The 47,254-nt window shown below is 64.7% G+C and carries 46 protein-coding genes and 1 pseudogene (1 of these 47 only partly in view); 24 read left to right on the forward strand and 23 right to left on the reverse strand.

Annotation, left to right across the window (positions count from 1 at the left end):
• A protein-coding gene (locus LXM55_RS28600) for a nucleotidyltransferase family protein (RefSeq protein WP_233323474.1) crosses the window boundary here: on the forward strand, positions 1 to 184 show its 3' end. Its footprint begins 413 nt before the window's first position; 184 of the gene's 597 nt are visible here — the last part of the coding sequence; its start codon lies beyond the left edge, outside the window; it ends in the stop codon at positions 182 to 184.
• 239 nt (positions 185 to 423) lie between these two features.
• Positions 424 to 2,712 carry a 5-methyltetrahydropteroyltriglutamate--homocysteine S-methyltransferase gene (metE, locus tag LXM55_RS28605; RefSeq protein ID WP_233323475.1) on the forward strand — a complete coding sequence of 763 codons (2,289 nt, stop codon included), beginning with the start codon at positions 424 to 426 and terminating at the stop codon, positions 2,710 to 2,712.
• 418 nt (positions 2,713 to 3,130) lie between these two features.
• Here the strand turns inward: metE and LXM55_RS28610 are convergent, their stop codons facing one another.
• Positions 3,131 to 4,027 (reverse strand): DMT family transporter, encoded by an 897-nt coding sequence (locus LXM55_RS28610; RefSeq protein WP_233323476.1) that lies wholly within the window; start codon positions 4,025 to 4,027, stop codon positions 3,131 to 3,133.
• Between the two features lie 107 nt (positions 4,028 to 4,134).
• Here LXM55_RS28610 and LXM55_RS28615 point away from each other — a divergent pair, with 107 nt between their 5' ends.
• On the forward strand, positions 4,135 to 5,469 hold the full coding sequence (locus LXM55_RS28615; protein ID WP_233323523.1) for an aminotransferase-like domain-containing protein: 1,335 nt from the start codon (positions 4,135 to 4,137) through the stop codon (positions 5,467 to 5,469).
• 67 nt (positions 5,470 to 5,536) lie between these two features.
• Here LXM55_RS28615 and LXM55_RS32835 read toward each other — a convergent pair whose 3' ends face one another.
• The 6 genes and pseudogenes from LXM55_RS32835 to LXM55_RS28640 all read right to left on the reverse strand — a co-directional run bounded on the left by LXM55_RS32835 (position 5,537) and on the right by LXM55_RS28640 (position 10,107).
• Positions 5,537 to 6,400: a methyl-accepting chemotaxis protein gene (locus LXM55_RS32835; protein ID WP_442799795.1), complete on the reverse strand. Its 864-nt coding sequence runs from the start codon at positions 6,398 to 6,400 to the stop codon at positions 5,537 to 5,539.
• Positions 6,395 to 7,297, reverse strand: a pseudogene (locus tag LXM55_RS32840) (MCP four helix bundle domain-containing protein); the annotation flags it as partial. The pseudogene LXM55_RS32840 and the gene LXM55_RS32835, both read right to left, overlap by 6 nt.
• A 114-nt stretch (positions 7,298 to 7,411) precedes the next feature.
• Positions 7,412 to 8,293 carry an alpha/beta fold hydrolase gene (locus tag LXM55_RS28625; protein ID WP_233323478.1) on the reverse strand — a complete coding sequence of 294 codons (882 nt, stop codon included), beginning with the start codon at positions 8,291 to 8,293 and terminating at the stop codon, positions 7,412 to 7,414.
• An 87-nt stretch (positions 8,294 to 8,380) separates the two neighbouring features.
• On the reverse strand, positions 8,381 to 8,902 hold the full coding sequence (locus tag LXM55_RS28630) for an alpha-ketoglutarate-dependent dioxygenase AlkB family protein (protein ID WP_233323479.1): 522 nt from the start codon (positions 8,900 to 8,902) through the stop codon (positions 8,381 to 8,383).
• Between the two features lie 55 nt (positions 8,903 to 8,957).
• A complete protein-coding gene (locus LXM55_RS28635) occupies positions 8,958 to 9,275 on the reverse strand; it encodes a hypothetical protein (protein WP_233323480.1) in 318 nt (105 codons plus the stop codon).
• Between the two features lie 106 nt (positions 9,276 to 9,381).
• Complete coding sequence (locus LXM55_RS28640) at positions 9,382 to 10,107, reverse strand: murein L,D-transpeptidase catalytic domain family protein (RefSeq protein WP_233323481.1); 726 nt, start codon at positions 10,105 to 10,107, stop codon at positions 9,382 to 9,384.
• A 153-nt stretch (positions 10,108 to 10,260) separates the two neighbouring features.
• Between LXM55_RS28640 and LXM55_RS28645 the strand changes: the two genes are divergently transcribed.
• On the forward strand, positions 10,261 to 11,832 hold the full coding sequence (locus tag LXM55_RS28645) for a L,D-transpeptidase family protein (protein WP_233323482.1): 1,572 nt from the start codon (positions 10,261 to 10,263) through the stop codon (positions 11,830 to 11,832).
• A 180-nt stretch (positions 11,833 to 12,012) separates the two neighbouring features.
• On the opposite strand, the gene LXM55_RS28650 is transcribed toward LXM55_RS28645, so the two are convergent.
• Positions 12,013 to 13,896: an amidohydrolase gene (locus tag LXM55_RS28650; protein ID WP_233323483.1), complete on the reverse strand. Its 1,884-nt coding sequence runs from the start codon at positions 13,894 to 13,896 to the stop codon at positions 12,013 to 12,015.
• A 115-nt stretch (positions 13,897 to 14,011) separates the two neighbouring features.
• On the opposite strand from LXM55_RS28650, the gene LXM55_RS28655 reads away from it, so the two are divergent.
• Together LXM55_RS28655 and LXM55_RS28660 are read left to right on the forward strand one after the other, a co-directional pair.
• Entirely contained in the window at positions 14,012 to 14,383 is a 372-nt protein-coding gene (locus LXM55_RS28655) for a hypothetical protein (protein WP_233323484.1), read from the forward strand.
• A gap of 3 nt (positions 14,384 to 14,386) precedes the next feature.
• A complete protein-coding gene (locus LXM55_RS28660; protein ID WP_047303656.1) occupies positions 14,387 to 14,569 on the forward strand; it encodes a DUF1289 domain-containing protein in 183 nt (60 codons plus the stop codon).
• A gap of 10 nt (positions 14,570 to 14,579) precedes the next feature.
• On the opposite strand, the gene LXM55_RS28665 is transcribed toward LXM55_RS28660, so the two are convergent.
• The 4 genes from LXM55_RS28665 to LXM55_RS28680 form a co-directional block, all read right to left on the reverse strand.
• Positions 14,580 to 15,065: a hypothetical protein gene (locus tag LXM55_RS28665; protein ID WP_233323485.1), complete on the reverse strand. Its 486-nt coding sequence runs from the start codon at positions 15,063 to 15,065 to the stop codon at positions 14,580 to 14,582.
• Positions 15,066 to 15,078: 13 nt separating this feature from the next.
• Complete coding sequence (locus LXM55_RS28670) at positions 15,079 to 15,720, reverse strand: LysE family translocator (RefSeq protein WP_233323486.1); 642 nt, start codon at positions 15,718 to 15,720, stop codon at positions 15,079 to 15,081.
• A 140-nt stretch (positions 15,721 to 15,860) separates the two neighbouring features.
• Positions 15,861 to 16,412, reverse strand: a complete 552-nt coding sequence (locus tag LXM55_RS28675) for a hypothetical protein (protein WP_233323487.1) — start codon at positions 16,410 to 16,412, stop codon at positions 15,861 to 15,863.
• A gap of 68 nt (positions 16,413 to 16,480) precedes the next feature.
• The gene (locus LXM55_RS28680; RefSeq protein ID WP_233323488.1) at positions 16,481 to 17,239 is read right to left on the reverse strand and encodes a hypothetical protein; all 759 of its coding nucleotides are present in this window, start codon (positions 17,237 to 17,239) and stop codon (positions 16,481 to 16,483) included.
• 323 nt (positions 17,240 to 17,562) lie between these two features.
• On the opposite strand from LXM55_RS28680, the gene LXM55_RS28685 reads away from it, so the two are divergent.
• On the forward strand, positions 17,563 to 18,237 hold the full coding sequence (locus LXM55_RS28685) for an ATPase (protein WP_233323489.1): 675 nt from the start codon (positions 17,563 to 17,565) through the stop codon (positions 18,235 to 18,237).
• A 113-nt stretch (positions 18,238 to 18,350) separates the two neighbouring features.
• On the opposite strand, the gene LXM55_RS28690 is transcribed toward LXM55_RS28685, so the two are convergent.
• The 3 genes from LXM55_RS28690 to LXM55_RS28700 form a co-directional block, all read right to left on the reverse strand.
• Positions 18,351 to 19,196 carry a CAP domain-containing protein gene (locus LXM55_RS28690; protein WP_442799796.1) on the reverse strand — a complete coding sequence of 282 codons (846 nt, stop codon included), beginning with the start codon at positions 19,194 to 19,196 and terminating at the stop codon, positions 18,351 to 18,353.
• A gap of 100 nt (positions 19,197 to 19,296) precedes the next feature.
• A complete protein-coding gene (locus LXM55_RS28695) occupies positions 19,297 to 19,992 on the reverse strand; it encodes a DUF1963 domain-containing protein (RefSeq protein ID WP_233323491.1) in 696 nt (231 codons plus the stop codon).
• Between the two features lie 78 nt (positions 19,993 to 20,070).
• Positions 20,071 to 21,030 carry a GlxA family transcriptional regulator gene (locus LXM55_RS28700; RefSeq protein ID WP_233323492.1) on the reverse strand — a complete coding sequence of 320 codons (960 nt, stop codon included), beginning with the start codon at positions 21,028 to 21,030 and terminating at the stop codon, positions 20,071 to 20,073.
• Between the two features lie 97 nt (positions 21,031 to 21,127).
• Between LXM55_RS28700 and LXM55_RS28705 the strand changes: the two genes are divergently transcribed.
• Positions 21,128 to 21,583 (forward strand): tautomerase family protein, encoded by a 456-nt coding sequence (locus tag LXM55_RS28705; protein ID WP_233323493.1) that lies wholly within the window; start codon positions 21,128 to 21,130, stop codon positions 21,581 to 21,583.
• 20 nt (positions 21,584 to 21,603) lie between these two features.
• On the opposite strand, the gene LXM55_RS28710 is transcribed toward LXM55_RS28705, so the two are convergent.
• Entirely contained in the window at positions 21,604 to 22,098 is a 495-nt protein-coding gene (locus LXM55_RS28710; RefSeq protein WP_233323494.1) for a PaaI family thioesterase, read from the reverse strand.
• Between the two features lie 731 nt (positions 22,099 to 22,829).
• On the opposite strand from LXM55_RS28710, the gene mqo reads away from it, so the two are divergent.
• From mqo to LXM55_RS28760, 10 genes are all read left to right on the forward strand, one after another.
• Entirely contained in the window at positions 22,830 to 24,467 is a 1,638-nt protein-coding gene (mqo, locus tag LXM55_RS28715) for a malate dehydrogenase (quinone) (protein ID WP_233323495.1), read from the forward strand.
• Positions 24,468 to 24,727: 260 nt separating this feature from the next.
• Positions 24,728 to 25,450, forward strand: a complete 723-nt coding sequence (locus LXM55_RS28720; protein ID WP_233323496.1) for a GNAT family N-acetyltransferase — start codon at positions 24,728 to 24,730, stop codon at positions 25,448 to 25,450.
• A gap of 513 nt (positions 25,451 to 25,963) precedes the next feature.
• Positions 25,964 to 27,040 carry an LLM class flavin-dependent oxidoreductase gene (locus LXM55_RS28725; RefSeq protein ID WP_233323497.1) on the forward strand — a complete coding sequence of 359 codons (1,077 nt, stop codon included), beginning with the start codon at positions 25,964 to 25,966 and terminating at the stop codon, positions 27,038 to 27,040.
• A gap of 27 nt (positions 27,041 to 27,067) precedes the next feature.
• Complete coding sequence (locus LXM55_RS28730; RefSeq protein WP_233323498.1) at positions 27,068 to 27,697, forward strand: cysteine hydrolase family protein; 630 nt, start codon at positions 27,068 to 27,070, stop codon at positions 27,695 to 27,697.
• Positions 27,694 to 28,740 carry an anthranilate phosphoribosyltransferase gene (gene trpD / locus LXM55_RS28735; RefSeq protein ID WP_233323499.1) on the forward strand — a complete coding sequence of 349 codons (1,047 nt, stop codon included), beginning with the start codon at positions 27,694 to 27,696 and terminating at the stop codon, positions 28,738 to 28,740. Before LXM55_RS28730 ends, trpD begins: the two co-directional genes overlap by 4 nt.
• Entirely contained in the window at positions 28,737 to 29,948 is a 1,212-nt protein-coding gene (locus tag LXM55_RS28740) for a phosphoribosyltransferase family protein (RefSeq protein WP_233323500.1), read from the forward strand. Before trpD ends, LXM55_RS28740 begins: the two co-directional genes overlap by 4 nt.
• Before the next feature lie 56 nt (positions 29,949 to 30,004).
• Positions 30,005 to 31,258 (forward strand): MFS transporter, encoded by a 1,254-nt coding sequence (locus tag LXM55_RS28745; RefSeq protein ID WP_233323501.1) that lies wholly within the window; start codon positions 30,005 to 30,007, stop codon positions 31,256 to 31,258.
• An 18-nt stretch (positions 31,259 to 31,276) separates the two neighbouring features.
• The gene (locus LXM55_RS28750; RefSeq protein WP_233323502.1) at positions 31,277 to 32,695 is read left to right on the forward strand and encodes a UbiD family decarboxylase domain-containing protein; all 1,419 of its coding nucleotides are present in this window, start codon (positions 31,277 to 31,279) and stop codon (positions 32,693 to 32,695) included.
• Between the two features lie 77 nt (positions 32,696 to 32,772).
• Positions 32,773 to 33,435 carry an HAD family hydrolase gene (locus tag LXM55_RS28755; protein WP_233323503.1) on the forward strand — a complete coding sequence of 221 codons (663 nt, stop codon included), beginning with the start codon at positions 32,773 to 32,775 and terminating at the stop codon, positions 33,433 to 33,435.
• A gap of 107 nt (positions 33,436 to 33,542) precedes the next feature.
• On the forward strand, positions 33,543 to 34,325 hold the full coding sequence (locus LXM55_RS28760; RefSeq protein WP_233323504.1) for a DeoR/GlpR family DNA-binding transcription regulator: 783 nt from the start codon (positions 33,543 to 33,545) through the stop codon (positions 34,323 to 34,325).
• A 70-nt stretch (positions 34,326 to 34,395) separates the two neighbouring features.
• Here the strand turns inward: LXM55_RS28760 and LXM55_RS28765 are convergent, their stop codons facing one another.
• The 5 genes from LXM55_RS28765 to LXM55_RS28785 form a co-directional block, all read right to left on the reverse strand.
• On the reverse strand, positions 34,396 to 35,193 hold the full coding sequence (locus LXM55_RS28765; RefSeq protein WP_233323505.1) for a nucleotidyltransferase domain-containing protein: 798 nt from the start codon (positions 35,191 to 35,193) through the stop codon (positions 34,396 to 34,398).
• A gap of 86 nt (positions 35,194 to 35,279) precedes the next feature.
• Complete coding sequence (locus LXM55_RS28770; protein ID WP_233323506.1) at positions 35,280 to 36,608, reverse strand: MFS transporter; 1,329 nt, start codon at positions 36,606 to 36,608, stop codon at positions 35,280 to 35,282.
• 153 nt (positions 36,609 to 36,761) lie between these two features.
• Positions 36,762 to 37,955 carry an L-2-hydroxyglutarate oxidase gene (gene lhgO, locus LXM55_RS28775; RefSeq protein ID WP_233323507.1) on the reverse strand — a complete coding sequence of 398 codons (1,194 nt, stop codon included), beginning with the start codon at positions 37,953 to 37,955 and terminating at the stop codon, positions 36,762 to 36,764.
• Between the two features lie 115 nt (positions 37,956 to 38,070).
• Positions 38,071 to 38,781 (reverse strand): FadR/GntR family transcriptional regulator, encoded by a 711-nt coding sequence (locus tag LXM55_RS28780; RefSeq protein WP_233323508.1) that lies wholly within the window; start codon positions 38,779 to 38,781, stop codon positions 38,071 to 38,073.
• A gap of 109 nt (positions 38,782 to 38,890) precedes the next feature.
• The gene (locus LXM55_RS28785) at positions 38,891 to 39,418 is read right to left on the reverse strand and encodes a GNAT family N-acetyltransferase (protein WP_233323509.1); all 528 of its coding nucleotides are present in this window, start codon (positions 39,416 to 39,418) and stop codon (positions 38,891 to 38,893) included.
• A gap of 124 nt (positions 39,419 to 39,542) precedes the next feature.
• Here LXM55_RS28785 and LXM55_RS28790 point away from each other — a divergent pair, with 124 nt between their 5' ends.
• Positions 39,543 to 40,424, forward strand: coding sequence for a LysR family transcriptional regulator (locus LXM55_RS28790; protein ID WP_233323510.1), 882 nt, complete (start codon positions 39,543 to 39,545; stop codon positions 40,422 to 40,424).
• A gap of 15 nt (positions 40,425 to 40,439) precedes the next feature.
• Here the strand turns inward: LXM55_RS28790 and LXM55_RS28795 are convergent, their stop codons facing one another.
• Both LXM55_RS28795 and LXM55_RS28800 read right to left on the reverse strand, forming a co-directional pair.
• A complete protein-coding gene (locus LXM55_RS28795) occupies positions 40,440 to 41,054 on the reverse strand; it encodes a LysE family translocator (RefSeq protein ID WP_233323511.1) in 615 nt (204 codons plus the stop codon).
• A 103-nt stretch (positions 41,055 to 41,157) separates the two neighbouring features.
• Positions 41,158 to 42,027, reverse strand: a complete 870-nt coding sequence (locus LXM55_RS28800; RefSeq protein ID WP_233323512.1) for a LysR family transcriptional regulator — start codon at positions 42,025 to 42,027, stop codon at positions 41,158 to 41,160.
• Positions 42,028 to 42,164: 137 nt separating this feature from the next.
• Here LXM55_RS28800 and LXM55_RS28805 point away from each other — a divergent pair, with 137 nt between their 5' ends.
• The 5 genes from LXM55_RS28805 (at position 42,165) to LXM55_RS28825 (ending at position 47,080) form a co-directional block, all read left to right on the forward strand.
• A complete protein-coding gene (locus tag LXM55_RS28805; protein WP_233323513.1) occupies positions 42,165 to 43,223 on the forward strand; it encodes an agmatine deiminase family protein in 1,059 nt (352 codons plus the stop codon).
• Complete coding sequence (gene aguB / locus LXM55_RS28810) at positions 43,220 to 44,128, forward strand: N-carbamoylputrescine amidase (RefSeq protein ID WP_233323514.1); 909 nt, start codon at positions 43,220 to 43,222, stop codon at positions 44,126 to 44,128. The genes LXM55_RS28805 and aguB overlap by 4 nt, the downstream gene beginning before the upstream one ends.
• A 1-nt stretch (position 44,129) precedes the next feature.
• Positions 44,130 to 45,251, forward strand: a complete 1,122-nt coding sequence (locus LXM55_RS28815) for an extracellular solute-binding protein (protein WP_233323515.1) — start codon at positions 44,130 to 44,132, stop codon at positions 45,249 to 45,251.
• A 122-nt stretch (positions 45,252 to 45,373) separates the two neighbouring features.
• Complete coding sequence (locus LXM55_RS28820) at positions 45,374 to 46,492, forward strand: agmatine deiminase family protein (protein ID WP_233323516.1); 1,119 nt, start codon at positions 45,374 to 45,376, stop codon at positions 46,490 to 46,492.
• A 129-nt stretch (positions 46,493 to 46,621) separates the two neighbouring features.
• A complete protein-coding gene (locus LXM55_RS28825; RefSeq protein WP_233323517.1) occupies positions 46,622 to 47,080 on the forward strand; it encodes a GNAT family N-acetyltransferase in 459 nt (152 codons plus the stop codon).
• The last annotated feature ends 174 nt before the right edge of the window (positions 47,081 to 47,254 follow it).

The raw sequence follows: 47,254 nt of genomic DNA on the forward strand, positions 1-47,254 counted from the left end.
CGTCAGGCGCAGCGCCGACGGGGCGTGTGAAGTGTGCGCGCCACTGGGGCTGGACGACTTGTTCGACGGGGTGATCCGGCCGACGCCAAGGTTTGCCCAAGACCGGCGGCCGATCTTCCTCGAGCGGCTGCAAGCCAAGAACTGGCAGGGCCAATGGCCATTGCTCAGGCTGCAAGAGCGCTGAGCATTCGCCCTGCGCGTTCAACCCTCAGGCCTTGGGCATGAACCGGGTCGCGTCCCAGGGTGCAGGAGCGGGCGGTTTCACCAGGCTGCGGGCGTCGGCTGTGGCTGGGTGCTTGCCAGGGGGGAATATCAATCTGGATCATGAGTGGGACTTGTGATCATCGCGATTAAAATGAGTTTGTCTCATCTGTAGGCGAGTGTCGACAATGGCTCCCATCAAATACATTGGAGTTGTCTGTCATGGCTTTGGCCCATTCCCTAGGATTTCCGCGCATTGGCCGCGACCGTGAATTGAAGAAAGCGCAAGAAGCGTTCTGGAAAGGCGAGATCGATGAATCCGGCCTGCGTGCCGTTGGCCGCGAACTGCGCAAGACCCACTGGGACCTGCAGAAGAACGCCGGTATCGAACTGCTGCCCGTGGGCGACTTCGCCTGGTACGACCAGGTCTTGACCCATTCCCTGATGTTCGGCGTGATTCCCGAGCGTTTCCGTCCACAGAACGGCCCGGCCACCCTGCAGACCCTGTTCGGCATGGCGCGTGGCGTCAGCGACAGCTGCTGCGGTGGGGCCCATGCCCAGGAAATGACCAAGTGGTTCGACACCAACTACCACTACCTGGTGCCTGAATTCAGCGCCGACCAGCAGTTCCAGCTGGGCTGGGAGCAACTCTTCGAAGAGGTCGAGGAAGCCCGGGCCCTGGGCCATGCGGTCAAGCCGGTGGTGATCGGCCCGCTGACCTACCTGTGGCTGGGCAAGGCCAAGGGCGCCGAGTTCGACAAACTCGAACTGCTGGATCGCCTGCTGCCGCTGTATGGCCAGATCTTCCAGCGCCTGGCGGCCCAGGGCGTGGAATGGGTGCAAATCGACGAGCCGATCCTGGTCCTGGACCTGCCCCAGGAATGGAAAAATGCCTTTGAACGCGCTTACAACCAGATCCAGCGCGAGCCGCTGAAGAAGCTGCTGGCCACCTATTTCGGCGGCCTGGAAGAGAACCTCGGCCTGGCGGCGAACTTGCCGGTGGACGGCCTGCACATCGACCTGGTGCGTGCTGCCGAGCAATACCCGACCATCCTCGACCGCCTGCCGGCCTACAAGGTGCTGTCCCTGGGCCTGGTCAACGGCCGCAACGTCTGGCGTTGCGACCTGGAGAAAGCCCTGGCCACCTTGCAGCACACCCATGAACGCCTGGGCGAGCGCCTGTGGGTGGCGCCTTCCTGTTCGTTGCTGCACAGCCCGGTGGACCTGGAACGTGAAGACCAGCTGGATGCCGAACTCAAGAGCTGGCTGGCCTTTGCCGTGCAGAAATGCCAGGAAGTGGCGGTACTGGCCCAGGCGGTGAACCAGCCGCAGGCCCCGGCGGTGCTCAAGGCCCTGGAGCAGAGCCGTGCCGTGCAGGCCAGCCGCGCAGCCTCGCCACGCATCCACAAACCGGCGGTACAGGCGCGGGTCGCGGCGATTACCGCTCGGGACAGCCAACGTCAATCGGCGTTCCCCCAGCGCATTGCCCGGCAGCGCGCCGGCCTCGACCTGCCGCTGTTTCCCACCACCACCATCGGTTCGTTCCCGCAGACCGCTTCGATCCGCCTGGCGCGCCAGTCGTTCAAGCAGGGCAAGCTGACCGCCGCCGAATACACCGAAGCCATGTACAGCGAAATCCGTCATGCGGTGCTGGTGCAGGAGCGCCTTGGGCTGGACGTGCTGGTGCACGGCGAAGCCGAGCGCAACGACATGGTCGAGTACTTCGCCGAGCAACTGGACGGTTATGTGTTCAGCCGTTTCGGCTGGGTCCAGAGCTACGGTTCCCGCTGCGTCAAGCCGGCGGTGATCTTCGGTGACCTGAGCCGCCCGAACGCCATGACCGTGGAGTGGATCCGCTACGCCCAGGGCCTGACCGACAAGGTCATGAAGGGCATGCTCACCGGCCCGGTGACCATGCTGATGTGGTCCTTCCCGCGCGAAGATGTGAGCCGCGAAGTGCAGGCCCGGCAACTGGCCCTGGCGATCCGCGACGAAGTGCTGGACCTGGAGGCCGCCGGCATCAAGATCGTGCAGATTGACGAAGCGGCGTTCCGCGAAGGCCTGCCGCTGCGCCGGGCGCAGTGGCAGCACTATCTGGACTGGGCCACCGAAGTGTTCCGCCTGTGCGCCTCTGGCGTGCGTGACGAAACCCAGATCCACACCCACATGTGCTACAGCGAATTCAACGATGTGATCGAATCCATCGCTGCCATGGATGCGGACGTCATCACCATCGAGACCTCGCGCTCGGACATGGAACTGCTGGAGGCCTTCGAAGCCTTCGCCTACCCGAACGAGATCGGCCCGGGGGTCTACGACATCCACTCGCCGCGTGTGCCGGACGCCGCGGAAATGGCCAACCTGCTGCGCAAGGCCGCCCAGCGCATTCCTGCCGAGCGCCTGTGGGTCAACCCGGACTGCGGCCTGAAGACTCGCGGCTGGCCGGAAACCGAGGCGGCCCTGGTGCACATGGTCACTGCGGCCCGTCAGTTGCGTAAAGAACTGGCCTGACCCCCACCTGGCAACCCCGCCACCGGAGCACGTCAGCGTGCTCCGGTTTTTTGTTTCCTCTGCGGCATCGGGGGCCAGTGCTGCGGTGGCGAGTAACCCGTTGCCTGAGGCCGCAGGGTGTATCTGATCCGTATTTTTCTTGCGTATCTGCGTCTGTTATCAGAACAGCCATGGTTTGAAAATGGCGCGCCCGCCCGGCCTCCCGGCTGGAAACCGGGCCCGCTGCACCGCATACCTACTGTTCAGGAGGCCTGATGACTAAGATGGCGTTTTTCTTGTTTGGATTTTTAGCCTTGACCATCGCGCTCGGTGCGCTTGCGACTATCTCTCCGACCTGACCCCGGAGCCGTTCGCGGCTCTTTCCGCACATCCCCACGCAAACGGTGGCAGCCCGGCAAGTGCCGCCACTGTCTTGTACTCACTTGGCAAATTTTCGCGCCCCGGCCACGCAGAGGATCACCGCCAGCGTGACCCCGAGCATGCCCAGGCTGACCTGCTCATGCAGCAGGCCGGCGGCCAGGGCCAGGCCGAAGAACGGTTGCAGCAGTTGCAACTGGCCGACCGCGGCGATCCCGCCCTGGGCCAGCCCGCGGTACCAGAAGACAAAGCCGATCAGCATGCTGAACAGCGACACATAGCCCAGGCTGACCCAGGCCGGCAGGCTGATGCCGCTGAAGGAGGCGGGCGTACTGAACAGGGTCAGCGCGGCCATCAGTGGCAGAGACAGCACCAGGGCCCAGGAAATCACCTGCCAGCCGCCCAGGGTGCGCGACAGTTTGGCGCCTTCGGCATAACCCAGGCCGCACACCAAAACGGCCAGGAGCATCAGCAGATCGCCCTTGGGCGAGGCCGCAAGCCCCTGGGACAGGGCATAGCCCACCACCAAGAGGCTGCCGAGCACCGAGAACAGCCAGAACACCGGGCGCGGCCGCTCGCCGCCGCGCAGCACGCCGAACACCGCCGTGGCCAGGGGCAGCAGGCCGAGGAACACGATGGAGTGGGCCGAGGTCACGTATTGCAGGGCCAGGGCGGTCAGCAACGGAAAACCCAGCACCACGCCCAGGGCGACGATGGCCAGGGGCAGGAACTGTGCCTGGCTCGGGCGCCGCTCTTTGAACAGCAGCAGGATGCCCAGGGCCAGGAACCCGGCGATGGTGGCGCGGGCCACGGTGAGGAACAGCGGGTCGAACTCCAGCACCGCGACCCGGGTCGCTGGCAGCGAGCCGCTGAAGATCAGCACGCCGATAAAGCCGTTGAGCCAGCCACTGGCGGACTTGTCCAGGGTGGGGGATTGCAGGTTCGATGTCCGTTCCATTCAGGCAGTGCTCAAGAGGGGAGTGACCGCGGTGGCGGGGCTTGTGTCGGGAGCATCCTAGGGCTGAAAATCAGCACAATCAAAAAATTGTCATGGATACAGCCCCTATGGCCCGTGCCCGCTACAAGCAGCTGGTGGACGCTTTTGCCGCCGACATCCGTGCCGGGGTCCTGGCCCCCGGCACTCGCTTGCCCACCCATCGCCAACTGGCAGCGCGCGAGGGGCTGGCCCTGGTCACTGCATCGCGGGTCTATGCCGAGCTGGAGGCCATGGGCCTGGTCAGCGGTGAAACCGGGCGTGGCACCTACGTCCGGGAAACCGCCTTGCCCCCTGGCCAGGGCGTGGACCAGCAGGCCACGGCGGCGGGCACCCTGGACCTGAATTTCAACTACCCGGCCCTGCCCGGACAGGCCGAGCTGCTGCGCACAGCCTTGCGTCAGCTGGCTGCCACGGGAGACCTGGAAGCCTTGCTGCGCTACCAGCCCCATGCCGGACGTGGCCATGAACGGGCCACGGTGGCGCGGCACCTGGCCTGTCGCGGGCTGGTGGTGGAGGGCGAGCAGGTGCTGATGGTCAGCGGCGCCCAGCATGGCCTGGCGACCACGGTCATGGCCCTGCTCAAGCCCGGTGACGTGGTGGCGGTGGATGCCTTGACCTACCCCGGGTTCAAGGTGGTGGCCGACGCGCACGGGCTGGAGCTGCTGGCCATTCCCCTGAGCGAGCAGGGGCCTGACCTCGATGCACTGCAGCGCCTGTGCCAACGGCGGCGGGTGCGGGCGGTGTACGCCATGCCGACCCTGCACAACCCCATGGGCTGGGTACTGGACCTGGCCTGGCGCCAGCGGCTGGTGGCGATTGCCCGGGCGCACTCGTTGTTGATCATCGAAGACGCCGCCTACGCCTTCCTCGCGCAAGACCCGCCCGTCCCCCTGGCGGCGCTGGCGCCGGAGAGCACGGTCTACATTTCGGGTTTTTCAAAGAGTGTGGCCACCGGCCTGCGGGTCGGTTATGTGGTGGCGCCGTTGACCTGGGTCGAGCGCATCGAACGCACGATCCGCGCCACCACCTGGAACACGCCGGGAGTGATGACCGCCATGGCGTGCGCCTGGATCGAGGACGGAACGGTGCAGCGCCTGGAGCAGGAAAAGCGCGAGGACGCCACAGCCCGCCAGGCCCTGGCCCGTGAAGCGCTGACCGGGCTGGCCTGGGTCGGCCACGCGAGTTCCTATTTCCTCTGGTTGCCGCTGCCCGAGGAAGTCCGCGCCGACCAGGTGGCCCTGGCGCTGCTGCAGGAGAACGTCTCGGTGTCCACCGCCGAGCCCTTTGTCGGCGCCGGGCCGGTGCCCCACGCCATTCGCCTGGCGTTGGGCTCGGTGGGCCTGGCTGATCTGAGCGTGGCGCTGGCCAAGGTCCGGCAAGTGATTGGCCGTTACGCGTTCTAAAGCGGCAAGCGGCAAATTCCAGGCGTTGAACTTGAAGCGTGCCGCTTGAAGCTTATCGCTGCTTTTTTTAGAGCTTGAACTGGGTCACCAGGGCGTTGAGGTCCACCGCCAGCCGCGACAGTTCCTGGCTGGCGGCGTTGCTCTGGTTGGCCCCGGCCGAGGTCTGGGTCGACAGGTCGCGGATGTTGATCAGGTTGCGGTCCACTTCCCGGGCGACCTGGGCCTGCTCCTCGCTGGCGCTGGCGATCACCAGGTTGCGCTCGTTGATCATGGTGATGGCCTGGGTGATCTGGTCCAGGGCCAGCCCAGAGGCGCGGGCGGCTTCCAGGGTCAGGTGAGCGCGCTCGTTGCTGGTGCGCATGGCGCTGACCGCACCCTCGGTGCCTTCCTCGATGGTGTTGATCATGCTTTCGATTTCCTGGGTCGACTGTTGGGTGCGATGGGCCAGGGCCCGCACCTCGTCGGCGACCACGGCAAACCCGCGTCCGGCGTCCCCGGCCCGGGCCGCTTCGATGGCGGCATTGAGGGCCAGCAGGTTGGTCTGCTCGGCAATCGAACGGATCACTTCCAGCACCTGACCGATATTGCGCACGTCCACCGCCAGGTGCTCGACCCGTTCGCAGGTCTGGGTCACGTCTGCCGCCAGCTGGCCGATGGAATCCACGGTGTGTTGCACCTGCTCGCGGCCGTGATGGGCGGTGCGGTCGGTTTCCTGGGAGGCTTCGGAGGTGCTCACGGCATTGCGCGCCACTTCTTCCACCGCGGCGGTCATTTCGTTGACCGCGGTGGCCGCCTGTTCCACTTCATTGCTTTGCTGGTGCAGGGTCTGGCTGGAATGTTCGGTGACCGCGTGCAACTCCTCGGCGGCGGAGGCCAGCTGGTTGGAGGAATCGGCGATCCGCTGCAGGGTGCCGCGCAGGCTGGCCTGCATGGTCTGCAGGGCGTGCAGCAGGCGCGCCGGTTCGTCCTTGCCGCTGACCGTGATGCTCTGGCCGAGGTCGCCGCTGGCGATGGTTTCCGCCACGGCCACGGCCTGGCCCAGGGGGCGCACGATGCTGCGGGTCAGCAGCAGGGCCAGGGCGATGGTCAGGGCCACCACGATCAGCATCATCAGCATGACCATGCCGATGGCGCCCTGGAACACTTCACTGCTGAGCTCCGCGGCGGCGACGCCACCCCGGGTATTGGTGTCGATGATCTCCAGCAGGTCCTTGAGCATGGCGTCGGCGTTGGCCAGGAACGGGCCGCCGTCGACGACGTCGATGGCCGCTTCCCTGTGGCCTTGGCGCACCAGTTCCACCACCCGGTGCTGGTCCTTGATATAGGCCGCCTTGGCGCTGAGAAAGCGTTCATAGGCCGAGCGCTCGTCGGCTTCGGTGATCAGTTTTTCGTAGACGTCTTGTTGACGATTGAGTTGCTCGTCGAGCTCGCCGACGCGTTTGAGCAGGGCCTGTACATCGTTGTTGTCGCGCACCACCAGCATGCGCAGGGTGATGGTACGGATCTGGGTGCTGGTCAGGGCCAGAGCGTTGGCGGCAATGATGGATGGCTGCCAGTTCTGGTCGACCTCAAGGGATTGCTGGTTCATGCGCCGCATTTCCAGCAACGAGAAGCCTCCCAGGCCCAGGGCCAACAGGGCGATCAGGGCGAAGCTCAACCCTGCGCGGCGGGAAATGTTCATCGTTCTCAAGAGCATGACTGTGTTCCTTGTGGCAGCAAAAAGTACAACCGGCGAAGCGAGTCGCGGTTTGCATCTGTGCGGTGCGCGGTGGAGCGAGGCTCCACGGCACCGTCGGCTTTTTGCACACAAGGTAGGCGGCAGGCGCATCTGATCGGCGCCTTGTCCGGCGCTTTCCAGGGATGACAGGTGGCATGGCCGGCCTGGAAAACCCGCCGATGATAGCACGGTGACATCTATTTGCGGGCGCCTGGCCCGCGGCTTTCAGTGGGGTTCGCGGTGCAGGAAGCCTGCGATGGAGCGGGCGCTGGTCTCCGGGTCGACCTGCATGAAGCAGTGCTGGCCATCGATCACCTGGGTGCTCAGGTGCCGGTTGATGGCCGCCCAGCGCTTGATCGAACGGGCCACATAGGGGTAGCTGTCACGCCCGTGGATCACCAGGCTCGGGGTCTTTACCTGGCGCAGCGAGCGCCACAGCCGGCGGGGGAAGGAGCTGTAGATGTCCACTTCGCGCTCGGGGGTGCATTTGAGCGCCACTCCCTGCTCGTCGTCCTTCAGCCCGTGTTCGACATAGGCCGCCAGCGCGGCATCGCTCCAGCCCTTGAAGATGCCCCGGTTGGCCAATGCGGCCTTGGCGGCGGCGCGGTCCGGCCAGCGCTGGCGCCGGGCGGCGGCCTTGCGCGCCAGGGTGTGGCGGCGATTCAGGCCCAGGGCCGAAAGCACCCCCAGCGAGCCGATCATGCTCGGGGTGAAGATCACCGGGTCGAGCATCACCGCCTTGCGAAACAGTTGCGGGCGTTCAGCGACGATCAGGCAGGTCAGTACTCCGCCAAAACTGTGGCCGACGGCATAGCGCGGCACCTCGCCATAGGCGCCGAGCCCGGCTTCGAAAGCCTCGGCCGCCAGTTCCGCAGTACGGTTCCAGCCGAGGAACGGGCCGCCGTGGTCGGTGTCGCCGTGGCCCTGGACGTCGCTGAGCCACAGGTCGAAGGACTCGGCCAGCAGCGCCAGCATCGGCTGGTAGGCCATCGAGCAGAAACCGTTGCCGTGCAGGAAGTGCAGCAGTGGCTTGCCCGAGGGCGCGGAGCGCAGGCCGCGCAGGGTGAAGCCTTCGGGGCAGGGGTAGGACCAGGGGAGCAACTGCATGGGGCCTCTATTGGCGCGGTGATCACAGCCGGGCATTGTCGATGGCGCGGCCCTTGAGTCAAGGGCCGATCCTGACCGAGTCCAGCACTACGCGGTCTTGAGCTGGCGAAACGACAGGCTGATGCGCTCGCCAGCGTCCGGCGCCTTGGGAATCGCGTGCAGCCAGTGCTTTTGCAACTCGTCGGACATATGCAGCAGCGAACCGCTGGCCAGGCTGTAGTCGAAGGTGGCGCCGCTTTGCTTGTGCCGGAAGACCATGGCCCGGGCATGGCCCAGGGAGACAATCACCACCCCGGTGCCTGTCACCAACTGTTCATTGGCGTCGGAGTGAAAGCCCATGGAGGATTGGCCGTCGGGGTAGCAGTTGAGCAGGCAATTGTTGGGGCGAAAGCCCAGCAGTTGCTCGATCGGCCCGCACAGCTGTTCCAGCGCCTCGGGCATCGGCACCGCCGGGTAGGTGATCTGCGAATAGTCGTAGGGCGCGCCGAAGCTGGCGGTCTTGCGTGCCCGCATGCGCTCGTCCCACTGCACGCTGTCCTTGAGGTGGTTGAACAGCCGCTGCGGGTCGGCGATGAAGTCGGGGAAAAAGTCGATCTCGGGTGGATTCATTAGAGCGCTGCCAGTATTGAAAGGGGGGCAACTGCCGTGGGGCAGGGCCCGATCCTTATCGGTCCTTGATGTGTGCCTGGAGTGTGCCGCCTGCCACCGACTGGATGAAGTGCGCGGCCCTTTCGCCGAGGTCCGCCTGTGAGGCGCGGATCAGCAAGACCAGGGGCGCCAGGGACAGTGGGTCAATGTCCAGGCGTTGCTGGCTGGAGTCACGCAGTATCAGGGTCAGCTCGGTCCATTGCGCATCGTCGGCGGTCCGGCTGTCGCCATCGGAGTCCACATGGCAGCCGGCGCCCCACAGGTGCTCGGCAATCCGATAGAAAGCCGGGCGTGGTCCGGGATGATGGAGCAGCAGGGCGGAATCTGAGGGCATGAGGTCCGGTTCGGGCGAGGTGGCGTTCCAGGTCGGCAACGGTAGCTCGCCGCCGGCGCTCGGCGCAACCCGGGAAGGGGCTGGCCGGAGCGCTCAGCGTTGTAATTCAGCCGCCATTGGCACTGAGGATGCTCGCCACCTGGCGCGGCTGGCAATTGAGGTAGGGCGAGGATTTCAGCCAGCGCTGGTCCGGGTACCAGGAGAACATGAACTGGCCATCCTTGAGCTTGTCTATCACCTGGCGCGCCACTTGCGGGCGCACCGCCGGGCAGCCCTGGCTGCGGCCGATGCGGCCCTGGCGCTGGCTCCACAACGGGTTCACATAGTCGGCGGCATGGATCACGATGTCGCGGTCCCGGGCCCGGTCGTTGAAGCCGGGTTCCAGGCCGTCCATGCGCAAGGAGTAGCCATGGCTGCCTTCGTAGCTTTCCTGGGTGCGGAACAGGCCCAGGCTGGATTGGTAGCTGCCCAGGCGATTGGAGAACTGGGTGGCGAAGTTTTCCCCGGATTTCTGCCCGTGGGCCACCAGGTCGCGCAGCACCAGTTTCTTGCTGCGCAGGTCGAAGATCCACAGGCGCCGGGCGGTGGACGGTTGCGAGTAGTCGATGACCGCCAGGTGCCGGGCTTGCCGGGCGCCACTGCCGACTGCGCACTGCATCGCACTCAGCGCGCTTTTCAGGGCCTGGGGATTGAGTTCCGGGGCGGCGTGGGCGAGGCTGGCGTACAGCGTCGGGCTGCTGGTGGGATGAGCTTTGCTGGCGGCGAAAGAAGGCATGGAAAAGGCGCCCAGAGCAAGGACCGCCAAGCAGAATCGGCACAAGAAATTCAACATGAATAGAGCGTCCCCATGGTCACTTTGGCTCCTGACGTCCTGTCGTTCCCCCGGCAGTCTGGTCTATATGTTTAATGCCCAGGCTCGATTATTTTCCGCATCTGCCGTTATGGTTGGACGCCCGTCGGGCGCCCACGGATTGGAGTAAAGCAGTTGTTCAAAAAATCCGCATGTTACTTGAGCCTGTGCCTGCTCGCTGCGCCATTGGTCGCGCTGGCCGCCGAGCTGTCACCGGGCTCGGCGAGCCCGATGCAAACCGCCCTGACGCAACTGGCCGTGGCTTGCCCGGCGTTGGCGCCGCGCCTGAATTCCCCTGACCAGCAGCTGTTGCAGGGGTTCTACCGGGAGCAGGGCGAACAGCAGGTCTGGGCGGTCGAAGGGCGCCTGGCCAGCTTGCAGGCGCAGTTGGCGCAGTTGGTGGACGACGGCCTGGACCCGGGGCACTACCGCCTGCCGCTGGCGAGCTCGGCGGGGGACAGCCTGTGCAGTGACATCGATATCACCCATCAATATCTGCAAGCCTTGCAGGACCTGCACTACGGGCGCCTGGCGCAAAGTCGCTTCGAGCCGTTGTGGCGCGCCCAGCCGCTGCCGGACGATCGCCAGGGCGCGCTGTTGGCGATTGCCGTGCCGGGCATCGCGCACATCGCCACGGCCTTCGAGCAGGCGCGCCCCAGCCTTGAGCAATACCGCAATCTGCGCCAGGCCTATGCCCATGAACGCCAGCAACCCTTGCCCCAGTGGCAGGCCGTGGCCGGTGGCCCGTTGCTGCGTCCGGACATGCAGGACAAGCGGGTCCCGGACCTGGCCCAGCGCCTGTATCACGGCGGTTACCTGGCAAGCCCGGCGGTCAATCCGGACAACGCCTACAGCGGCGATCTGGTCAGCGCGGTGAAGAATTTCCAGCTCAGCCATTCGCTGCAGGCCGACGGCGTGGTCGGTGCCGGCACCCTGAAAGAGATGAACGTCAGCCCGGCCCAGCGCCGTGAACAGTTGCGCATCAACCTCGAACGCTTGCGCTGGCTGGCCCAGGATTACGAACCGAACCTGGTGCTGGTGAACGTCGCGGCGGCGCAGTTGACCTTCTATCAGCATGACGCCGTGGTCTGGCAGACCCGCACCCAGGTCGGCCGTGCCGAGCGCCAGACGCCGTTGCTGAAATCCCAGGTCACGCGGCTGACCTTGAACCCCACCTGGACCGTGCCGCCGACCATTCTCAAGGAAGACAAACTGCCGGAAATCCGCCGTGACCAGGGCTTCCTCAACCGCCAGAACCTGCAGGTGCTGGACGCCAACGGCCAGCCTCTGGCCGCCGAGGACATCGACTGGGAACGCCCGGGCAATATCCTCCTGCGCCAGGGCGCCGGCCCGCGCAACCCACTGGGGCGCATCGCCATTCGCTTCCCCAACCCGTTCTCGGTGTACCTGCACGACACCCCGAGCCAGGCCCTGTTCAGCAAGGGGCCGCGGGCCTTCAGCTCGGGCTGCGTACGGGTCGAACAGGCGCTGCAACTGCGTGACTGGCTGTTGAGCCCGGCGGAACGGCTGCGCACCAACGACCTCCTGGCCACCGGCCTGACCCACGAATTCCGCCTGGCCAAGCCGGTGCCGATCCTGCTCAGCTACTGGACGGTGCAGGCCGACCGCCATGGGCAACTGCTGTATGCCCCGGACATCTACGGGCATGACCAGGTGCTGTCGACGGCGCTGGGCAGCAAGATCTGACGCGGCTCTACAGGAAAGCCGACCGTGGCGAGGGAGCTTGCTCCCGCTGGGTGGCGTAGCCACCCCGAGGCCCTTATAGCGCTCTGGTGCGAGCGGGTTCGCTGGCCCCGATAACTTCAGCGCAAGCAAAAAAAAACGCCGCGGCGCCTGAATGGGCACGCGGCGTTTTCATGGTGGGGTTCAAGGCTGCGCGGGCGCCAGCTTGTCGTAGATCACATCCAGCGCCGGCCCCAGGTCGCCATCACCCTGGGTTACCGCCTTGATGCCCCTGGGCAGTGGCAGCGACGGGTCGCCGTGCACGCCCAACGGCGGCGGCAGCGATGCGACCTGCGCCGGCCGCTCATAGATCACCCGGCCTTCCTTGACGGTCTTGAGCACCAGGATCTCGCTCAGGGTCTCGGGCGCCACGGTCAGTGGGTTGGCCGAGAGCACGGCGAAGTCCGCCAGCTTGCCCGGGCTGATCGAGCCTTTGCGGTCCTCCTCGAAATGCTGGTAGGCCGACCACAGGGTCATTGCCTTCAACGCCTGCAGCGGCGTCACCCGTTGGTCCGGTCCGAGCACGTAGCCGCTGCGCGTGGTGCGGTTGACCGTGGCCGCCAGTACTCGCATCGAGTCGGGCAAGGCCACTGGCGCATCGTGGTGGGTGGTGAATGGCATCCCGGCCTTGAGCACCCATTGGGTCGGCGAGATGTTTTCCGCGCGCTCAGGCCCGAGTACCGATTCGCGGTGCCAGTCGCCCCAGTAGTAGGTGTGCATGGGGAACAGCGACGGGAAGATCTTCAGTTGCTTGAGCTCGGCCACCTGGTCCTTGCGCAGCGTCTGACCGTGGATCATCACCGGTCGTACATCGACCCCCGGGTAGGCCTGTTCCGCGGCGCGCATCGAGCTCAGCAACTGGTCAATGGCACGGTCGCCGTTGGTGTGGGAAAGGATCTGCCAGCGGTTGGCCAATGCCTCCTTGTAGAGGGCCACGGCATCGGCGTCCTTGACCACGCCATAGCCGGCATAGCTGGCGTCCTGGCCTTGCGGCGGCTTGAAGTAGGGTTGGGTCAGCCAGGCGGTCTTGCCCTGGGGCGAGCCGTCGAGGGTCAGCTTGACCCCGCCGATGCGAAAGTGCTGGTTGTACACCACCGGCTGGTTGCTCGGGTGATACCAGGGCGCGACCAGCAGTTCCTTGGCGCCGGGGGTGAGGATATCCGGGTAGGAAACAATATCCGCCAGCAGCTTGCCGTCGCCCGCGGCCTTGATCGCGGTCCGCACCTGGTCCGGCGAAGAGCGGCCGTCCTGGACCGTGGTGTAGCCATAGCTGATGTACAGCTTCTGCCCGGCGCTGAGCATGTCCACGGCCTGCTCGGCGGTGAGCTTGGGGAAGATCTTGATCAGGGCGTTGAAGAAGGCATTTTCCTCAAGTACGCCGTTGGGTTCCTGGCTGCCGTCGACGCGGCGGATCACCCCGCCTTCCGGGTTGGGGGTCGACGCGTCGATCCCCGCCAGTTGCAGAGCCTTGCTGTTGAGCACCCCCAGGTGCGAGGACTGGTGGACGATGGCGATGGGCAGCTCGCGGGTCACGGCGTCCAGGTCGGCCTTGGTGGGATGGCGCTGTTCCTGCAACTGGGAGTCGTCGTAGCCAAAGCCGAACAGCACGCCGAACTGCCGGGGAATGGGCGACTGCTGTTCAAAGTTGCGCAGGGTTTCCTGGAGCTTGGGGATGCTGTTGTTGGCCCCGTCCGGTGGCGGCAGCAGGTTGGCACTGGCGGCCTGGAAGCCCACCATCGACACATGGCCGTGGGGGTCGACGAAGCCCGGCAGCAGGGTTGCGCCCTTGAGGTCGAGCATCTGCGTGGTCGGGCCCTTGCTCTTGAGTACGTGCGGCCGGTCGCCCACGGCGAGGATCTTGCCGTCCTTCACCGCCACGGCCTGGACCTTGGGGTGCCGGTCGTCGAGGGTGATGATCGGGCCGTTGAACCAGATGGCGTCGGCCACGGGCGGCGGGCTGGCCGCCAGGGCACTGGCGCTGGCGATCTGGAGCGCCGCCACAAGCAGCGCGAGGGAGGTCTTGGACATGTCGGTTCTTCCTTGAAACGGGCTGGAGGGCACTAGCCTAGACGCAAAGCGCCGCCGCGGGTGGGCTGTTTGAGGTATCTTGTGCGGCCTTTTTTCCCCTTGCTCAAGGTTTCTCATGCCACTCGATAAACGCCGGCAAGCCGCCATGGAGCGCTTGTTGGCCGCCACCCTGACCGAGGCCTGCGAGGCCGCCAAGGCAGAGATCGTCGGCTTTTCCTGGCTGACCCACGAGGTGGATTACGCGGCCTTTCCGGCGAGCCTGGTGGTGGCCTGGATCTTCGACACCCAGGCCCACAAGGAGCAGGCCCTGGCGCTGGGCCAGGGCTCGCGGATGATCGAGCTGACGGCCCGGGCCCTGGGCGAGGCCGATGTGCACCTCGAACCCTTGGCGGCCCATGTGTTCTTCGACAGCGAGGAACAATGCCGGCGCATCAATGGCGGCGATTGGGCGCAACGCCTGAAGCGCCTGCGCCCGGGACGGGGGTGAGCCATGGCCAAGGAAATCGACAATCCCTGTATCGCCCTGTGCCGGCTCAGTGGCGACCTGTGCCTGAGTTGCGGACGCAGCAAGGACGACATTCGCCAATGGAAACGCATGAAGCGCCCGGAAAAGATGGCCGCGGTGCAGCGGGCCAGTGCGCGGCTCAAGGCCTTGCAGAAAAAGAAAGGTTGAGGCGCAAGGCTCAGGTCTGGTGCTGGAAGTGCCCGGCGCCGAGACGCCTGACACTCAGCCAGAACTCGGTCTCAGGTTCATATTCGGCCAGAGGCACAAGCTGCTCCTGTCCCAGTTCGTCGACCACCATCACGCTGGCGTCCCAGTCGAAATCCGGGTTCAGGGAGAGGGTGTAGGACGGAAAAGGGCTGTCGAGCTCGAAATGAATCGAGTAGACCTCCAGCGGCGGGCACGCCAGAGCGCCTTGCTGATACAGCTGCCAGACCTGGCGTATTGCGGGTTCACAGAGTTGTTCGGCAAAGGCCAGGGCCAGGGGGATGTCGTCCCAGGCGGCCTGTACCTGTTGCTGCGCCATCGCGAGCCGGTGGTGGGGCGGCTGGTTGCTGGGGTGCTGGACGTAGATCAGGCGGCTGCCGAACTGCAATTCACATTGCATCACGCCGACAGCGCTCTCCCAGTGACCGAGCATCGCTTCATTCAGCAGGTCGATTTGCATAGCGCCTGGTGGCCTAAGCTGCTTGCCGACGCATGGCCAGGATGGTGCTGCCGAAGAAGATGAAGGTCGAACCCACCACGCGATTGACCCACTTGGACAGGGCCGGCCGGGTCAGCACGCCCTTGGCCCGGGACGCGAGCACGGCATAGACGCTGAGAGAGGTCAGCGACAGGGCCATGAAGATCAGGGTCAGGATGAAGAACTGTGGCAGCAGCGCAGCGTGCTGATCGATGAACTGCGGGAACAGCGCGGTGAAGAAGATCGTCGCCTTGGGGTTGGTGGCGGCGGTCAGGAAGGCCGACTTGAACAGCTTGAGGCGTGGCGGCGGAGCGAGCTTGCCGTCGTCGGCGCTGCTCGCGCTCAGCAGCTGGCTTTTACTGAACAGCTGCTTGGCACCGAGGTAGAACAGATACCCGGCGCCGACGATTTTCACCGCATTGAAGACCCACTCGGAACTGGCGATTAGCGCGCCCAGGCCGAGCATGGCGGCGGCGGACATGCAGAACAGCCCGCTGATATTGCCCAGGGATGACCACAGGGTCGACTTGGCGCCGTAGGCCACGCTGTTGTGCAGCGCCACCAGGGTGGCGGGGCCGGGGCTGGCAATGGCGATCGCCGCCACCAGGGTGTAGGTCAATATCGAGTGAGCATCCATGGTTCGGACTCGTCTTGCGGAACAAAGGGGGCTTGATTCTATCGGGGCGGTGGCGAGCTGTAAGCCAAAATTCGTAGCCGGAGTCGTGGCGGCTTTGGGAGCGGTCAGTGCTGTATTCGCTTGGCAATTGTCATTGGCGTCTAGAGCACATTGCGGTGATACACCACCAGGTCGCACGACGACGCAATGATCAGCGTGCGGCCGCTGTAGGAAAAGCCAAAAGCTCTGTATCCGGATTCAATAGCCAGTTTGTGGAAAACCGCAGGTCGATTGATCTCGGCGCCATACAGCCAAGATCCGGGCTCCACCAGCAGCAGGTGATGTTCGGGCCATGCCAGGCAGACGCTCTCGACCTGCCAGCCGTCGTTGCTACCCAGGGGCAGACTGCCGCCATTGATACCCGACATCGCAATGGTTTTGCCCGCTAAAGGCCCAATACCCTGGGCCTCGAGGTAACGGTTGCTTTCGACGTTCTCCGTATAGTCCCGGGCAACCTTTTCCCCCGTCAGGCAGTCGATGACACTTCGCCCTGCACTGGAGGTCACCAGCAACAGTTCAGACTCGCGATCGAAACCGACTTCCAGCAGGCTGCCGGCGGCTCGCTCAGTGACTAGCTGCCAGGGTTCCGGAGGCCGGCCGATGGGGCATTGGGCGATGGTGCGACGCAAGATGTCCAGGTGCGAGGTATTCATCAGGTGCTCCGTTGACGGGGCCCTGATCTATCGATTGGTCAGGCACCGGCTGGTTGGTCGAGGGTGATTTACTGCATGGCCACGTCGCTGAACTTGAGGGTCAACGGATCGTTGTTGCCATCACGAAATACCAGCTTGATGGCCGGGGTTCTGCTCATTTTGTTATTGCTTTGCTGGAAGATCAGGGTGACACGGGTCGGCACATTGCGAATCAGCTGGAAGTCCAGCCAGGAATGGGACTCCACTTGGCCCACGCGGATGGAATTGAAGGTCAGTGGCCCGCCGGATTCGTCGAACAGGCGAGTGCCGTTATCGAAACTGAAATTGCGATCAAGGTTGAGGTTGGTCAGCTCGAATGAGCAGGTCGGCAAGCGGCCGATGTTTTCGCAGCCTTCCAGTTCAAAACGCACGTTATCCAGCACTTCAATACGTCGGCCCAGCAGGTTGTTGCCTTCGTTTTCGACAATCTTGGCCTGCAGCTTGGCAAATTCGAACGAGGGCTTGGCGTACTCGGTGCCGAGGATGAAAAAGCCGAATGAAAGGACGCAGGCCAGGCCAAAGTGCATCAGGCCGCGAAGCAGAGGATTGAGGTTGCGCATCTGCCAACCCAGGGAGACGGCCCCAAGGAACAGGAAGGTGCTGACCAGCAGTACGACGTTCTTCCAGCTGACGAAGCTGAAACCGAAGACACTGGGATCGGGGACCGCATAGGTAATCAGGGCCCATAGGGCGCTGAGGACGACCCCAAGTCCCGCCATGCCCCGGGTAATCAATGAGGTGAGTTTCTGGGTGCGGGTCGAGGGTGCAATTGAATCTTGAGATGACATCAAAGGTACTGGCTCCTTGTTCCGTAGCCGGATCATGCGTCCTTGCAGGCGATTGTCGGGCCATCGCTCGGGTGAACCTCGTAGGTGAGGGGCACCGCTCGAGTATGGCGGGTTGCCATTATCCAGTAACCAGAGCAAGGGTAAAGCAGCGTCTGTTTTTGGCGTCCTTGGGGTGCAGTAGGACGCTCTGGGAAACCCAAGTGTCCGGGCGTTTTACACCATTGCTGCAATCGATAGTTATCATCAAAAAGTGCAGGTTCCGTTTTTCTGGCAAAGGAGGAAGATAGCGCTTACACCGTGCTTGCTGCAGAAGGAAATACCCGATGAAAATCTCGACTTTAGTGACCCTTGTGGTGCTTTTGATCGCGGGAACCGGGGCTTCTGCGGCCACCCTTGGCACTGACGACACCTCCTGCCACTTCCTGCCCATGGCCGACAGCAGCGCCAACCTGCAGCACGCGCAATCGGCTGGCGTGCTGTACAGCGAAAACACGATCAATACCCTGCAGTACCTGGAGCACTACCACGCGGTGGCGCTCAATGGCGCGAAGAATGCCGGCCTCGATCCGCGTATCAGCCAGGCCTTCGTCAACAGCTCCGACCCGCAGCGGGCGATCAACTGGTTGATGGCGTCGTTGCAGAAACACTTCGCCAGCGTGACGGTGTATGACAACCTCGATGCGGTGGTCCAGGCCCACCCCGATGTGGTGGTGATGCTCGACACCTACAACCAGTTGGTGACCCAGCGCAACAGTAAGGTCGAAGCGCGCTTCATTGCCAAGTTCTATGACGCCAACCTGCAATACATCGGTCAGGCTGAAGGTATCCGGGCCCAGGAGCTGCCGTCGGTCTGGGTGCGTGGCAAGGCCGCGCCGGAGATCGCCGCGCAGATCAACCAGCAGACCGAGCTGCAGGTCGACGCGCTGAAGCAGTTCGATGCATCGCTCAAGGCCCTGGTGACCCAGGGTGAAGCCGGCCAGGTGGCGACCAATCAGTAGCCAGGTGCTTGCCGCCAGCTAAAACGCCCCGATCGATCGGGGCGTTTGCATTGGGGCCGGTGTGAGCGCGGTCGGCGGCCAGTGCCTGCTGGCCGTGCGCCGCGCCCGAGGCCTCAGGGTGCGCCGAACATCGCGGTCCAGTAGATGCCGGCATCGCTTTTCGGGTCCACCGCATAGGCCGCGCCCAGTTCGTGGTAGGCCGGGTTCATCAGGTTGGCGCAATGCCCGGGGCTGGCCAGCCAACCGTCCATCACCTTGCGCACCGTGTCCTGGCCGGCGGCGATGTTCTCGCCCACCTGCTGGCCGGCATAGCCTGCCAGTTCCGCGCGGTCGCCCGGGGTGCGGCCGTCATGGTCCTTGTGGTCGAAGTAGTTCTGGTTGGCCATGGCCCGGCTGTGCTCCATGGCGGTCGTGCCCAGCGTGGCATTCCAGGCCAGCGGCGCGGTGGCGGCGAAGCGCTGGCCGCCGCATTGCCGAGGCTGGCTGCGGGCCGTGTTGATCTGGGCCAGCAATTGCTGGCCTTCGGCTTGCCAGTCCCCGAGGCGCGCGGACAACAGCGGCCGGGCAAGCACGATGCGCCACTGGTTGGCCTGGCGATTGACGCCGATATCGACGAACTGCGGGTCCAGCACCACCTGGCAGAAGCTCTCGCGCACCGCTTGCATCGCCGCCTGGGCATCGCGTGGCCCGGAGAGGCTGATGGCCTGCACATTGACCATGGGATAAGCCGCCCGTGCCAGGGCCTGCTGCAGGTCGCCGACATTCTCCACCGGCAGGATCAGCCGCGGGTCGCCGGTCAGTGGCGGCAGCTCCGAGGAGCCCTGGTTGGCGCAGCGTTGCGGCTGGCTGCGGTAGGCGTTGATCGACTCGATCAGTTGCGACTGGTCGTCGGCGGCGGCGCCAGTGGCCGCCAGCACGCCCAACGACAGGACGGCGGCGGGCAAGAGCAATGAGCGCATGGGCATGCAAGTCTCCCGGAAAATGGACAGCGCCCATGATGCACCCGGCGCCGGGGCATTTCATCCGCCGGCGGATGAAATCGGTGTTAGCCGGGGTGCCTCAATAGAAGTCGTAGTACAGCGCCCATTCGCCGCTGCCGGGGTGCTTCCAGAACATCAGGCTGCCGCTGTCCACCACGTTGAGGTTGATCTTGGCGTCGGAGGAAATCTGCATCACGAACTCGAAACCGTCCCCGGCATCGATCCCCGACTGGCAGAACGATGGGTAGCCCCCGAGCTTGTGCTGATAGCAATGGCTCACCAGGTCGTAGTAGCACTCGATCTGTCCGGAACGCTCCAGTTCGAGGATTTCCCGCTCCAGGTCTTCCGGCACGCCACCGCCGTCCCACAGCGGATAATCCTCGGGCACGGCCTGGGCCTTGACCGGGAAGGGTTTGAGAAAGGCTCCCGGGGCCGGCAGCTCCTTGCGCACCAGGACATCCTCGGCACGGTATTCGCGAATCAGCCAGCGCTCGCCCATGGGTTCCAGGGGCTCGGGGAAGGGGTTGGCGACGAACACCGTGAGCACCCGCACTCCGTCCAGCAGCGGGCTGTGCCAGGGCAGGGCCGGCAGGTAGAACTGGGCATACGGCAGCAGGGTTTCTCCGGCACTGTTGCGCGGCAGCTCTTCATCCTCGCGAAACAGAAACACCCGGCCCAGCCAGCTTTCCTCGTCGCTGTGGGTGGGGCGAAAGCCGCCGGGGATCAGTTGCAGTGCCGGCTTGGCCAACTGGCGCTGAATTTCCTGAATGTCCATGGTCAGGGCTGATTTCCTGTTGGGGGAAGGGGGCGGGCAATGTAACAAAGGCGGCGGGGAGGCAGTAGCTCGGCGTGTTCAACGCAGCTGTCGCGGCGTGGCGTTGAGCAGCTTGCGCATCAGCCGGCGCAGGGCGGTGGCGTCCTGATAGCCGACCTTTTCGGCGACGCTTTCCACCGAGTACTTGCTGTTCTGCAGCAGCGCCCGGGCACGGTTCAATTGCACGCGCTGGATCAAGCGCAAGCTGCTGTGGCCGGTGGCCTTGCGTACCTGACGGCCCAGGGTGCGTTCGGACATGCCGAACTGCGCCGCCAGTTCGCCGACGCTGGGCAACCTGGGCAGGCAGGATTCGATATGGGCGGTGAGACGAGCGATCAGGGCGCTGCCCTGAGCCATCATCGCCGGGACCGTACAAGGCGCTTGCAACTGGCGCCGATCAATCAGCAGCACCTGTCCCACAGCGTCCGCCAGGGCCGGGGAGAAGCGCCTGCGCAATAAGTGCAACATCAGGTCGGACTGGCCGATGGCTGCACCGGCGGTGGTCAGCGGCGGATCGACGATGACCATCTGATCCGGGTCCACGCGGCAGTCGGCGACCCACTCTTGCAGCAGCGGCGCCAGCCACCAGGAGGTGGTCACCCGGCGCCCGTGCAACAGCCCGGCGGCCTGTAGCAGGAACACGGCGGAACAGGAGGCCGCGACTTCTGCGCCGCTCTGCACGTGATGGCGCAGGGCCTGGAGCACGGGGGCCACCTCCGCATGCTGCAGGCGCTGGGTGATGGCCTCGGGGGTGTCGAGGCCCAGCCCCGGCAGAATCCAGCAGGAGCGGTCATCGGCCATGGTGTCCAGGGCCTCGACTTCCAGCAGCAAGCCTTGCCCCAGGCGCACCTGGCCACCGTGCAGTGCACAGACCCGCCAGCGCGGCGCGCCCAGCCCCAGGCGCGGAGCCAGCAGGGCGGCGCAGGACAGCATGTCCAGGGTCAGGGCGACGCTGGAGGCAAAGGCACCGGGAAGCAGCAGGACAGTGAAATCGATCATTGGCCGATTATGCACGAAAGATGTCAAATCGGTCGCTGTTGGCCAAGCTGGGCGAGGGGCTCAATAGCGGCTCATTTTTCTTCGAGTGGTGATAGCGATGCCCAACATCCTGATCAAGATTCCCCAGGGCGCCTTCAATGCCCAGCAGCGTGAGCGGATCCTGCATGAGGTGACGCAAGTGGCGCTGGAAGTGGAGCAGATCGGCGAGGACCCGCGTCAGCGGGCGCTGTGCTGGGTCTTGCTGGAGGAACTGGCCGCGGGCTCCTGGCGCTGTGGCGGCGCCGACCTCGGGGCCCAGGCGTTGCCTTGCCTGGTGCAGGTCAAGGTGCCCGCTGGAGTGCTCGATGCCGCCCGGCGCCAGGCCTATGTCGCCGGGTTGCATCAGGCCCTGGCCGCGTGCCAGTCGGCAGAGGACGGGCGGGTGCTGATGACATCGATCCTGCTGGATGAAGTGCCCGATGGCACCTGGGGCGCCAACGGCACGCTGTGGCATCTGGGGGATTTCACCCGGGCGGCGGGGTATAGGCACTTGTCCCAGGCGAGCGGCCAGTAGCTGAGGTTTCCGGCCCGGGCTCAGGTATCGCGGCCGTGGGCCGCCGCCGCGAGCTGCGAGGTATCGACCCGCACGAAGGTCGAGTCGCCGATGGCGGTGAGCACATCGCCGGCATACACCTCGCAGATCACCTGGCTCTTGCGGCCCACTTCGCCTTCGACCCGGGCCCGCAGGGTCAGCGGCACGCCCATGGGCGTGGGCTTGATGAACTTGATGCCCAGGTTGCCGGTCACGCAGTCGATGCGTGGCAGGCTGCCCGGTTCACGCTGTTCGTTACGGTAGTGGTAGGCCATGGCGGTCCAGTTGGAATGGCAGTCCACCAGCATGGCGATCAGGCCGCCGTAGACCAGGTCCGGCCAGCCGCAGTACTTGGATTCCGGCAGGTGTTCGGCGACCACATGCACGCCGTCTTCGTGCCAGTGGCTCTTGATGTGCAGGCCGTGATGGTTGCTGCTGCCGCAGCCGAAACACACGCCTTCGGGGGCGGTGGTGTCTTGCAGGGAGGTCTCGTGCATGGTTGTTCTTCTTGTCCTTGACGATGGGCGGAAGCCAGGTTCCTGGCCTGGCGGGTAACGCAGGCCGTCATGATGCCCGTGGAGCGATGGCGCGCCAAGGGCGTCATGCCGGCGCCAGGGTCAGCGTCGTTGTGACGCATTGATTGCGGCGGTTGTCGTACTGCGTCGAGGGTTTGCCCCGGGGACGGCTCGTGGTTCCGGCCAAGACAGGCTGATGCCGTAATGATATTCTTGCGCTGAATCGGTTCATCGTTTGTGCAGAAATACCTCCCCCATGCTTTGCTTCAAGTGGCCTGATCGGGTCCTTGCCAGCGTGTGGGGGTGTCTGGGCAAACCCGCCGAATGTAATGTCAGGCAGTGTTCGTTTACCTCTTTGGTTGAACCCGACCCCTCTATCTCCTGTTGGCCCTGCAATCGCAGGCGCCATTCTTTGCTTGTCGGGCGGTTTCCGGCGTGCGTCAGCGAGCAGGGGAAGCTGCCTGTCTGGTTGCGTCCCGTGACGTGCCCTGAGCAACACTGTCACTCAAGTAGCTGAAGCCAACAACGACAAGAAGTCAGCGCCGGAGCGATGTAAAACTGAGGTCGAGCCTGTCTCGTCGGCCTTGTGTGCCCACCCTCCAGTTCTTTTGAATGTGCTTGTCCAGGGCCTGCGAAATGCCTGTTTCGCAATGACCGAGGCGCACAGGATCGAGGATGGGGCGGCGGATGGCGTTCTATCGTAGGTACTCAGAATGTTTAAGAAAGTGAACACGGCCCTGATCGGGCTGGCGATGTCGATAGGCCTCACGACCGCGCACGCGGCTGAGCCGAAGAAAGTGGATGTACTGCTGATCGGTGGCGGCATCATGAGTTCGACCCTCGGGGTCTGGCTCAACGAGCTGCAGCCGGATTGGTCGATGGAGATGGTCGAGCGCCTGGATGGCGTGGCTGAAGAAAGCTCCAACGGCTGGAACAACGCCGGTACAGGTCACTCCGCTTTGGCCGAGCTGAACTACACCCCGGAAGGCAAGGACGGCAAGATCGAGATCGCCAAGGCCATCGAGATCAACGAAGCGTTCCAGATTTCCCGGCAGTTCTGGTCCTGGCAGGTCAAGAACGGCGTGCTGAAGAACCCGCGTTCGTTCATCAACTCCACGCCGCACATGAGCTTCGTCTGGGGTGATGACAACATCAAGTTCTTGAAGGCTCGCTACGAAGCCCTGCAGGCCAGCCCGCTGTTCAGCGGCATGCAGTACTCCGAAGACGCCGAGCAGATCAAGAAGTGGGTGCCACTGATGATGGAAGGTCGTGATCCGGCGCAGAAGATCGCTGCGACCTGGACCCCGATCGGCACCGACGTCAACTTCGGCGAGATCACTCGCCAGTTCGTTGCCCACCTGCAGGCCCAGCCGAACTTTGCCCTCAAGCTGTCCAGCGAAGTGCAGGACATCGAGCGCAACCAGGACGGCTCGTGGCGCGTGACCTACAAGAACCTCAAGGACGGTTCGAAAACCGAAACCGACGCCAAGTTCGTGTTTATCGGCGCCGGCGGCGGTGCCCTGCACCTGCTGCAGAAGTCGGGCATCCCTGAAGCCAACGAATACGCCGGCTTCCCGGTGGGTGGCTCGTTCCTGGTGACCGACAACGCCACGGTGGCCGAGCAGCACCTGGCCAAGGCCTACGGCAAGGCTTCGGTGGGCGCACCACCGATGTCGGTTCCGCACCTGGACACCCGTGTGCTGGACGGCAAGCGGGTGATCCTGTTTGGCCCATTCGCCACCTTCTCCACCAAGTTCCTCAAGGAAGGTTCGTACTTCGACCTGCTGACCAGCACCACCACCCACAACTTCTGGCCGATGACCAAAGTCGGCATCGAACAGTACCCGTTGGTGGAATACCTGGCCGGCCAGCTGATGCTCTCGGATGACGACCGCTTCAACGCCCTGAAGGAATACTTCCCCAACGCCAAGAAAGAAGACTGGCGCCTGTGGCAGGCCGGTCAACGCGTGCAGATCATCAAGCGTGACGAAGAGAAGGGCGGCGTGCTGAAACTCGGCACCGAGATCGTCGCCTCCCAGGACGGCAGCATCGCCGGCCTGCTGGGCGCCTCCCCTGGTGCCTCGACCGCCGCGCCGATCATGCTCAGCGTGCTGCAGAAAGTCTTCAAGGACCAGGTCGCGACGCCCGCCTGGCAAGAGAAGCTGAAGCAGATCGTACCGAGCTACGGCACCGCCCTGAACGACAGCCCCGAGCGTGTGGCCAAAGAGTGGGCCTACACCGCCGAAGTGCTGCAACTGACCCCGCCACCTGCGGTGAAAGGTGCAGCGCCTCAGGCTCCGGCCAGCATGGCCAAGCCCGAGAGCAACCCAGCGGCCGACATGGCGCTGTAAGCCCTGGCCCCGCCCGCGCTCGTCGGGTGGGGCACCATGGATGCCGCAGTGCATCCGTACCCTGTGCCGGTTGCGACGCTGGCCAAGCGTCGCAACCGGCCGGCCCGCCCGGCAGCTTCCCTTTCTCCCATGCCGTTGTACCCGACCACAGGCGCGCTCACTGTGGCGCTGCGCTTGTGCGCCTGCACCGCCCGCGCCGGGTTATCATGTCGCCGCCCGCCGTGCCCGGGCATGCCCCAATCCTCGGAGTCACCGCCTCGATGTCCAGCATCACCCTGTTCCAAGCCCCGCCCCCCGAAGCCATCCAGAGCCAGATCCAGCAGATGGTGGTGGACTACATCACCGATATCAGCGCGATGGCCATCACCCCGAGCAATCCGCTGTACAACCTGTATCAGTACGGCGTCGGCTTTGAGGTGCACCTGTATCTGCAAGCCATGGACGGTTCCCGGGATCTGGCCGTGGAGCTGGTGGTCGCCAGCGACCCGCAGGCGCCTGAGCAGGTGCAGGGTTTTGTCCTCTGCCTGCCGTTCCAGGACGACGCCGAGGCGTGCGCCGTGGCCTATATTGCGGTGCGTCAGGACCTGCGGCGCAAAGGCATCGGCCGGCAGATGCTGGAAGCCCTGCGCGCGCGTTATCCCCATGTCGAACTGGCGTGCAGCGTGGCCAAGGTGGAGTGTTTCCAGGCCCTGGGTTTCCAGTTGCTGGGGGCTCGTGGCCCGCAGGTGCTGATGAACACCCGCGATCACGCCAGCGATGGCCTGCTGGCGGTGCTGGATGTGGCGCCCATCTACCAATCGCTGGAAGTGCGGCAGATTCACAGCTACCTGTTGGCCCAGCACGGGCGCAAGGCGATGCTTGAGGCGGAACGCAAACGTGACCGACAGCTGGACCAGATGACCTTCCACGCCCGGGCTTTCGTCCGCGAGCAATTGGGCGAAGAGGCGCTGCTGGCCCCGGCACGGGCGCCGCGTCTGGTGTGACCTTATGGCTTGGCAAGGGCGCGCCGCGCCGCCCCGGGTAGCGCGACGAGCCACCCGGAATGCCCTGGCCTGTCACTTGTGGTGTTACCGGCGAACCTCTTGCACAAGATGGCCTGGAAAGTTGTTACCAGGTTTCTCAGCGCGCTGCGACAGTCCTGTCCTGCAGCCATTCACCTTTGCTCTCGCCCCATTTTTTTCGACAGCCACTAACCGTTTGTCGCCCAACGAATTTAGTCCTCCCAGGTAGGGGGGCCGCACCTTTCTGAAGACCCTCGCTCGGGGGAGTTGGCCGTTCCTTTGCATATTCTTGTACATACAGGCACGTACAGATCATCCCAAGAGGTGGTCGCGGGCTGCCGGAGTAAGGGCACGGCATCTGGAGCAGGGCGTCACTATCGGCGATCCCCCAGTTGCCCGTCCACTGCAGCGGCCCTGGTATCGGGCGCGATTGGCCCGAGCACCCTGCCTGTGGGGAGATGAGCGCAACACTCGAACCATAAGGAGATGTTCGTAATGAAGCTGGGAGCATTCATGATGCCGGCGCATCCGCGCCATCGTTCGCTTCGTGACGGTCATGTACATGACCTGGATACCCTGGAATATCTCGATCGCATCGGCTTTGAGGAAGCCTGGATCGGTGAGCACTACATGATGCCTTCAGAGCCGTGCCCCTCGCCTGACATTCTGATCGCCCAAGCCCTGCTCAAGACCCGGCGCATCAAGCTGGCGCCCGGAGCTTTCATGCTGCCATTCCACCACCCGGCGGAACTGGCGCACCGCATCTGTCTGCTGGACCACCTGGCAGAAGGGCGCTTGATGGTCGGCATCGGCGCGAGCGGTACCAACCTCGATTTGGAAATGTTCGATATCGACTACAAGTCCGGCGTTCATCGCGAGATGACCGCAGAGTCGATCAAGATCATGACGCTGTTCTGGGAGAGCGAAGGACCGTTCGAATACCGCGGCAAATTCTGGACCGTGAGGCGGCCCGCCGACCAGATGGACAAATGCACGGGGTATCACCTCAAACCTTTTCAGCGGCCTTACCCGCCCATTGGCGTGACAGGGCTTTCGGCGTCGTCCGCGACGTTGAGCATTGCTGGGGCCAATGGCTGGATTCCCATCAGTTTCTGCTTTACCCCGCAATACCTGCACACCCATTGGCACGCCGTGGAGCGCGGCGCCCGCGAGGCCGGACGGGCACCACCCTCACGGGCCCAATGGCGCGTCGGTCGCCCGTTCTTCGTTGCCGATACCGATGAGCAAGCCTGGAAGCTCTCGGTGGAAGGGGAGATGGGGCGCTATTTCCGCGAAGACTATCTGCCGATGCTGGCGGGCAACAACGCCCTCGGGCTGCTCAAGCACGACCCCAACATGCCGGACAGTGACGTCACCCTGGAGTATGTCGCCAAGCATTGCTGGATCGTCGGCTCGCCCTCGACAGTCAAGGCGCGGATCCAGGAAATGCAGGCGCTTTCCGGCGGTTTCGGGGTGCTGCACATCATGTGCTTCGACCACCTCGATGAGCTGGAGGCGACACGCGAAAGTTACGCGGCACTGGCTGAGATCGTTGCCACCCAGATCGTCTGACTCTCCACATGGAAAGGGGGAAACACCGTGACGTCATTTTTTGCGGCTGTTGGAAAACAGCCCACAGTCGCCGTTCTGGTGATTGATATGCAGCACGACTTTGTCGATGCCGACGCCCCTATCAGCTGCAAGGGGGCACAGGACATCATCGCGAATATTCACGCACTGACGGCGTTGGCGAGGACCGCAGGCATTGCGGTGATCTACACCCAGGAATCTCACCGCAAGCAAAGGATCGATTTCGGGCTGGAGCTCGAATATGGCGAAACCGAGCATTGCCTCGAGGGCACGCGGGGACAGCAGATCATCGAAGAACTGCTGCCGCATGACAGCGATTTCGTTCTAGTCAAGCGCCGCTACAGCGGCTTTTTCGCCACGGATCTTGACCTGCTGCTCAAGGGGCTGGGCGTCGATACGCTGATCCTCACCGGGGTGGCCACCGATGTCTGCGTGCGCGCCACGGCCCAGGATGCCTTGCAGCTGGATTATCGGGTGCTGGTCCCGCGCGAGTGCGTGGCGGGCACCAGCGAAGCACGGCATGTCGCGGCTCTGGAGCATATCGGCTATGTCCTTGGCCGCGTGCTGCCGCTGGAGGTGCTCATGCAGCAATTGCAGGCCGCCTGCCAGGCCCGAGCGACCCTGGAGGAGCCGGTATGACGGGGCAAGGCCTTGGGCACAAGGTCGACTACAAACAGCTGATTCGGGTACTGGTGGAGGAGGGGGGCGATCTGTCCAGGCCTGAAGCCAGGGCCGTGGTCGAGGCGATTCTCAATCTTCAATTCAGTGACCTGCAAATCGCCGCAACGCTGGTGGCCCTGAGTCGCAAGGGCGAGACCGCAGATGAGCTGGCGGGGGCGATCGACGCGATTCTCAGTCGCAGCCCACCGCTGCAGACCGGCTTCGACACGGCCATCGATATTGGCGGCACGGGCGGTGATCGCGCCGGCACCTTCAATATTTCCACCACGGCAGCCTTTATTGTCGCGGCCGCCGGGGTGCCGGTGATCAAGCACGGCAACCGCAGCGTGACCAGCCAGTGCGGCAGCAGCGACATGATCGCGGCACTGGGCGTGGACCTCGAGCGCAGCAGCACTCAGGAGCAGGTCAGTGCCGACCTGGCCGCCTGCAATTTTGCCTTTGTCGCCACCTCCAGCAGTCATCGCTTTGCCCCGCGCCTCGGCGCAATCCGCCGTGAGCTGGGCATCCGCAGCCTGTTCAATCTGGTAGGGCCGCTGGTGCACCCGGCCCGGGTCAAGCGGCAGCTGGTCGGTGTCGCCCGTCCGGCTCATCTGGATCTGCTGGCGCGCACGCTGGTCAGTATCGGCCGGGAACAGGCATTCGTGGTGCATGGGGTCGACGGGCTCGATGAAGTGAGTTGCGTGGGTGAAACCCTGATCACTCACGTGCGCCATGGGGTCATCAGAACGTTCAGCACGCAGCCCCGGGATTTCGGTGTTGCGCCCTGTTGCATGGCGGATCTCGCAGGCGGCGGCCCCGAGCGCAACGCGCAACTCTGTGCCGCAATCCTGGGGGGCGAGCATGGACCTTGCAGCGATGCGGCGATCGTTGCCGCCAGTGCGCTGCTGGTGTTGAGCGGCAAGGCCGAAGGTTTTATGGAAGGTGCAGAGCTGGCTCGACATGCCATCGAGTCGGGAAAGGCATACCAGGGATTTCAGGTTTTTTTGGGGCAGGGACGATGAAAACAACCATAAAGATTTGCGGCATCACCTCGTTGGAAGATGCGCTGGCGGCGATTGATGCAGGGGCCGATGCGCTGGGTTTTGTGTTCTCGCCAAGCCCTCGCCAGGTCAGCCCGGAGGTGGTTCGCAGCATTGTCGAAAAGCTGCCGCCATTCATTTGCACGGTCGCTGTGTTTGTCGATGAACCCCTGCATTCGCTGCTGGAACTGATCACCTATACGGGGGTTTCGATGGTCCAGCTGCAAGGGGCCGAAACCAACGACTACTGCCAGAAAATCCCCCTGCCGGTGATCAAGGGGTTCCGCATCGGCAGCCAGGTGGATGTGGCGCGGATCAACGCCTACGACGTGAGTGCGTATCTTTTCGACAGCCATGTCCTGGGGCAGGACGGCGGGACCGGGCAGCGTTTTGACTGGTCGCTGTTGCAGCCTCAGGCTTTTTCACGGCCGGTGATTGTTGCCGGTGGCTTGAACGCGGGCAATGTGCAGCAGGTGATGGCATGCCTGAACCCCGCCGGGGTTGATGTCAGCAGCGGTGTCGCGGCGAGCGCACGGAACAAGGACCCGGCGCAAATGCGCGGGTTTGTCGCGGCGGTCAGAGAGCTGGACCAGGCCCCGGCAGGCAACGACGGCGCGGTCGACCTGCTGCACGAGGCCTTTCACCAGCGCCCGCTGGTCGAGATCAATGGCCGGCAGTTCCTGATCAACTCATTGACCGAGCAGGTGCCGGCGACCCCGGCCGCCCTGTTGCGGGTGGCTGCGCAACGGGTGTGCGACGCCTGCGACTTTGCTCCGGGAATGAAGCTGGTGGGCGAGGAAGACAAGGGCGGTGTGCTGCTGGCTGCTGTGGCGCTGCAATCCGGGCTGCCCTTCGGTATCGCCCGTTGGTACCCCTCGGGGCTGGAGGGACAGGTCAAGGTCGGTTTCGATTGCGAGTATGTCTCCGGTGAGCTGTACCTCAACGGGGTGGAGCCGGGCGATCGGGTGATTATCGTCGACGACCTGATCAGTACCGGGGGCACGCTTATCGGCTTGATCGAGGCCGTGCGACAGGCGGGCGCCACCGTCGAGCAGGTGGTCTGCGTGGCGGAGAAGGTTGATTACGCCGGTGTCGAGCGCGTCAGGCACGCCACCGGGTTGACGGTAAAGACGCTGGTTCGGGTGCAGGTCACGGGGCACAGCTCGAGCGTGGTCAGCATCGCCTACTAACCGATCCGGTCGTTGCAATACCGGGTTCGCGTCACTTGATCCGAGAGGAAACAGATATGCAAACCAAGCTATTCCCGGGCTGGTACGTGGTCTTTGCGGCGCACGTACTGCTGGCGCTGATCTTCGGCGCCGCCTATTCCTTCGGCGCCTTCTTTTCCCAGCTGCAGGCCAATTTCGATGCCGGGCGGTTTTCCGTGGCCTCGGTCTTTTCCCTCACCGCGTTCATCTACTACGCGCTTGGGGTGGTCTCAGGTGCGCTGGCCGACCGGATCTCGACACGCCGGGTGGTGAGTGCCGGGGTGGTGCTGCTGGCCCTGGGTTTTTTCGTCAGCAGCATGGCCTCGGGGTCGTTGCAGTGGTTTATCGCCGCCTTCTGTTCCCTGGTCGGTCTGGGGGTGGGCCTGGTCTATGTGCCTACGGTCACCGCCGTTCAGCGCTGGTTCGTCAGAAACCGCAGCAAGGCCTCGGGGATCGCGCTGGCGGGAACCGGCGTGGGGACCTTTGTCGGGCCACTGGCGGCCGGTCTGTTGATGCAGCATTTCTCCTGGGAAACCACCATGCGCCTCTTCGCCCTGGTCATCCTCGTGGCCGGACTCTGGGTGGCGCTGCTGGTCAGAAGCCAGCCACAGGAACTCGGCCTGCTGCCGGACGGTGATCAACCGAGTGCCGGCAGCAGCGGGCCACCAGCCAGCCATGCGAGTGGCATGCGCCTGGCCGAAGCCCTCGTCAGCGCGCGGTTCTGGTGGTACTTCGGGGCGATATTCTGCGGTTCGGTGGGGCTCTTTATCGCCTTGGTGCACATCAACCCCTATGCCCAGCAATACGCCCTGTCCGCTACCCAGGCCAACCTGTTGATCGGCTTGATCGGTGTGGGGAATGTGGCTGGAAGGCTGTTTCTGGGCACCATCGGCGACCGCATCGGCGCTCGCCGTCTACTGCTGGTGCTGACCTGCGCGCTGGTCCTCCTCAACCTGTTCTGGGTCAATGCCCAGGGTTTTGTGGCGCTGGCGCTGTTTGCCGTGCTGTTTGGCGTGGCCAATGGCGGATGCATTGCGCTCTACCCGTCGGTGGCGGCCACCTGGTTCGGCACCCAGAACCTGGGGGCGATCCTCGGTGCGCTGTATACCTCGGTAGGTGTTGCGGCCCTAGTGGGAGGCAGCCTCGGCGGGCTGCTTTTCGACCTGTATCAGGGCTATGCCGCGTCCATCCTGCTGGGGGCCATCTGTGCGCTGCTGTCGGTGCTCTTCATCCTGATCGCCGGTCGCCAGAGCGGGCCGCCGCCCCTGGCTGCCGAAACACTGCGGTCTTGAGCGCAATGGAGGTAGAAGGTGTTGGAGATTTATGACCTGCGCTCGGCCCTGAGCGCGCTTGAGCACGCCGGGCATAACCTGGTGCGCGTCGATGAGGCGCTGGATCCGCATCTGGATCTGCTCGACCACTACCTGGCTTCGTATCGAACGCCCTTCAACTCGTGGATGAGCGCCGAGCAGCCGTTGCGGTTGTACGAACGGCCGAAAACCGGAGTGTTTCCCGTGCTGCTGGGGCTGTTTGGCAGCCGTGCCAGAACAGCGTTCTACCTCGACCCCGCTGCTCGCGATGGTGAGCGCCTGAGCAACGCCGGGCTGATTCACCGGGCGATCGCGGCGCCGCGTGCGCCGGTTTGTCGAGCTCAGGCATCAGCGCGGGCAGTGGTGGAGCATCCCGACTTGCATGCCTTGCTACCAGCGCTGACCTGTGCCCCGGGCGATCCGGGGCCGACGGTGACGCTGGGCCTGGTGTATGCCCGCGATGAGCAGACCGGGGCCGCCAATTGCTCGGTGCATCGCATCACCCTCAAGCCCGGGTCGGTGGCGATTGCGATCTTCCCCGGCGGGCACCTGCAGCGCTTGATCGACATTCATGTCGCCCGCGGCCAGCGCCTGCCCGTCTCGATCAATATCGGCCTGGACCCGGCCATCTACCTGGCCGCGGCGCTGAGCAAACCGGCCCTGGCCTTTGGCGATGACGAACTGGGGGTCTACGGCGCCCTGCGTGGGCGCGGCGTCGAACTCGCGCCTTGCCTGACCAACAGCGGCCGGTTTATCGACCATGCCGAGATCGTGATCGAAGCAACGCTAGGGGCCGAGAAGGAGTTCGAATCGCCGGCGGGGCCCGATGGCGAGGCACTCTCCATGCCGGAGTACCTGGGCTATTTCTCCCCCTGTGGCGAGGTCTCGACCCTGCACGTCAGCGCGCTGACCCACAGGCCCGGCGCCCTCTATCAGGCGCTCTCAGGGCCTGGTCGGGAGCAGTCGGAGCTGTTGGGGGCGGGGCAGGAAGCGTCGATTTTCCGTCTGTTGCAGGAGCAGGGGGTGGGCGCGCTGGTGCGGGAGATCGTCGCGCAACCGGCGGGGGGCGGGCATTTGTTGACGGTCATCCAGGTCCTCAAACGCTGTGAAGCCGATGACGAACGCGTGCGGGCAATCGCCGAAGTGCTGCTTGAGCACATTGCTGCCACCAAGAACCTGGTACTGGTGGATGCCGACGTCAACCCGTACTCGATCGAGGATGTGATGTGGGCGATGTCCACAAGGTTTCGCGCCGACAGGGATATTCACAGCACTCGGGCGTTGCGCGGCACCCCCCTGGATCCCAGTCAGTCGTCGCTCTATTGTTCGGCCGAACCTGAAGGTTTCACCCGCAAGAGCGTCCTCGATTGCACGGTGCCCTTCAGCCTCAGGGCACGCTTTCGCCGGGCGTTCTGCTGACTCGGCGGTGGCGTTCGTGAACCCACAGCGGCCCGGTGCAGCCCGGGTCTTTATCAACCTGGAGAGCGTGTCGCGCCATGCGCTATTGCACCTTGCTGATGGATTTCGATGGCACCCTGTTTGATACCCGCCAGGCTATCCGGCTGACCCTTGCGCAGTTGACGGAGCGTCGTGGCGTGGCGGCATTCGAGGGGGCCGCGGTGGATGCGGTGATTGACCAGGGGCTGGCACTCGCGCCAATGCTTCGCCGGCTCGTGCCCGAGGGGAACGCCGGGCTGCTGGAGGAATGGATCGCTGATTACCGGAGTCTCTACAACGGCGGGCTCGGGGTGGCGCACAGTGCACCCTATCCGGGGGTCGAGGCGGTGCTGCAGCATGCGCAGCACCATGGCATCGAGCTGTTTATCGTGTCCAACAAAGGCCTGGCGTCGGTTCTGGTCAGCCTGGAGCACTATCGCCTGCGGCACTATTTCCGCGAGGTGATTGCGGCCGTCGACGAGCGTCCGCCGAAGCCGCAACCGGCAAGCTTTCTGGCGCAGATACAACCCTTGATCGGCCATCAAAGCAGTGAGCAGGTGCTGGTGGTTGGCGATACCGAGGTTGATCTGCACTATGCGCGCAACATCGGTGCGCCAAGTTGCTGGGCCGCGTATGGCTATGGGCAAGCGGCAGCTGCACAAGGGCTCTCCCCGGACTTTGTTATCCAGGCCCCGCAGGACCTGCTGCAGATCATGCGTTAGAAGGGCGGGTGCAGGTTTGCCTGGAGGCTCGGGGGGCTTGCGGCAGAGGTTGTGTTTGCCCGGCTGCCTGGCTAACCTCGCAAAAACACGCAAGAGCGGGCACAAGCATGCAAAACCTTCATCCGGCAGCCGAGCTGCCCTCCCTGCGCCGGCAGAAAATCCTGCTGTTGCTGGAACGCGACGGCAAGGTCATGGCCGCCGAGCTGAGCCGGCATTTCGCCGTTTCCGAAGACACCATCCGCCGCGACCTCGCCGAGCTGGATGCCAATGGCCTGGTGCAGCGGGTCCATGGCGGCGCGCTGCCGCGGCCCAAGGACAGCGGCAAGGACTACTTCACTCGGGTGGCCGAAACCAGCGAGGCGAAATGGCGTCTGGCGCAGTTTGCCGTGCAGTGGGTGAAAGACGGCCAGACGGTGCTGTTCGATTCCGGTTCCACCACCTTGCATATCGCCCAGTCCCTGCCGGCCGATATCCGCCTGACCGCGGTCACCGCCTCGCCGATGATTGCCGTGGCCCTGGCCGAATACCCCGGGGTCAAGGTGATTCTCGTGGGCGGCCAGCTCAACCCGGCCACCCTGTCCGCCAGCGGTCATGAAGCGCTGCGGATGATCCAGGGGATCAAGGCCGACCTGATGTTCACCGGGGTCTGCGCGATTCACCCGGAAATCGGCATCAGCTCCCTGCATTTCGATGAAGTGCCGATCAAGCAGGCGATGTTCGACAGTGCCGCCGAGGTGATTGCCGTGACCACCGCCGACAAGCTGGGCGCCATGGAGCCCTTTGTGGTGGTGCCGTGCCAGCGCCTGCAGCGGCTGGTCACCGAGCGGGAAGTGCCTGAGGTGGATATCCAGGGCTATCGGCAGCTGGGAATCGAGGTGCTGCTGGCTTGACCGGCCCTGGGGCTGTTCACGGCACGCGGCCCGGGGGCCGCAATGGCCGGGGGCGTTGTCGGTCCCTGGGTTAGATCCTGGCTCGCGGGTGGATTCGTTCTGCGGCCATCCACTGCACCATCTGCCGCAGGCGGCGGCTGAAACCGGCACTGGCGGGGACCCTGGCTTCGGCAGCCTGGCGGAACTCGGCGATGGGCACGGCCATTTCGGGGTAACGCTGTACGAACAGGCGGACATGCTCATCCAGGCTGTGAGGCCAGCTCGGCTCCTGTTCTGCGCGCAAGAGGTTGGTGGCGCGAATGAGTTTGCGGGATGCCTCGCGTTGCAGGCGCAGAATTTCCGCGGGCTGGCGCTCGCCCTCGAGGCGCTCGGCGTAGTCATCGAGCACCCTCTGGAAGTCGCCGTTCACTGCCAGGGCAATGTTCCGGCTGGGCCTGAAGGGTGCAAAGCGCCGGCGCAGGTCCTCGCCGGACAGGCAGCGGCAATGATGCTTGAGCCAATAGCCCCAGCTGTCGAGGTTTTCCGCGGCCAGCACCTGGGCCAGGTGGCCGATGTCGAAATCGATCTTCGACACCCGCGGGTGCCGCGCTTGCAGCGCCTGGCGCAGCTGCTCCAGGTGGCGCAGCTGCTGCGGGGTGGCGGGGTGTTGCAGGATGAGGCACAGGTCCAGGTCGGAAGCATGGGCCCTGGCGGTGCCACGGGCGACGCTGCCGTACAGATAGAGGCTGTGCAGCGATGGGCTGAGCGGGTCGCTCAAGGTGGCGCGCAGGTCATCGAGCACGTCGTGGTATTCGGCCTGCAAGGGCGGTTCGGCGGGAACGGTGATCAAGCCATCGGCATCGACGCCGAATACGCTACTGGATTGCATGGGGTGGCCCGTGATTCGAATGCAGCGGCCACCTTAGCAGAGTCTCCACAGGCCGCCAGGGGCGCTGTGGAGGGTTCAACCGGCTGTCAGTTCTTGAACGCTGAGTGCTTGCGGCCCTGGTCGCACAGGGCGAACAGCACCACCAGCACGGCGGCGAACGCGAGGATGATCACCACCCCATCGGTGGAGTGGGTGGCCGAAGCGGTGACCAGCGACAGCGCACCCAGTGGCGCCAGGCCGCCGGCAATCGCGGTGCCGATTTCACGTCCGGTGCCAAAGCCCGAAGAGCGGGTTGCCGTGGGGAACTGGCGGCTGAGGAACGAGCCCTGGGGCGCGAACATCATCGGTGCCAGGATGCCGGTGCCGACGCCGATGGCGATGTAGATCATCAGGCTTTCACCGGTGTTGAGCAGGGCCAGGAACGGGTAGGCGAACAGCAGCGAGAACACACCGCCGAGCACCAGCACCGCCTTGCTGCTCCACTTGTCGCACAGCCAGCCGAAGAACGGCACGGCGACGATGGCGATCAGGCTGGCGATGGTCACCGACAGCGAGGTGACGTGCACATCGACGTTCTTGTACTGGGTCAGGTAGGCCAGGGAGAAGGTCTTGAAGATGTAGCTCAGGGCGTTGTAGCCAATGGCGACGAAGAACACCACGGCCAGGCCCTTGAGGTCATTCTGCAGCAGCGCCTTGAGCGGCGAGGCCTTGGCCTGCTGCTGTTCCTGGCTCAGTTCCTTGAACTCCGGGGTTTCCGGAATGCTGTTGCGCACCCACAGGCCCACGGCCACCAGGACGATGCTGCAGACGAACGGAATGCGCCAGCCGCCGGCCAGAAGGAACTCGTTACCGTTGATGGTCAGCAGGTAGATGGTCAGCGACGACAGCAACAGGCCCAGGTTCAGCCCCAGTGCGGGCCAGGCGCCCTGGCTGCCACGCTTGCCTTCGCTGGCGTGTTCATAGGAAGTGACCGCCGCGCCGGACAGCTCGGCACCGGCGCCCAGGCCCTGGATGATGCGGATCGCCACCAGCAGGATCGGCGCCCAGATGCCGATCGAGGCGTAGCTGGGGATCAGGCCGATCAGCGCGGTGCACACGCCCATCAGGCAGAAGGTCAGCACCAGCACCTGCTTGCGGCCGAACTTGTCGCCCAGGTAGCCGAACAGGATGCCGCCGAAGGGGCGGGCGATGAAGCCGATGGCAAAGGTCGAAAAGGCCATCAGCGTGGCGCTTTTCGGGTTGCTGTTATCGAAGAAGATCTTCGAGAAGACGATGGCCGCCATGGTCGCGTAGAGGTAGAAGTCGTACCACTCCAGCATCGAGCCGAAGATGGTGGCCGCCGCGACCTTGCGCAAACGTTTCTGGGTCTGTTGCGGGGTTTCCGCTGCAGTACTGCTGGTTTCAACTGCGCTCATTTCCGTACTTCCTCATGAATCATTGTATTTATTGTCGAGTTGACGCGAGCCATGCGCGACGCGCCCCAAGGGCGGCCGCGGGCTGTTTCGGCGACACGTGGCGCGCTTGGCAGAGCCTGGGCGCTGCACCGCAAAGGCGTGACGCGGGGTGTTTCAGGTGGCCTGGAAAATCCGGTCGGCAATCATCGAACCAATGGGAATCGCCGAGGTGGCGGCGGGCGAGGGCGCGTTGCACACGTGCAACATGCGCGGGGTTTCGGCGAACAGGAAATCGTGCACCAGGCTGCCGTCACGCATCACTGCCTGGGCGCGGATCCCCGCTTCATAGGGCAGCAGGTCCTCCACTTGCAGGGATGGGCAGTACTTGCGGCACTGCTCCAGGTAGCCGGACTTGAACAGCGAGTTCTTCATCTCGGTGGTGCCGGAGCCCAGGTTCTGCCAGATGGTTTTCCAGAACCCGGGGAAGCTGGCGTACTGCGCCACGTCACGCCAGTTGATGGAGAACTTCCGGTAGTTCTCCCGGCCCAGGCCCAGTACCGCGTTGGGGCCGACGGTGACACTGCCATCGATCATGCGGGTCAGGTGCACGCCGAGGAACGGCAGCTCCGGGTCGGGGATCGGGTAGATCAGGTGATTGACGATGTTGTTCTTCGCCGCCGGCAGCCGGAAGTACTCGCCACGGAAGGGGATGATCTGGTGGTCGATCTTCACCCCGGCCATCACCGCCAGGCGGTCCGATTGCAGGCCGGCGCAGGCCACCAGCTTCTTCGCCCGCCAGCTGCCGCCGTGGCTGCTGACGGTGACGCTGTCGGCGTTTTCCTGGATCGCGGTGACGGTCTGGCTGAGGCAGATCTCGCCGCCCTCGCGGCGGATCACCCGGGCCATGGTTTCGCAGACTTCGCGGTAGTCGACGATGCCGGTGGCGTCGAGGAACAGCCCGCCGAGGCCGACGATGTTCGGTTCGCGCTGGCGCAGTTGCTCGGCATCCAGGCGCTCGACCTTCAGGCCGTTCTGTTGCGAGCGCTGGTACAAGGCTTCCATGCGCTCCATCTCCAGGGCATTGGACGCCACCAGCACCTTGCCGCAGACCTCGAACTTGATCCCGTGCTCGCGGCAGAACTGCTTGGTGGCCTCGGCCCCGCGCTTGCACAGGTCGGCCTTGAGGCTGCCCGGCGCGTAGTAGATGCCGGCGTGGATCACCCCGCTGTTGTGCCCGGTCTGGTGCTTGGCCAGGACGTTTTCCTTTTCCAGGATGACCAGCGAAGCGCCGGGCTGGCGCTTCAGGATCTCCATCGCCGTGGCCAGGCCGACGATGCCGCCGCCGATGATGCAAAAGTCGTAAGTCATTGTTCTTGGATACCTTGGCTCTAATCTGTTTCGGTCTGGTTATCAGGTTGTCAGACTAACTAATCCGACAAAATCCCGCGGCGCAGCGCTTGAAGCCTCAAGCCTGCCGCTGTGCTTAATCCGTAGTGGGCAACTCCAGGCCCAGGCGCTTGGCCGCGGCGCGCAAGTGGGCGTCGGCGCAACCGGCCGCGGCCTGGCGGTCACCGGCGGCAATCGCCTGGTACAACGCCTGGTGTTCCTGGGTGGCATCGGCGGAACCGCCGACCATGCGCAGCGCCGAGTTCTCCCAGGCGGCCTTGCGGGCACTGGTCAGCTGGCTGCGCAGAAAATCATGGAAGGCCACGAAGTAGTCGTTCTTGCTGGCCTCGGCGATGGCCCGGTGAAACTCCACGTCGGCCAGCCCCGCGGCTTCGAAATCACTGCGCTTGTCGTGCATTTCCTGCAGCGCCTGCTGCATCCGTTGCAGGTCGCTGGCGTCCCGGCGCTGGGCGGCGATCGACGCGGCCTGGGTCTCGATCCACAGGCGCATCTCGAACATCTGCGCCAGGTCCGGCAAGCGCCCGTTGCCCTGGGGAAAACGGAACACGGTGCCGGCCGGGGTCTTGGAAATATACGAACCCAGGCCACGCCGGGCGATCAGCACGCCGTCGGCCTTGAGCTGGGCAATGGCTTCGCGAATCACCGAGCGGCTGACGTTCAGCTGCTCGGCCAGTTGCTGCTCGGTCGGCAGGCGTGATTCGGGGGCCAGGCGGCCGGAATCGATCTCGCTGCGGATCGCGTTGACCACGCGGACAACGAGGGAGTCAGGTCGCTGGAGTTCAAGCATGGGAAGGAAAAACCGTGGAAGTCAGGTTGTCAGACAATAGCCGTTGAGTTTTTTCACTGTCAAGAAAAAACCACGGTGCAAGGGCAGGGCCGTTGTGGCGAATCCGGCTTCAGGCTGTCAGCGGGCAGCTGAAAATCAGGTCGTCGAAGTCCTCGCCGCCCCTGCGAAAGGCGCGTTCGTCACGGCGCAGGAAGACGAAACCGCACTTTTCCAGGACCTGGCAGGAGGCGGCATTGCCGTCGGTGACGGTGGCCACCAGGCGCTTGATGCCCAGGTGCTGGCGGGCGTACTCCATCAGCCCGCGCAGCGACTCTGCGGCCACGCCCCGGCCTTGGTGACGAGGGGCCAGCAGGTAGCCGACTTCGGCTTCGGCGGCGTCCCTGTCGTGGGTCCGCAGGCCGGTGAAGCCCAGGTCCTCGCCGCTCTCGCGGTCGCGGATCACCAGGCACAGCCAGTGTGTCGAGTCGAGGTCCCAGCGGGGCAGGCGCGAGGTGAAGCGCTCCTCGATCTGGGCCCGGGACAGCGGGTCGCAGACATAGCGCAGGTTGTCCGGGTCGCTGTGCAGGGTCAGAAACAGCTCCCAGTCATGGGCGTTCAAGGGGCGCAGGTGAAGGCGGTCAGTGTGCAGTTCCAGCATGAGGGGCTCCCGGTCCATGGGCAGGAAAGATCTAGGGCACTTTACCGGAGAAAAGTCTGACCGCCGCACTGGTAATTTCGCATAAGATCCCGGGCCTGGGTTTTCAGGGATAGGGCAGGTAAACGTGAACTGGGACGATCTGCGGTTTTTCATCGCTGTGGCCAATGCCGGCAACATCACCGACGCGGGGCAGGCGCTGAAGGTCTCCACCTCGACGGTCTCGCGCAAGATCCTGGTGCTGGAGCAGGCCTTGAACACCCTGCTGTTCATGAAGACCACCCAGGGCTATTTCCTCACCGAAGCCGGCCAGGCCCTGCTGCCCATGGCCCTGGAGACGCAAGAGCGCTTGCTTTTGATGGAACGCCAGATGTCACAGCCCGGTGCGCGCATGGCGGGGGTGGTGCGCATCGACTGCCCGGAGCTGATGGGCAGCCACCTGATCATTCCCGCACTGGCGCAGTTTCGCGTGCAGCACCCGCAGATCAGCTTCGACTTCGTCAATGCCGCGCGCTCGGTCAAGCTCACCCAGAGCCACAGTGATCTGCTGCTGCGCCTGCAGCGGCCGGAGGCCGGCAACTTCACCCTGCGCCGGGTCGGCGAGCTGACCCAGGCACTGTTCTGTTCCCCAGGTTATGCCTCGGCCCATGGCTGCCCCGAGAAACCGGCGGACCTGGGCCAGCATTCGCTGATCGGCTGGAACCAGGCCCTGGAACACCTGCCCCTGGCCCGCTGGCTGGACCAGCTCAGCGGCGGCCAGCCGCTGTGGATGCGCACCGGCAACCTGGAAGCGCAGCTTAAGGCGGTGCAGGCGGGGCTGGGGATTGCCGCCTTGCCGGCCTATATCGCAGAGCCTTTGGGCCTGCACCGGGTATTGCCCCAGACCCCGGTTCACCGCGCGGATATCTGGCTGTTGCGCAACCAGGCGACCCAGGGCCAGGAGCGGGTCGAGCAGGTGGCGAGGTTTCTCTGCGAGCTGCTGGTGCGTCACGGGCTGCAGGCCGGCTGAAGGGCGACGGGCGCACTAGGCGCCGCGCAGGAAGATCCACACGGCCACCGCCATCAGCAGCAAGCCGAACAGGGCATTCTGCGCCACCAGCAACCTCGGTCGGTCGCGCATCAGCACCTGCAGGCTGGAGCCCAGGCTGGCCCAGAGCAGGTGGCCGAACAGATTGACCGCGATCAGCGCGGCGCTCAGCACCAGCACCACGGCGCTGCCGGCGTCGGTGCCCGGGCTGAAGGTCGAGAACATCACCAGCAGCATCACCAGGCCCTGCACATTGCCCAGTTGCAGCACCACGCCATCGCGAAAGCCCAGGGGCGCGTCCGGCGCGGCGGACAAGCCCCGCGAGCGCAGCAACAGGCGCAGGCCGCGCCAGAAAATGTACAGGCTGCCGGCCATCCGCAGGCCCCACAGCCATTGCGGTTGCGCCGCGAGGCTGTGATACAGCCCCAGCCCCACCAGCAGGGCCAGCAGCCAGTAAGTCAGGTCGAGGCCGAGAATAAAGCGCAGCGAGCGGCGCACGCCGCTGCGGGCGCCGGAGCTGGCCACCATCAGGTTGCCGGGCCCGGCGCTCAGGGCCATGGGCAGCATGGTGGACAGCCACAACGGCCAGTTGATGTCGTGGGTCGGGGGCACGGGCGGCTCCTGGAAGGCGATGCGGATTGCACCGGCGCCAGCTTAAGGCGCTGCCATGCGCGGGGTTAGCGGCAGAAATGCAAAGCGGTTTTGCAGCCGCCGCTCATGCCTCGGCCGGGGCTTGCAAGGCGCCCAGCAGCCACTCGCAGAAGCTGCGGGTCAGCGGGCTGCCTTCACTGTCGCGATGAATCAGCCAGGCCCAGGTCGGGCCGCGCACGCTCTGTTCGCACAACGGGGCCAGCAAGCCCTGGGCCCGGGCCTGCTGGGTCAGCAACTGGCTGACCAGGGCAATGCCGTGGCCTGCGCAGGCGGCGTCCAGCAACAGGCCCGGGTCGGAGAAATTCAGGCCGTTGCTGCGCTGGCCAATGTCGGCGCCGCCTTCCACCAGCCAATGGCTCCAGTCCATCTCCCGCTCGCCATGCAAGGTGGTGCGCAGCGCCTCGGGCTGTTCCAGCACGCTGGGGTGGCAGGCCGGGTACAGGCGATCGCTGTACAGCTCCAGGTGGCTGCATTCGGCCTGGGCGCTCAAGTCGTCGCGCAGGGTCAGGTCGATGGTCTGGGTGCTCATGTCCGGCGGTTCGAAGCTGGTGAACAGCCACAGGTCGACTTCCGGGTGCAGGCGATGGAATTCCCCCAGGCGCGGCAGCAGCCAGTGGCGGGCGAAGGCCGGGCTGGTGTTGACCACCAGTTGGTTGGGCTTGCGGTACTGCTCCAGGCGGCGGATGCCCACCGCCAGTTGTTGCAGCAGCGATTGGGTGGTGCTGCGCAGGTCGTGCCCGGCGTCGGTGAGGGTGACGCTGCGCCCGCTGCGGTAGAACAGTGGTTGTTCGAGAAAGCTTTCCAGGCTACGGATCTGTTGGCTGATGGCCGATTGCGTGAGGTGCAGCTCCTGCGCCGCCTGGTGAAAGCTGCCCAGGCGCGCAGCGGCTTCGAAGCCGCGCAGGGCGTTCAGTGGAGGCCAGTGTTTCAACATGATTGATAAGCCCTGCTAATCAGAAATGGGCTAAATCTATCGTTTGTTGCGGTTTTTTCAAAGCCATAGCATGGGCGCCAAGGATCGACCGTGTTGTTCGATTGATAACAAAACCTTACTTGAGAGGTGCAAGGCCCATGCTCAGCAATGACACTCAACACCCCGCCTGGAGGATGCCGGCCGAGTGGGTTACCCACGCCGCGACCTGGATGGTCTGGCCACACAACCAGGGTTTGTGGGAGTCGGTCTGGGGCGTGACCCTGGCCGAGGTGCAAGCGGATTTCGCCCGGGTGGCCAATGCCATTGCGCGCTTTGAACCGGTGAAACTGGTGGTGGACCCGGCCGCCCTGGACAGTGCCCGGGCGCTGTGCGCCGGCAATATTCAGCTGGTCGTGCAGCCAGTGAATGACAGCTGGTGCCGCGACTCCGGCCCGACCTTCATCGTCCATCCGCAGCAGGGGCTGGCCGGCGTCAGCTGGCGCTTCAATGCCTGGGGCGACAAATCGGCCCACGACCTGGACCGCAGCCTGGCCCGGCGCCTGCTCGACGATCTGGGGCTGGCCTGCTTCGGTACGCCCCTGGCCAATGAAGGCGGGGCCATCCACGTGGACGGCGAGGGCACCCTGATCACCACCGAATCGGTGCTGCTCAACCGCAATCGCAACCCGGGCCTGAGCAAGGCCGAGATCGAGGCGATCTTCCAGCGCCTGCTGGGGGTGCAGAAGACCATCTGGCTGCCGGGGGACCCGGACCATGTCACCGGCGACATGACGGACGGCCATGTCGACGGGATCTGTGCCTTTGCTCGCCCGGGTGTCTTGCTGGTGGACGCGACCCACGATCAGGGCTCGGTCTACGCCGAAGTGGTGCGCGAGAACCGCCGTGCGCTGGAGCTGGCCCGGGATGCCCAGGGCCGCCGCTTCGAACTGATCGAGCTGTTCGAGGCCAGCGCCGCGGTGGACAGCCAGGCCGAGGTGTTCTGCGCCTCCTACACCAACTTCTACCTGGCCAATGGCGCGGTGATCATGCCGGCCTATGGCATCGCCGCCGACGAGGAAGCGGCCCAGGTGCTGTCCCGGGCCTTCCCCGGGCGGCAAGTGGTGCCGGTGCGGATCAACCACCTGGCCCACGGCGGCGGTGGCGTGCATTGCATCACCCAGCAGCAGCCGCAGTGGCCGCTGGAGGTGCAGGCATGAGCCGGTTGATCGTCGCCACCACCCAGATGCCCTGCACCTGGGATCTGCCGGGCAACCTCGAACGCGCCGAACAGCTGGTGCGCGAGGCGGCGGCCCGCGGCGCCCAGGTGATTCTCCTGCAAGAGCTGTTCGCCACCCCGTACTTCTGCATCGAGCAGCAGCACCGGCACCTGGCGCTGGCCGAGGAATATGCCCAGAGCCAGGTGCTCCAGCGTTTCGCCGCCCTGGCCGGGGAGCTGGGGGTGGTGCTGCCCCTGAGCTGGTTCGAACGGGCCGGCACTGCCTATTTCAATTCCCTGAGCGTCGCCGATGCCGACGGCCGCCTGCTGGGGGTGTACCGCAAGACCCATATTCCCAACGCCGTGGGGTATCAGGAGAAGGAGTACTTCAGCCCCGGCGACACCGGTTTCCGGGTCTGGGACACGGCCTTCGGCCGACTGGGCATCGGCATCTGCTGGGACCAGTGGTTCCCCGAGACCGCCCGCTGCCTGGCCTTGCAGGGCGCCGAAGTGTTGCTGTTCCCCACCGCCATCGGCAGTGAGCCGGGCAGCGCCGGCCTGGACTCGCGGGACCACTGGCAGATGACCATGCGCGGGCATGCCGCGGCCAACCTGCTGCCGGTGGTGGCGGCCAACCGCGTCGGTCATGAAGTGGCAACCAGCGACCCGGCCTTGCACATGGATTTCTACGGCTCGTCGTTTATCTGCGACCACAAGGGCCGGCTCTTGGCCGAGGCCGACCGCGACAGCAGCGGGGTCTTGTTGCAGCCCCTGGATCTGGCTGCCATGGCCGAGGAGCGCCGCACCTGGGGCATCTTCCGCGACCGCCGGCCCGAGATGTACGGGCCGCTGCTGAGTCTTGACGGGCAACACCTTCATTCACGCTGGAACGGCCGGGAGGCATGACATGCGAACCATAGGCAAGCGCGGCAAACGCCATTGCGCTGGTGTGCTGGCCCTGACCCTGGCCGCGCTCCAGGCCCAGGCCGACCCCGAGGACAAGACCCTGCGCCTGTACAACTGGGCCGACTATTTCGCCGCGGACACCCTGGCGCGCTTCACCGCCGAAACCGGGATCAAGGTGATCTACGACGTGATGGAGGGCAGCGAGGTGCTGGAGGCCAAGCTGATGACCGGCGGCAGCGGCTACGACCTGATCTTCCCCGGCGATACCGTGGCCGAGCGCCTGATGCGTGCTGGCAGCCTGCAGCTTCTGGACCCGAGCAAGCTGACCGGGCAGGACGATATCGAGCCCGGCCTGCAGCGACTGCGGGCCCAGTACCCGCGCGCCAGCCAGGCCACGGTGCCCTACACCTGGGGCACCATCGGCCTGACCTACAACGCCCGGCAGATCGCCCAGCGCCTGCCCGATGCGCCGGTCAACAGCCTGGACCTGCTGTTCAAGCCGGAACTGGCGGCGCGCTTCGCCGATTGCGGGATCTCGCTGATCGATTCGCCGGACGAAGTGCTGGCGGTGACGCTCAACTACCTGGGGCGCGACCCGCGCAGCGCCCGGCCCGAGGATCTGCAGGCGGCCAGCGAGCTGCTGGGCAAGCTGCGGCCCTATATCCGCAAGTTCCAGTCGCAGCCGGTGACCGACCTGGTCAACGGCAACCTGTGCCTGTCCCTGGGCTACAGCGGCGACATGACCCAGGCCCAGCGCGCCGCCGACGCGGCGGGCAAGCCGGTCGAATTCCAGTACCGCATCCCCCGGGAGGGCACCACGGTGTGGATGGACACCCTGGCGATCCCCAAGGATGCCCGGCACCCGGAATACGCCTATGCCTTCATCAACTTCGTCACGCGGCCACAGAACATGGCGGCCATCAGCAACTTCACCGGTTACCCCACGGCCAATGCCAAGGCGCGGCCGGCGGTCGATCCGCAGATGCGCAACAACCCGGATATCTACCCGGATGTCGCCACCTTCGAACGCTTGATTCCCGGCCGCGACATCCCTCAGGCCGACATGCGGGCGCGCATGCGCACCTGGACCCAGTTCAAGACGGCCACCGCTGCCCGCCACTGACCGGGCGCCATGCGCTTCGCCAGCAAGCCGGCTCCTACACTGGTAGGAACCGGCTTGCTGGCGAAGGCCCGCGCCGAACCCCGAACCTTTTCATGCAACGCCTTCGACAAGAGAACCGCCCAATGCCCACCCGACGTCAACTGATCAAACAGGCCTCGCTGCTGGCCGGTGTCGCCGCCATGACCACCCTCGGCCTGGGTCCGCGCAGTGCCCAGGCCCGCGAGCAGGACAACGGCTACCTGCCCGATGAAGGCGAGCCCCAGCAGCGGGCCTTCATGGCCTTCGGTGCCCAGGACGCCATCTGGGAGGACCTCACCGGCGACGTGCAGCAAGCCCAGGGACGCATTGCCCGGGCGATTGCCGCCTATCAACCGCTGACCCTGTTCTGCCGGACGCAGGAACGCGGCCTGGCGGAGCAACTCTGCGGTTCGCACAACATCACCTTTGTCAGCACCGAGCTGGACGACATCTGGATGCGCGACATCGGCGCCAACTTCGTCGTTGATGCTCAAGGTGGATTGGGTGCGGTGGATTTCAACTTCAATGGCTGGGGCAACAAACAGCGCCACGCCAAGGACGCCCGACTGGCGCGCCAGATGGCCGACGCCGCCGCTGCCCGCTACTGGCGCAGCGAACTGGTGGGCGAAGGCGGCGGCATCGAAGTGGACGGGCACGGCACCGGGATCATGACCGAAAGCAGCTGGATCAACGACAACCGCAATCCTGGCTGGAGCAAGGCCGAGGTCGAAGAGGAACTCAAGGCTTGCCTCGGCCTGCGCAAGATTATCTGGCTGCCGGGGATCAAGGGCCACGACATCACCGACGCCCACGTCGACTTCTACGCCCGCTTCGTCAAACCGGGAGTGGTAGTGGCCAACCTGGACAACGACCCCGAATCCTACGACCACCAAGTGACCCTCAAGCACCTGGAGATCCTCCGATCCGCCCGCGACGCCGACGGCCGCGCGCTGCAAGTGCACACCCTGTCGCCACCACTGAACCCACGACAGAACCGCTTCAGCCGCGGCAACCCGGATTTCGCCGCCGGCTACATCAACTACTTCGTGATCAATGGCGCGGTGATCGCCCCACAGTTCGGCGACCGGGCAGCCGACGCCAAGGCCCACGGCCTGCTCGCCAGCCTGTACCCCGGGCGGCAGATCATCGCGCTGGACATCGACGCGATTGCGGCAGGCGGAGGCGGGATTCATTGCGTGACCCATCAACTGCCCGAGGTTTGAGGCACTCCATGAAGTGGTCTGGCAATGATGATTGAATTGGCCTGATAAAACCCACCACTCAGGCACTAACCTGCGCGCTCTTCAATGACCGGGGCTGATCCCGGTGTGGATGATCAAGAGGAGCGCGCAATGAGCGATCAACAACCTTCGGTGACGGTACGGGCGATTCAGCCAGGGGATTACGAGCAATGGTTGCCGCTGTGGCTGGCCTATCAGGATTTCTATCAAGTGACGCTGAGCGAAGCGGTCAGTCGCACCACGTTCGAGCGTTTCCTTGATTCGCAGGAACCGATGTATTCGGCCGTGGCGGTGCAGGGTGATGAAGTGATCGGCTTCGTCAACCTGGTGGTGCACCGTTCGACTTGGGCTGTCAGCGACTTCTGCTACCTGGAAGACCTGTACGTGGCCCCGTCGATTCGCGGCAGCGGGGCGGGGAAGCTGTTGATCGAGTGGGTGCAGGCGTTTGCCCGGGAACGGCAGTGTGGGCGGTTGTATTGGCATACCCAGGAAAGCAACGAGCGGGCGCAGCGGTTGTATGACTGGGTGGCGTACAAGCCGGGGGTTATTGAGTATCGGATGGAGTTGTAAGGCGGAGGGGGGGCTGGCGGTTTCGCCTTTGTGGCGAGGTTGACGGGGTACATATCCGTTGTTGCGGTCACGGCCACTGGCGGTTTCGCTCTTACAGCGAGTCCCTTTTGTCAAACGACACAAAAGGAACCAAAAAGTCTTGCCCCTCCATACGGCCCCTCGCTGGGGCTCGGT

This window comes from Pseudomonas sp. Au-Pse12 (genome assembly GCF_021341665.1).
GTDB lineage: Bacteria > Pseudomonadota > Gammaproteobacteria > Pseudomonadales > Pseudomonadaceae > Aquipseudomonas.

Coding starts and splice junctions, on each gene's coding strand:
- LXM55_RS28670 (WP_233323486.1), bottom strand. CDS start 15,720: ATGGATGCTCACTCGATATTGACCTACACCCTGGTGGCGGCGATCGCC.
- LXM55_RS28780 (WP_233323508.1), bottom strand. CDS start 38,781: ATGCTTGAACTCCAGCGACCTGACTCCCTCGTTGTCCGCGTGGTCAAC.
- LXM55_RS28630 (WP_233323479.1), bottom strand. CDS start 8,902: ATGAATCCACCCGAGATCGACTTTTTCCCCGACTTCATCGCCGACCCG.
- LXM55_RS28690 (WP_442799796.1), bottom strand. CDS start 19,196: ATGCGCTCATTGCTCTTGCCCGCCGCCGTCCTGTCGTTGGGCGTGCTG.
- trpD (WP_233323499.1), top strand. CDS start 27,694: ATGACGGGGCAAGGCCTTGGGCACAAGGTCGACTACAAACAGCTGATT.
- LXM55_RS28770 (WP_233323506.1), bottom strand. CDS start 36,608: ATGAGCGCAGTTGAAACCAGCAGTACTGCAGCGGAAACCCCGCAACAG.
- LXM55_RS28745 (WP_233323501.1), top strand. CDS start 30,005: ATGCAAACCAAGCTATTCCCGGGCTGGTACGTGGTCTTTGCGGCGCAC.
- LXM55_RS28610 (WP_233323476.1), bottom strand. CDS start 4,027: ATGGAACGGACATCGAACCTGCAATCCCCCACCCTGGACAAGTCCGCC.
- LXM55_RS28685 (WP_233323489.1), top strand. CDS start 17,563: ATGAAAATCTCGACTTTAGTGACCCTTGTGGTGCTTTTGATCGCGGGA.
- LXM55_RS28625 (WP_233323478.1), bottom strand. CDS start 8,293: ATGCAGTTGCTCCCCTGGTCCTACCCCTGCCCCGAAGGCTTCACCCTG.
- LXM55_RS28665 (WP_233323485.1), bottom strand. CDS start 15,065: ATGCAAATCGACCTGCTGAATGAAGCGATGCTCGGTCACTGGGAGAGC.
- LXM55_RS28755 (WP_233323503.1), top strand. CDS start 32,773: ATGCGCTATTGCACCTTGCTGATGGATTTCGATGGCACCCTGTTTGAT.
- LXM55_RS28695 (WP_233323491.1), bottom strand. CDS start 19,992: ATGGACATTCAGGAAATTCAGCGCCAGTTGGCCAAGCCGGCACTGCAA.
- LXM55_RS32835 (WP_442799795.1), bottom strand. CDS start 6,400: ATGCAGGCCAGCCTGCGCGGCACCCTGCAGCGGATCGCCGATTCCTCC.
- lhgO (WP_233323507.1), bottom strand. CDS start 37,955: ATGACTTACGACTTTTGCATCATCGGCGGCGGCATCGTCGGCCTGGCC.
- LXM55_RS28650 (WP_233323483.1), bottom strand. CDS start 13,896: ATGTCCAAGACCTCCCTCGCGCTGCTTGTGGCGGCGCTCCAGATCGCC.
- LXM55_RS28705 (WP_233323493.1), top strand. CDS start 21,128: ATGCCCAACATCCTGATCAAGATTCCCCAGGGCGCCTTCAATGCCCAG.
- LXM55_RS28765 (WP_233323505.1), bottom strand. CDS start 35,193: ATGCAATCCAGTAGCGTATTCGGCGTCGATGCCGATGGCTTGATCACC.
- LXM55_RS28785 (WP_233323509.1), bottom strand. CDS start 39,418: ATGCTGGAACTGCACACTGACCGCCTTCACCTGCGCCCCTTGAACGCC.
- LXM55_RS28640 (WP_233323481.1), bottom strand. CDS start 10,107: ATGTTGAATTTCTTGTGCCGATTCTGCTTGGCGGTCCTTGCTCTGGGC.
- LXM55_RS28760 (WP_233323504.1), top strand. CDS start 33,543: ATGCAAAACCTTCATCCGGCAGCCGAGCTGCCCTCCCTGCGCCGGCAG.
- LXM55_RS28820 (WP_233323516.1), top strand. CDS start 45,374: ATGCCCACCCGACGTCAACTGATCAAACAGGCCTCGCTGCTGGCCGGT.
- LXM55_RS28615 (WP_233323523.1), top strand. CDS start 4,135: ATGGCCCGTGCCCGCTACAAGCAGCTGGTGGACGCTTTTGCCGCCGAC.
- LXM55_RS28800 (WP_233323512.1), bottom strand. CDS start 42,027: ATGTTGAAACACTGGCCTCCACTGAACGCCCTGCGCGGCTTCGAAGCC.
- LXM55_RS28655 (WP_233323484.1), top strand. CDS start 14,012: ATGCCACTCGATAAACGCCGGCAAGCCGCCATGGAGCGCTTGTTGGCC.
- LXM55_RS28725 (WP_233323497.1), top strand. CDS start 25,964: ATGAAGCTGGGAGCATTCATGATGCCGGCGCATCCGCGCCATCGTTCG.
- LXM55_RS28815 (WP_233323515.1), top strand. CDS start 44,130: ATGCGAACCATAGGCAAGCGCGGCAAACGCCATTGCGCTGGTGTGCTG.
- mqo (WP_233323495.1), top strand. CDS start 22,830: ATGTTTAAGAAAGTGAACACGGCCCTGATCGGGCTGGCGATGTCGATA.
- aguB (WP_233323514.1), top strand. CDS start 43,220: ATGAGCCGGTTGATCGTCGCCACCACCCAGATGCCCTGCACCTGGGAT.
- LXM55_RS28740 (WP_233323500.1), top strand. CDS start 28,737: ATGAAAACAACCATAAAGATTTGCGGCATCACCTCGTTGGAAGATGCG.
- LXM55_RS28710 (WP_233323494.1), bottom strand. CDS start 22,098: ATGCACGAGACCTCCCTGCAAGACACCACCGCCCCCGAAGGCGTGTGT.
- metE (WP_233323475.1), top strand. CDS start 424: ATGGCTTTGGCCCATTCCCTAGGATTTCCGCGCATTGGCCGCGACCGT.
- LXM55_RS28825 (WP_233323517.1), top strand. CDS start 46,622: ATGAGCGATCAACAACCTTCGGTGACGGTACGGGCGATTCAGCCAGGG.
- LXM55_RS28700 (WP_233323492.1), bottom strand. CDS start 21,030: ATGATCGATTTCACTGTCCTGCTGCTTCCCGGTGCCTTTGCCTCCAGC.
- LXM55_RS28720 (WP_233323496.1), top strand. CDS start 24,728: ATGTCCAGCATCACCCTGTTCCAAGCCCCGCCCCCCGAAGCCATCCAG.
- LXM55_RS28805 (WP_233323513.1), top strand. CDS start 42,165: ATGCTCAGCAATGACACTCAACACCCCGCCTGGAGGATGCCGGCCGAG.
- LXM55_RS28680 (WP_233323488.1), bottom strand. CDS start 17,239: ATGTCATCTCAAGATTCAATTGCACCCTCGACCCGCACCCAGAAACTC.
- LXM55_RS28660 (WP_047303656.1), top strand. CDS start 14,387: ATGGCCAAGGAAATCGACAATCCCTGTATCGCCCTGTGCCGGCTCAGT.
- LXM55_RS28635 (WP_233323480.1), bottom strand. CDS start 9,275: ATGCCCTCAGATTCCGCCCTGCTGCTCCATCATCCCGGACCACGCCCG.
- LXM55_RS28675 (WP_233323487.1), bottom strand. CDS start 16,412: ATGAATACCTCGCACCTGGACATCTTGCGTCGCACCATCGCCCAATGC.